Origin of the sequence: Mesorhizobium sp. M0048 (assembly GCF_040323405.1) — a bacterium.
GTDB lineage: Bacteria > Pseudomonadota > Alphaproteobacteria > Rhizobiales > Rhizobiaceae > Mesorhizobium.
Genome location: NZ_JAMYUV010000044.1, coordinates 1 through 48,558, shown reverse-complemented (window position 1 = coordinate 48,558; position 48,558 = coordinate 1). Strand labels below are relative to the sequence as shown.

Annotated in this window: 40 protein-coding genes and 1 pseudogene; 27 read left to right on the top strand and 14 right to left on the bottom strand. The window is 62.6% G+C overall.

Features of this window, described 5'->3' with window-relative positions; genetic code table 11:
* Window positions 1–297 precede the first annotated feature (297 nt).
* The 4 genes from NKJ84_RS26165 (at window position 298) to NKJ84_RS26150 (ending at window position 8,217) form a co-directional block, all read left to right on the top strand.
* Window positions 298–2,310: an acetyl-CoA carboxylase biotin carboxylase subunit gene (locus tag NKJ84_RS26165; RefSeq protein WP_352508843.1), complete on the top strand. Its 2,013-nt coding sequence runs from the start codon at window positions 298–300 to the stop codon at window positions 2,308–2,310.
* A 417-nt stretch (window positions 2,311–2,727) separates the two neighbouring features.
* Window positions 2,728–6,255 carry a DNA polymerase III subunit alpha gene (gene dnaE, locus NKJ84_RS26160; protein WP_352508842.1) on the top strand — a complete coding sequence of 1,176 codons (3,528 nt, stop codon included), beginning with the start codon at window positions 2,728–2,730 and terminating at the stop codon, window positions 6,253–6,255.
* A 39-nt stretch (window positions 6,256–6,294) separates the two neighbouring features.
* On the top strand, window positions 6,295–7,305 hold the full coding sequence (locus NKJ84_RS26155) for a methyltransferase (protein WP_352508841.1): 1,011 nt from the start codon (window positions 6,295–6,297) through the stop codon (window positions 7,303–7,305).
* Window positions 7,306–7,413: 108 nt separating this feature from the next.
* Window positions 7,414–8,217, top strand: a complete 804-nt coding sequence (locus tag NKJ84_RS26150; protein WP_352508845.1) for an ion channel — start codon at window positions 7,414–7,416, stop codon at window positions 8,215–8,217.
* 9 nt (window positions 8,218–8,226) lie between these two features.
* Here NKJ84_RS26150 and NKJ84_RS26145 read toward each other — a convergent pair whose 3' ends face one another.
* Window positions 8,227–9,108, bottom strand: coding sequence for a DMT family transporter (locus NKJ84_RS26145; protein WP_352508840.1), 882 nt, complete (start codon window positions 9,106–9,108; stop codon window positions 8,227–8,229).
* 174 nt (window positions 9,109–9,282) lie between these two features.
* Between NKJ84_RS26145 and NKJ84_RS26140 the strand changes: the two genes are divergently transcribed.
* On the top strand, window positions 9,283–9,789 hold the full coding sequence (locus tag NKJ84_RS26140; RefSeq protein WP_352508839.1) for a hypothetical protein: 507 nt from the start codon (window positions 9,283–9,285) through the stop codon (window positions 9,787–9,789).
* Window positions 9,790–9,792: 3 nt separating this feature from the next.
* Here NKJ84_RS26140 and NKJ84_RS26135 read toward each other — a convergent pair whose 3' ends face one another.
* Window positions 9,793–11,121 (bottom strand): DNA polymerase IV, encoded by a 1,329-nt coding sequence (locus tag NKJ84_RS26135; protein ID WP_352508838.1) that lies wholly within the window; start codon window positions 11,119–11,121, stop codon window positions 9,793–9,795.
* Between the two features lie 68 nt (window positions 11,122–11,189).
* Between NKJ84_RS26135 and NKJ84_RS26130 the strand changes: the two genes are divergently transcribed.
* Window positions 11,190–11,765, top strand: coding sequence for a GNAT family N-acetyltransferase (locus tag NKJ84_RS26130; RefSeq protein ID WP_352508837.1), 576 nt, complete (start codon window positions 11,190–11,192; stop codon window positions 11,763–11,765).
* A gap of 104 nt (window positions 11,766–11,869) precedes the next feature.
* Window positions 11,870–13,360 carry a hypothetical protein gene (locus tag NKJ84_RS26125; RefSeq protein ID WP_352508836.1) on the top strand — a complete coding sequence of 497 codons (1,491 nt, stop codon included), beginning with the start codon at window positions 11,870–11,872 and terminating at the stop codon, window positions 13,358–13,360.
* 65 nt (window positions 13,361–13,425) lie between these two features.
* Here the strand turns inward: NKJ84_RS26125 and NKJ84_RS26120 are convergent, their stop codons facing one another.
* Window positions 13,426–13,725: a DUF3572 domain-containing protein gene (locus NKJ84_RS26120; RefSeq protein ID WP_352508835.1), complete on the bottom strand. Its 300-nt coding sequence runs from the start codon at window positions 13,723–13,725 to the stop codon at window positions 13,426–13,428.
* A 172-nt stretch (window positions 13,726–13,897) separates the two neighbouring features.
* On the opposite strand from NKJ84_RS26120, the gene NKJ84_RS26115 reads away from it, so the two are divergent.
* The 8 genes from NKJ84_RS26115 (at window position 13,898) to NKJ84_RS26080 (ending at window position 22,470) form a co-directional block, all read left to right on the top strand.
* Window positions 13,898–14,314: a response regulator gene (locus tag NKJ84_RS26115; RefSeq protein ID WP_352876500.1), complete on the top strand. Its 417-nt coding sequence runs from the start codon at window positions 13,898–13,900 to the stop codon at window positions 14,312–14,314.
* Window positions 14,315–14,347: 33 nt separating this feature from the next.
* Entirely contained in the window at window positions 14,348–15,721 is a 1,374-nt protein-coding gene (locus NKJ84_RS26110; RefSeq protein ID WP_352508834.1) for a PleD family two-component system response regulator, read from the top strand.
* A 463-nt stretch (window positions 15,722–16,184) separates the two neighbouring features.
* Window positions 16,185–16,919: a FadR/GntR family transcriptional regulator gene (locus NKJ84_RS26105; RefSeq protein ID WP_352508833.1), complete on the top strand. Its 735-nt coding sequence runs from the start codon at window positions 16,185–16,187 to the stop codon at window positions 16,917–16,919.
* Entirely contained in the window at window positions 16,916–18,103 is a 1,188-nt protein-coding gene (locus tag NKJ84_RS26100) for a PLP-dependent transferase (RefSeq protein WP_352508832.1), read from the top strand. Before NKJ84_RS26105 ends, NKJ84_RS26100 begins: the two co-directional genes overlap by 4 nt.
* Before the next feature lie 30 nt (window positions 18,104–18,133).
* Window positions 18,134–19,411 (top strand): ABC transporter substrate-binding protein, encoded by a 1,278-nt coding sequence (locus NKJ84_RS26095; protein ID WP_352508831.1) that lies wholly within the window; start codon window positions 18,134–18,136, stop codon window positions 19,409–19,411.
* Between the two features lie 215 nt (window positions 19,412–19,626).
* Window positions 19,627–20,550 carry a carbohydrate ABC transporter permease gene (locus NKJ84_RS26090; protein WP_352508830.1) on the top strand — a complete coding sequence of 308 codons (924 nt, stop codon included), beginning with the start codon at window positions 19,627–19,629 and terminating at the stop codon, window positions 20,548–20,550.
* The gene (locus NKJ84_RS26085; protein ID WP_352508829.1) at window positions 20,550–21,398 is read left to right on the top strand and encodes a carbohydrate ABC transporter permease; all 849 of its coding nucleotides are present in this window, start codon (window positions 20,550–20,552) and stop codon (window positions 21,396–21,398) included. The genes NKJ84_RS26090 and NKJ84_RS26085 overlap by 1 nt, the downstream gene beginning before the upstream one ends.
* A gap of 4 nt (window positions 21,399–21,402) precedes the next feature.
* Window positions 21,403–22,470 (top strand): ABC transporter ATP-binding protein, encoded by a 1,068-nt coding sequence (locus NKJ84_RS26080; protein ID WP_352508828.1) that lies wholly within the window; start codon window positions 21,403–21,405, stop codon window positions 22,468–22,470.
* A 169-nt stretch (window positions 22,471–22,639) separates the two neighbouring features.
* Here the strand turns inward: NKJ84_RS26080 and rpmG are convergent, their stop codons facing one another.
* The 8 genes from rpmG to NKJ84_RS26040 all read right to left on the bottom strand — a co-directional run bounded on the left by rpmG (window position 22,640) and on the right by NKJ84_RS26040 (window position 31,700).
* Complete coding sequence (gene rpmG / locus NKJ84_RS26075; RefSeq protein ID WP_006201775.1) at window positions 22,640–22,807, bottom strand: 50S ribosomal protein L33; 168 nt, start codon at window positions 22,805–22,807, stop codon at window positions 22,640–22,642.
* Window positions 22,808–22,926: 119 nt separating this feature from the next.
* Window positions 22,927–23,382, bottom strand: coding sequence for a hypothetical protein (locus NKJ84_RS26070; RefSeq protein WP_352508827.1), 456 nt, complete (start codon window positions 23,380–23,382; stop codon window positions 22,927–22,929).
* Between the two features lie 110 nt (window positions 23,383–23,492).
* Window positions 23,493–24,668: an MFS transporter gene (locus tag NKJ84_RS26065; protein WP_352508826.1), complete on the bottom strand. Its 1,176-nt coding sequence runs from the start codon at window positions 24,666–24,668 to the stop codon at window positions 23,493–23,495.
* Window positions 24,669–24,684: 16 nt separating this feature from the next.
* Complete coding sequence (locus tag NKJ84_RS26060) at window positions 24,685–25,422, bottom strand: NUDIX hydrolase (protein ID WP_352508825.1); 738 nt, start codon at window positions 25,420–25,422, stop codon at window positions 24,685–24,687.
* 72 nt (window positions 25,423–25,494) lie between these two features.
* Window positions 25,495–25,947, bottom strand: coding sequence for a DUF983 domain-containing protein (locus NKJ84_RS26055; protein WP_352508824.1), 453 nt, complete (start codon window positions 25,945–25,947; stop codon window positions 25,495–25,497).
* Window positions 25,947–28,253: a ribonuclease R gene (rnr, locus tag NKJ84_RS26050; RefSeq protein WP_502896240.1), complete on the bottom strand. Its 2,307-nt coding sequence runs from the start codon at window positions 28,251–28,253 to the stop codon at window positions 25,947–25,949. Before rnr ends, NKJ84_RS26055 begins: the two co-directional genes overlap by 1 nt.
* Before the next feature lie 6 nt (window positions 28,254–28,259).
* Window positions 28,260–30,875 carry a type I DNA topoisomerase gene (gene topA / locus NKJ84_RS26045; RefSeq protein WP_352508823.1) on the bottom strand — a complete coding sequence of 872 codons (2,616 nt, stop codon included), beginning with the start codon at window positions 30,873–30,875 and terminating at the stop codon, window positions 28,260–28,262.
* A 447-nt stretch (window positions 30,876–31,322) separates the two neighbouring features.
* A complete protein-coding gene (locus NKJ84_RS26040; RefSeq protein ID WP_352508822.1) occupies window positions 31,323–31,700 on the bottom strand; it encodes a COG4315 family predicted lipoprotein in 378 nt (125 codons plus the stop codon).
* Between the two features lie 14 nt (window positions 31,701–31,714).
* Between NKJ84_RS26040 and NKJ84_RS26035 the strand changes: the two genes are divergently transcribed.
* Window positions 31,715–31,852: a hypothetical protein gene (locus NKJ84_RS26035; protein WP_352508821.1), complete on the top strand. Its 138-nt coding sequence runs from the start codon at window positions 31,715–31,717 to the stop codon at window positions 31,850–31,852.
* 55 nt (window positions 31,853–31,907) lie between these two features.
* Window positions 31,908–32,654, top strand: coding sequence for a cytochrome c biogenesis CcdA family protein (locus tag NKJ84_RS26030; RefSeq protein ID WP_352508820.1), 747 nt, complete (start codon window positions 31,908–31,910; stop codon window positions 32,652–32,654).
* Window positions 32,655–32,677: 23 nt separating this feature from the next.
* Here NKJ84_RS26030 and NKJ84_RS26025 read toward each other — a convergent pair whose 3' ends face one another.
* Window positions 32,678–33,571, bottom strand: a complete 894-nt coding sequence (locus NKJ84_RS26025; protein ID WP_352508819.1) for an SDR family oxidoreductase — start codon at window positions 33,569–33,571, stop codon at window positions 32,678–32,680.
* Between the two features lie 129 nt (window positions 33,572–33,700).
* Between NKJ84_RS26025 and NKJ84_RS26020 the strand changes: the two genes are divergently transcribed.
* The 4 genes from NKJ84_RS26020 to NKJ84_RS26005 all read left to right on the top strand — a co-directional run bounded on the left by NKJ84_RS26020 (window position 33,701) and on the right by NKJ84_RS26005 (window position 39,032).
* Window positions 33,701–34,648, top strand: coding sequence for an AraC family transcriptional regulator (locus NKJ84_RS26020; protein ID WP_352508818.1), 948 nt, complete (start codon window positions 33,701–33,703; stop codon window positions 34,646–34,648).
* Between the two features lie 130 nt (window positions 34,649–34,778).
* Complete coding sequence (gene glmU, locus NKJ84_RS26015) at window positions 34,779–36,140, top strand: bifunctional UDP-N-acetylglucosamine diphosphorylase/glucosamine-1-phosphate N-acetyltransferase GlmU (RefSeq protein WP_352508817.1); 1,362 nt, start codon at window positions 34,779–34,781, stop codon at window positions 36,138–36,140.
* 235 nt (window positions 36,141–36,375) lie between these two features.
* Entirely contained in the window at window positions 36,376–38,199 is a 1,824-nt protein-coding gene (glmS, locus tag NKJ84_RS26010; protein WP_254820154.1) for a glutamine--fructose-6-phosphate transaminase (isomerizing), read from the top strand.
* Window positions 38,200–38,279: 80 nt separating this feature from the next.
* Entirely contained in the window at window positions 38,280–39,032 is a 753-nt protein-coding gene (locus NKJ84_RS26005) for a DUF502 domain-containing protein (RefSeq protein ID WP_352479017.1), read from the top strand.
* On the opposite strand, the gene recG is transcribed toward NKJ84_RS26005, so the two are convergent.
* Window positions 38,984–41,092: an ATP-dependent DNA helicase RecG gene (recG, locus tag NKJ84_RS26000; protein WP_352508816.1), complete on the bottom strand. Its 2,109-nt coding sequence runs from the start codon at window positions 41,090–41,092 to the stop codon at window positions 38,984–38,986. The two genes, NKJ84_RS26005 and recG, sit on opposite strands and share 49 nt — an antisense overlap.
* 91 nt (window positions 41,093–41,183) lie before the next feature.
* On the opposite strand from recG, the gene NKJ84_RS25995 reads away from it, so the two are divergent.
* From NKJ84_RS25995 to NKJ84_RS25970, 6 genes are all read left to right on the top strand, one after another.
* Complete coding sequence (locus NKJ84_RS25995) at window positions 41,184–41,471, top strand: FAD assembly factor SdhE (RefSeq protein ID WP_352491635.1); 288 nt, start codon at window positions 41,184–41,186, stop codon at window positions 41,469–41,471.
* Between the two features lie 13 nt (window positions 41,472–41,484).
* Entirely contained in the window at window positions 41,485–44,985 is a 3,501-nt protein-coding gene (mfd, locus tag NKJ84_RS25990; protein ID WP_352508815.1) for a transcription-repair coupling factor, read from the top strand.
* Window positions 44,986–45,165: 180 nt separating this feature from the next.
* Entirely contained in the window at window positions 45,166–46,539 is a 1,374-nt protein-coding gene (locus NKJ84_RS25985; protein WP_352508814.1) for a class II 3-deoxy-7-phosphoheptulonate synthase, read from the top strand.
* A gap of 125 nt (window positions 46,540–46,664) precedes the next feature.
* A complete protein-coding gene (locus NKJ84_RS25980; protein WP_352508813.1) occupies window positions 46,665–47,084 on the top strand; it encodes a GFA family protein in 420 nt (139 codons plus the stop codon).
* 77 nt (window positions 47,085–47,161) lie between these two features.
* The gene (locus NKJ84_RS25975) at window positions 47,162–47,521 is read left to right on the top strand and encodes a diacylglycerol kinase (protein WP_352508812.1); all 360 of its coding nucleotides are present in this window, start codon (window positions 47,162–47,164) and stop codon (window positions 47,519–47,521) included.
* Between the two features lie 102 nt (window positions 47,522–47,623).
* Entirely contained in the window at window positions 47,624–48,211 is a 588-nt protein-coding gene (locus NKJ84_RS25970; protein ID WP_352508811.1) for a hemerythrin domain-containing protein, read from the top strand.
* Window positions 48,212–48,214: 3 nt separating this feature from the next.
* On the opposite strand, the pseudogene NKJ84_RS25965 reads toward NKJ84_RS25970, so the two are convergent.
* Window positions 48,215–48,558 (bottom strand): annotated as a pseudogene (locus NKJ84_RS25965) (hypothetical protein); the annotation flags it as partial.

Here is a 48,558-nt window from a genome sequence, read left to right as displayed (position 1 = left end):
GCCATCGCGAGGACCCTCGAGGTCGACCTCCATGATCTCCAGCGGCTTTCCGGCGGCGACGGCAACAGCGGCGCGCGTTTTCATCAGGCAATCCTCCCAAGACGGTCTGCAATCCAAGCTAGATTTAACTTACCATTCAGCTCCGCGCTATGCACGAAGCGACGTTCCGACCCCGGATTTTCGTCAGCGCTCACCGATCTACATCCGGGATAGGCTCCGACTTTGCCTTGACCGCCCTTCTGAAGCCCATAAAACGGGAAGCCCGTTAAAAAAGGGCAGCCGAGGGACGAGGCCTGCATGTTCACAAAGATCCTGGTCGCCAACCGTGGCGAGATCGCCTGCCGCGTGATCAAGACGGCGCGCAAGATGGGCATCGTCACCGTCGCGGTCTATTCCGATGCCGACCGCGACGCCGTGCATGTCGAAATGGCCGACGAGGCGGTGCATATCGGGCCTTCGCCGGCCGCGCAAAGTTATCTGGTCCCGGAAAAGATCATCGCCGCCTGCAAGGCCACAGGAGCAGAGGCCGTGCATCCCGGCTACGGTTTCCTGTCCGAGCGGGCATCCTTCTGCGAAGCGTTGGAGCAGGAAGGCATCGTCTTTATTGGCCCGAAGCCCAAGGCCATCAAGGCGATGGGCGACAAGATCGAATCGAAGAAGTTCGCCAATACGGCCAAGGTGTCGACGGTGCCCGGCTGGCTCGGCGTCGTCGAGAACGCCGCCCATGCCGAAAGAATAGCCGGCGAAATCAGCTATCCCGTGATGATCAAGGCTTCGGCCGGCGGCGGTGGCAAGGGCATGCGCATCGCCTGGAGCAAGGCAGAGGTGCGCGACGGCTTCGACCGGGCGCGGTCGGAGGCCAAAAGCTCGTTCGGCGATGACCGCGTCTTCATCGAAAAGTTCATCGTCGATCCGCGCCATATCGAAATCCAGGTGCTCGCCGACGCGCATGGCAACACGCTCTATCTCGGCGAGCGCGAATGCTCGATTCAGCGCCGCAACCAGAAGGTCGTGGAGGAGGCGCCGTCGCCGTTCCTCGACGCCAAGACCCGCAAAGCCATGGGCGAGCAGTCGGTGGCGCTGGCCAAGGCCGTCGACTACCAGAGCGCCGGCACGGTCGAGTTCATCGTCGACAGCGACAAGAACTTCTATTTTCTGGAAATGAACACGCGGCTGCAGGTCGAGCATCCGGTGACGGAGCTCATCACCGGCATCGACCTGGTCGAGCAGATGATCCGCGTGGCAGCCGGCGAAAAGCTCGCCATCAAGCAGAGCGACGTCAGGCTGAACGGCTGGGCGGTGGAAAGCCGCCTCTATGCCGAAGATCCTTATCGCAATTTTCTGCCGTCGATCGGCCGGCTGACGAAGTATCGGCCGCCCGAGGAAGGAAAGTTCGGCGACATCGTTATCCGCAACGATACCGGTGTCACCGAAGGCTCGGAAATCTCGATGTTCTATGACCCGATGGTCGCCAAGCTGTGCACCTGGGCGCCAACGCGGCTGGTGGCGATCGACGCCATGTCGGAAGCGCTGGACAGTTTCGTCGTCGACGGCATCGAGCACAACATACCGTTCCTGGCGGCGCTGATGCAGCATCCGCGCTGGCGAGAAGGTCAGATATCGACCGGGTTCATCGCCGAGGAGTATCCCGACGGCTTCGCGCCCATTGTGCCAGACGCCGAGGAGAAAGCGGTGCTGGCCGCGATTGCCACCGCGGTGGAACTGCTGCGCCGCGATCGGCTCGACCGGCTGGGCGGGCGGCTGGCGCCGCATTCCGGCGCCTTGAAACGCGATTGGGTGGTGAAGATCGGCCCGGACTATCTTTCGGTCGCCATCGTCGAAGGGATGATTTCCATTCCGATGGAGCTCGACCTCACAATCGACGGTGGCAAGGCACTGACCGTGGCATCCGACTGGCGGCCGGGCGATCTCATCTGGCGCGGCACGGTCGGCGGCCGCAAGGTCGCGGCGCAAGTCAGGCCGGTGCTGAACGGGTTCCGCATCGCCTGGAAAGGCATTTCGGTGACAGCCCGCGCCATGCTGCCGCGCACTGCCGAGCTCGAAAGGCTGATGCCAGAAAAAGTGGCGCCGGATACCTCCAAGATGCTGCTTTGCCCGATGCCCGGCCTTGTCGTATCGATCGCTGTTGCCGAGGGGCAGGAGGTCAAGGCCGGCGAGACGCTTGCCGTGGTCGAAGCGATGAAGATGGAGAACGTGCTGCGCGCCGAGCGCGACCTCATCGTCTCGAAGCTCAACGCCAAGCCCGGCGACAGCCTTGCCGTCGATGCGGTGATCATGGAATTCGCGTGAGGCTGTAATCTGCTTGAGGTTGGCGGGACGGAGGGGGAGCGAAGGAACGCGACCTTGCAATTGGTTGAGCACGCTCGCTTGAGGAGGGACAAGGCGAGGGGCGTGCGGAATTCGCTTTTTTTGCCTCACAACGTATTTTGTTCTTGCTTTGTGCCGGCAGCTATGCTAGTAATTTGGATATGGTGCTAAATGGCTCCAACGACCCGCCCGCTGTGGCGGGTTTTGTGTTTCCGGCCTGAGGTTGGCGGCGCCCCTCTCTGTCCTGCCGGACATCTCCCCCACGAGGGGGGAGATCGGCAGCTTCGGCGGTTGCTCTAAACGTCCAAAGCTCCAATCGCTTCTGCTGGACTCATGTTATCTGCTGCCGGACAATACATCTTGATCGACTGAGTCCCTGTGAGGCGGCGCGAAAAAACCATGACGGATGAGAGACTTCCACGCGATCCCTTGCTGCGCGAGGCCTATGCAAAGGCGTCGCGGGCAGAGGCGGCGGCGCGTCGGTTCATTCATCTGCGCGTGCATTCGGCCTATTCGCTGCTCGAAGGTGCCTTGCAGCTCGGCAAGATCGTCGGCCATGCGGTGCAGGACGAATGCCCGGCAATCGCCGTCACCGACACTAACAACCTGTTCGGTGCGCTGGAATTCGCGCAAAAGGCAGTGAAGGACGGCATCCAGCCGATCATCGGCTGCCAGATCGACCTCGCCTTTTCCGGTGAGGCGAACGACAGCCAGCGCGACCGCAGGCGGCAGGGGCCGGAGATGCGGCCGGTGGTGCTGATCGCCGCCACCGAGGCCGGCTACGGCAATCTGGTCAGGCTGGTCAGCCGCGTCTACCTCGAGACACCGCCCGGCGAGGCGGTGCATCTGACGAGCGAGATGCTGCAGGGAAATTCCGACGGTCTGATCTGCCTTACCGGCGGGCCGCGCGGTCCGATCGGCAATGCCTTGAAAGAGGACCGCCGTGAACTAGCCGAGACCCGGCTGCTGGCGCTCAAGGGCCTGTTCGGCGACCGGCTCTATGTCGAACTGGAACGGGTCTCCGGCTACGACCGCGCCATCGAGCAGTCGTCGGTCGATCTCGCCTACCGCCACGATCTGCCGCTGGTTGCCACCAACGAAGCGTTTTTCTTCTCTCGTGAAGACTATGAGGCGCATGACGCGCTGATCGCCATCGCCGAAGGTTCCGTGGTTGCGGCCGATAATCGCCGCCGCCTGTCGCCCGACAATTTCCTGAGAAGCCAGGCCGACATGGCGAGGCTGTTCGCCGACCTGCCGGAAGCAATCGACAACACGGTCGAGATCGCACTGCGCTGCTCCTACTATCCGAAGACACGAAACCCGATCCTGCCGCGCTTTGCCGGCCGCGATGTCGCCGACGCCGATGCGGCGGTCAAGGCGGAGGCGCAGGAGCTTGCCAGGCAGGCGCATGAAGGGCTGGAGGCGCGGCTGGCGGCGCACGGGCCGACGCCCGGCTATACAGTCGAGCAATATCGCGAGAGGCTGGATTTCGAGCTCGGGGTCATCGAGAAGATGAAATATCCCGGCTATTTCCTGATCGTTGCCGACTTCATCAAATGGGCCAAGGCGCAAGGCATTCCAGTCGGCCCGGGCCGCGGATCAGGCGCCGGCTCGCTGGTCGCGTATTCGACGACCATCACCGACATCGATCCGCTGCGTTTTTCGCTGCTGTTCGAGCGCTTCCTCAATCCCGATCGCGTGTCGATGCCCGACTTCGACATCGACTTCTGCCAGGACCGGCGCGAGGAGGTCATCCGCTACGTCCAGCAGAGATACGGCCGCGACCAGGTCGGCCAGATCATCACCTTCGGTACCCTGCAGGCGCGCGCCGTGCTGCGCGACGTCGGCCGCGTGCTGCAGATGCCTTACGGGCAGGTCGACAAGCTGAGCAAGATGGTGCCGTCGAACCCGGCCAATCCGGTCAAGCTCGCCGACGCCATCGCCAACGAGCCGCGCTTTGCCGAGGAGGCCGAGCGCGAGCCGATCGTACAGACGCTGCTCGACACGGCGCAGAAGCTGGAAGGTCTGTACCGACACGCCTCGACTCATGCCGCCGGCATCGTCATCGGCGACCGGCCGCTGTCGGAACTGGTGCCGATGTACCGCGATCCGCGCTCGGACATGCCGGTCACCCAGTTCAACATGAAGTATGTCGAGCAGGCCGGGCTGGTGAAATTCGACTTTCTTGGCCTGAAGACGCTGACGGTGCTGGACAGGGCGGTCAAGCTGATCCGCCGCCGCGCCATCGAGATCGATCTCGCCCACATTCCGCTCGACGACCCAGAAACCTACGCCATGCTGTCGCGCGGCGAAGTGGTCGGCGTGTTCCAGGTGGAAAGTGCCGGCATGCGCAAGGCGCTGATCGGCATGCGGCCCGACTGTATCGAGGACATTATCGCGCTCGTTGCGCTCTACCGGCCGGGGCCGATGGAGAACATCCCGACCTACAACGCCAGAAAGCACGGCGAGGAGGAGATGGCGTCGATCCACCCGAAGATCGACCATCTCGTCAAGGAGACGCAAGGCGTCATCGTCTACCAGGAACAGGTGATGCAGATTGCGCAGGAGCTCTCCGGCTATTCGCTGGGCGAAGCCGATCTGCTGCGCCGCGCCATGGGCAAGAAGATCCGCGCCGAGATGGACAAGCAGCGCGAGCGCTTTGTTTCGGGCGCGGTCGAGCGCGGCGTCGGCAAGCCGCAAGCCGACTTCATCTTCGACCTGCTGGCAAAGTTTGCCGACTACGGTTTCAACAAATCGCATGCCGCCGCCTATGCCGTCGTCTCCTACCAGACCGCCTATCTGAAGGCGCATTACCCCGTCGAATTCCTGGCGGCATCGATGACGCTCGACATGGGCAATACGGACAAGCTCGCCGATTTCCGCCAGGATGCGCTGCGCCTCGGCATCGAGGTGGTGGCGCCGTCGGTGATGACGTCGTTCCGGGATTTCGAGGTCGGCGAGAACCGCATCTTCTATTCGTTGGCCGCGCTCAAGGGCGTCGGCGACGCCGCAGTCGAGCACATCGTCGCCACGCGCGGCGAAAAACCGTTCAAGAGCCTCGCCGATTTCTGCGAAAGGGTCGATCCGAAGATCGTTGGCAAACGCGTCTTCGAGAGCCTGATCATGGCCGGCGCGCTCGACTGCTTCGGTCTCGACCGGGCGGCGATGATGGCCGGCGTCGAGCGGATGATGGGGCTGGCGTCCTTGGCGCAGCAGAATGCCGTCACCGGCCAGCACGACATCTTTGGCGCCTCGCTGGGCGCACAGTCGCAGGCACTCAACTTGCCGGCGACCGACCCCTGGCTCGCGGCCGACCGCCTGCACCGCGAGTTCCAGGTGGTCGGGTTCTATCTCTCGGCGCATCCGCTCGACGAATACAAGGCGGCGCTGCAGAAAATGCGGGTGCAGACCTGGGCCGAATTCTCGGCCGCCGTCAAACGCGGTGCGGCCGCCGGCCGGCTCGCCGGGACGGTGACCACCAAGCAGGAACGCAAGACGCGCACCGGCAACAAGATGGGCGTCGTGCAGTTTTCCGACACGTCCGGCCAGTATGAAGCGGTGCTGTTTTCCGAGGGACTGGCGCAATATCGCGACCTGCTCGAGCCCGGCCGCTCGGTGGTCATCACCGTTTCGGCCGAGGACAGGCCGGAAGGCGTCAATCTGCGCATCCAGACCGTGCAGTCGCTGGAGGACGAGGCAAGCCGCATCCAGAAAGCGCTACGCATCTTCGTGCGCGACGCAGCACCGATCGGCACGCTTGCCGGCCAGCTTGCCGTCAAGGGCGAGGGACAGGTAAGCTTTGTGCTGATAAAGGATGACGGCCAGGGGGAGGTCGAGATCGAATTGCCCAGTCGTTATCGTATCTCGCCTCAGATCGCGTCAGCCATGCGCGCGGTGCCGGGCGTGGTTGAAGTGGAGCTGGTTTAAAATACCGAAACCTTCGGGTTTTGGCGATTGGGGGGCGCCATGGATGAACGCGCAGCCGCTTTCGAACTAACACGGATGGTCAACGGGTACCGCGTCTCGCAGGCGATCTCGGTCGCCGCGACGCTCGGCATCGCCGACCACATCAAGGACGGCAAGCGCTCGGCAGCAGATCTGGCAAGCCTGACCGACACACATCCGCGCGCGCTCTATCGGTTGCTGCGGGCGCTTGCGGCGGTCGGCATATTTCACGAGGCAGAGGACGGGCAGTTCTCGCTAACGCCGCTTGGCGGCGCCTTGCGCTCCGATGCTGAGTTTTCCGCTGCACCCTGGGCCGCCTTCGTCGGAAGACCCTATTACCGGCAAGCGTGGAGCGAACTGCTCTACAGCATCCAAACCGGCACGAACGCATTTCGCCACGCGCATGGCAAGGGCGTCTGGGAATACCGGGCAGAGCATCCAGAGGAGTCCGCTATCTTCGATCGCGCCATGGCAGCGAATTCGCGCGGCGTGGCGGCAGCCATCCTGGCGGCGTATGATTTTTCGTCGTTTCCGGTCATCATGGACGTCGGCGGTGGCCAGGGCGCGCTGCTTGCCGAAGTCCTGGCCGCGACCCCGGGCAGCCGCGGCATCCTTTTCGACCAGCCGCATGTGGTAGCGCCGGCCGCCTCGGTGCTGGCGGCGAAAGGTGTCGCCGATCGCTGTGAGATCGTCGGAGGCGATTTCTTTGCCGAGCTGCCCGTGGCGGCCGACGCGCTGCTGCTCAAATGGATTTTGCATGACTGGGACGACGAGACCAACGTCGCGATCCTGCAAAACTGTCGCCAGGCGATCCGTGCGGGCGGCAAGTTGCTGGTTTTTGAGGCCGTGCTTGAGCCGCCCAATCAGGGGGCGAATGCCAAATTCTCCGACCTCAACATGCTGGTCGCGCCCGATGGCCAGGAGCGGACGGCCGATGAATTCAAGTCGCTGCTGGCAAAGGGTGGCTTCGAGGTGACCGAGATCATCCAGGCGGGGCCACGCATCAGCGTTCTAGAGGCAAGGCCGGTTTGATCGCGGCTGAAGCCATTTGCCGCAACCGCCGGGATCGGTCGGATGGCGCAAGCTTCCGCCTGCCTTGTCGAATGGACGGCCGTCGCAGCGAAGGCTATCGCGATCGTCATGAAGGTAGCTGACAAGAACGGAGCCCAAGATATTTCAGCCTTGGCCCGGCTGCGCGACATGTTGCGCAAGCTGTATCACGGGCGCACAGCGGCGGCGTTCCGGTTTCAGCTTGCGGCCGTTGTCATCGACCTTGCCATCATTGCCTTTTTCATCGCCACGCCGGTGATCCAGAAGTCGTCTTCGTTCCTCTGGCTGGACTACTCCGTGGCAGCACTTGTCGCCGCCGACATGATTGCCCGGCTGCTTGCCTCCAACGACATGCTGCGCCTGATGAAACAGCCGGCGTCGTGGATTGATGCCTTCATCCTGCTGACTCTGCTGATGCCTACGGCGCTGGCCAATCTCGGTTTTTTGCGCATCCTGCGGCTGTGGTCGCTGTCGCGTAGCGGCGCGCTGTGGCGATTTCTCGAGATGCGCGGCTTCAGGCGATGGCGCGAGGCGAGCCGTGCGGTCATCAATTTCCTGACATTCCTCTTTGTCATCACGGGTTTCGTCTACACCTTCTTCTTCCGCACCGTGGGTGGTCTCGAGGGCTATGTCGATGCGCTGTATTTCACGGTCGCCACGGTCACCACGACCGGTTTCGGTGACATCGTCCTGCCCGGTGTGGCCGGCAAGCTCACCGCGATCGCCACCATGATCATTGGCATATCGCTGTTCGTCCGGCTTGCACAGGCGCTCTTCCGTCCCACCAAGGTGTTCTTTCCTTGCCCGCAATGCGGGCTGCAGCGGCACGAGCCCGACGCCGTTCATTGCAAGGCCTGTGGGCACGTTCTGAACATACCCGACGACGGCGATTGAAACGCAGGGCTACGCTGCCGCCACTTCCGCAGGTTTGGCGGCTTTTTTCTGCAGGTTGAGCAGATTGCCAAGCAGGATCAGCAGGGCGCCCCCGGCGGTGAAGGCGTCGATCTGCTCGTGATAAAGCAGCCATCCGATCATCGCCGACAGCGGTACGCGCAAAAAGTCCATTGGCGAGATGACCGTCGCATCGGCATAGACAAGTGCGCGGGCCATGCAGAAATGCGACGACATGCCGGTAAACGCGATCAGCAGGATCCACGGCCAGAGCTCGAGCGACGGGTTGCGCCATTCGTACAGCGCCGGGACGAGGCCAAGCACCGACTGGATGATCAGCATCCAGAAGATGATGCGCACGACGCTGTCCGTCCGCGTCAGCGACTTGACGAGAACCACCGAGACGCCGAAGCAGACCGCTGCTCCCAGCACGATAACATGCCCCGGATTCACCGCGCCGACGCCCGGACGCACGATGATCACCACGCCGATCAGCCCCAGCACGATCGCCGCCAGCCTTGGCCGGGAGAGCCTTTCGCCGAGGAAAGCTACCGCCAGCAGCGCAGTCCAGATCGGCGTCGTGAATTCGATCGAGATCAGCACCGCAAGCGGGATCAGCGTCAAGGCATAAAGCCAGGCAGCCTGGCCGGTATAATGGACGACGTTGCGGGCGAGATGGGCCAACGGGCGTCCGGTGCGCATCGCCGGAAAACCGCCTGACATCATGACCAGCGGCAGCAGGATGAAAAAGCCGATCACCGAGCGCAGCTCGAGCACCTGGAAGACGTTGAGTTCTGCCGTCGTGGCGCGGCCGGCCACCGACATCGCCAGGAACGAGGCGATCGACAGCGCCATCCAGAACGCGGCCTTGGGGATCGAGGGTGCGGGTGTCATGGGCGCTATGTCGCAAGCCGGCGCTTTCATCGCAACCGCTAGCCGACGCATTCGACTGGGCCAGCCGTGAAGCGTTGCAAACAGTGATGTTGAAGTCGGAACCCGCTGCTGAGGGAAGCGTTGGTCCCTCAGTGTTTGCGTGCTGTGTTTTGGATACCAACGAGGAGCGGTCCGATGAAATCACTTGCACGATTTGTACTTGCCGGGTGCCTGACGGCCGGGGCCGGCGCAGCGCATGCCGACGATCCGGATTTTCTTCGCTCATTCCAGGGGAATTTCGCCGGCAAAGGCACCGTCAAGGTCACCACCGATGCGCCGACGGTGAATGTCTCCTGTCATTTCAATTCCGACGCAACATCGATCTCGCTATCGCTCGACGGCAGCTGCCGCGGTCTTATCGTGGTGACGCGCGCCATCAGCGCCGATCTCAAATCGAGCGGGACGAAATACACCGGCACCTATGTCGGATCGCGCACCGGGCCGGCGCAATTGAGCGGCAGCCGCTCCGGCAACGCAATCAATCTCGGCATTCGTTGGGCCAAGGAGGTCAATGGCGACCGCAGGGCGCAAATGACTGTTGAGAAAACCGGCGAGGACGGCATGCGGCTGACCGTCGTCGATACCGATCCGAAAACCGGCAAGAGTGTGGTGACCAGCAGGATCGATCTGCGGCGCACCTGACTATCACTCCTCGACCGGTTCGGGCGGATGGGCATCGCGGCCCTTGCCGAAGGTATAGCCGGTTTCCACCGCCCTGCGGCCGAACTTGCCGCGCAGCGTGTCGATGGCGCCTTCGGCCATGGCGCGCTTGCGTGACTGGACGTCGACCAGGTCGGGCGGGTCCGCCCGGTCATCGTCGGAGAGATCGCTGACGCCAATGCCGAGCAGCCGGTATTTCGTGCCATCCGCTTCCTTGCGCAGCAGCTCGAGCCCGGTCTGAAAGATGCGGTCGGCCAGCCGGGTCGGATCGCCGAGTTGGCGATTGCGCGTGCGGATCTTGAAATCCTGGGTCTTCAGCTTGAGGACGACGGTGCGTCCGGCAATGCCGGATTTCTTCAGCCGGGCCGAGACTTTTTCCGACAGCGCCCTCAGCACCGAAACCAGTTCGTCGACGGAGGCGATGTCGGTATCGAAAGTGGTTTCCGCCGAGACGCTTTTCGCGTCCTGGTCGGGAACGACGCGACGGTCGTCCTCGCCGCGCGAAAGCCGGTAGAGCCGGTCGCCCATGACGCCGTAGCGGCGCATCAGATCGCCACGTTCCATGCGCTGCAACTGGCCGATGGTGCGGATGCCGTCGCGCTCGAGCGTGGCGGCAAAGGCCTTGCCGACCCCCCAGATCAGCGTCACCGGCTGCTCGGCCAGGAAGCCGATAGCCTCGGCCTCGCCGATCACCGAAAAGCCGCGCGGCTTGCGGAAGTCCGACGCCACCTTGGCCAGGAACTTGCAGTAGGAAAGGCCGGCCGAAACGGTGATGCCGATCTCCTTTTCCACGCCGAGTGCGAAGCGCGCCAGCACCACCGCAGGCGGCAGGCCATGCAAGCGCTCGGTGCCGGCGAGGTCGAGAAAGGCCTCGTCGATCGAGAGCGGCTCGACCAGCGGCGTCAGCGCCTGCATCATGGCGCGCACCTCGCGGCCGACGCGCACGTATTTTTCCATGTCCGGCGGGAGGACCACCGCTTCGGGACAGGCTTCGAGCGCCTTGAACATCGGCATTGCCGAGCGAACGCCATGGATCCGGGCGATGTAGCAGGCGGTGGATACGACGCCACGCTTGCCGCCGCCGATGATCAATGGCCGGTCCTTCAACGCCGGGTTGTCGCGCTTTTCGACCGCCGCGTAGAACGCGTCGCAGTCGATATGGGCAAGGCGCAACCGGTAGAGCTCCGGATGGCGCGCGAGCCTTGGACTGCCGCAGCGCTCGCAACGGCGTGCCTCGCTGCGCTGAAAATTCAGGCAGTCGCGGCAAAAACCGTGTTCGGGGTTGTTGACAGGAGCCGCCATCGCTGCGAACATAAAGAGAACAAATGCAATGGTACGTCAGGACGGACGCCACGACAAGGCGGTGGGCCGGGAGAGAGCTCATGAATACGACCATAGCGCCGCTAGTGCCTGAGCTTTGGGCGGATTTCGAGGATCTTTTCGGCAAGCAGGGCGCCTGTTACGGCTGCTGGTGTACGCATTTCCGGTTAGCGCCTGCGGTGCGCCGCGCGAGCAATCGCGAGCGCAACAAGGACCACATCAAGGCGCGAATCGAGGCCGGGCCGCCGCCCGGCCTGTTGGCTTTCGAGGGTGGCCAGGCGGTCGGCTGGATGCAGATCGGCCCGCGTGCCGACGTGCCCGAATGGAACAACCAGGGCAGGGGGTCGGCGCCGATCGACCCCGCCGACGCCGCCGATCCGGGCGTCTGGGCGATCTCCTGCTTCTTCATCCGCACCAAGGCACGCGGCAGGGGCCTGTCGCACCGCCTGGTCCAAGGCGGCATCGAGTTCGCCCGCCAGAACGGCGCGCGCCTGATCGAGGCCTGCCCCATCGACCTGTCGAAGGATTCGCGGTCGATAGGGCTGTTCGTCGGCTCGTCGCGGGTCTTCGAAAAGGCCGGGTTCCAGCGGTTGGTCGAACGCAAGCCAGGCCGACCGCTGGTGCGGCTGGTGCTTTAGGCAATGCCGCAGGCCATTCGGGTCGCGCCGCCTCGCCTTGCGGTTGGGGTGGTAATTTCCTACGAAATGAGAAAGTGCAGATAATTCCAATGGCCCAACGGAGAATGAGCGTGAACCGTGTCCTGCCAGTCGTCTTTGTGCTCGCGCTCAGCGCACCCGCCTTCGGCCAAACCGTTGATGAGCAGGGCGCGAAGCAGCTTTCCGAGAATCTGGCCCGCTATGTCGGCAGCCAGGCAATCGACAAGGGTGTCGCAAAGGTTTCGCTTGAGGGCGACGCCTATAAGATCGCCTTCGACTTCAAGGCGCTTGCCGGGATGTTGCCGAAGCAGAATTTCGCGAAATTCAACTTGGCGCCCTATGCCCTCCTTGCCAAACCGCGCAGGGATGGGAAATGGGACGTCTCGGCGGACATGTCGACCAGCGCTTCCTTCGAGGTCGAGGGGCCGCAAGGGCCGCAGAGCACCCAGTTAGCAATCGCAGGCGGCAAGTTCGCCGGCGTCTATGATCCCGAGTTGGCGGCTTTCGCCAGCGCCACTACATCGATGACCGGCATGACGATGGACTCCCGGGACGCCATGCAACGCGTGAAAGTGAGCACCGGCCCCGGTACGGCCACCATGAGCGCCGCCAAGGCGGTGAATGGCGGCGCCGACTTCACCATGACGCAGACGATAGCGGTTTTTGCCGAAGCGATCGACTTTGACGACCCCAATAGCGGGCTGAAATTCCCGCTCGCAATCACGTCGCCGGGACTGTCGGTCAATGCGACCGGCAAAGGCATACGAACAAAGCCGCTTCTCGATCTTCTGGCATTTGCAGTGGCCAATGAGGACGAGGCCAAGCTCAAAGGCAATCAGGCGCAACTCAAATCGCTGCTGCTCGCCGCATTGCCGCTATGGGAGCGGATCGACGGAACCTACGGGTTCAAGGATTTCGCCGTGGACAGCCCCGTCGGACGTTTCGGCGCGGCGGAACTGGGCACCAGTTTCGGGAGCGACGGCATCGCGCAGAACGGGACGATCAACTATGCAATCAGAGCGGCAGGGCTGACGATACCTCGAAACGTGCTGCCGAGCTGGAGTGCCGCGCTGTTGCCCACCGACATCGACCTGAATTTCGGCGGCGCCAATATCGATCTCGACAGTATGACTAAGAAGGCCATCGAAGCCTTTGACCTGAACAACAAACCGCCGCTGCCGGCCGACTTTGGCGATCAGATCAAGGCCGATTTCATGGCCAAGACGCCGAAATTCGTCATCGGGCACAGCACGGTGAAGAACGGCGGCATCGAGATCGTGCTGGAGGGCGAGATGACGTTTCCAGGGGCGACGCCGATGGCAAATGTAACCCTCGACATCACCGGATACGAAAAAATCGTGGAGACCTTGCAGACGGCGGCGAAGACAGACCCGCAGGCCGCGCAGTATTTTAGCGGCGCGCTGGCGATCAAAGGGTTTGGCAAGACGCTGCCGGACGGCCGGCTGGAATGGGTGATCAACACCAAAGCCGACGGTTCGGTGACGGTCAACGGCGCCATGCTGAAGCCGGCCGACTCCGTCGGGACTGACGACAGTGGGGAAGAGGCAACGCCGTAAAGCACCAGCAGTGGCCGTCGTCTGCGGCAGGTTCTTCGATCTGCCCGCAGTCTCGGGATCGCCGCTTATATCGAATGCTCGTGATTGTCGTCGCCGAGCGGCAGCGCCCGCAATGCCTTGCCGACTGCGGCGGGCGGCGTTCCGGTCTCCTCGGAAAAACGCATCAGCGTCGGCTCGTGGGCAAGGATGAACTGCAGCACGCCGGCCAGGAATCCCGGTTCACCCGCCGCCTGGCGGATGGAATGAGCTTCGATGCCGGTCATCGCCAGGAAGCGGGGCAGAAGTTCCGGATCGGCGGCGACGAAGCCCAGCGCCTTTACGGCAATGGTTTCCGCTTCCTCGCGCATTGACGCTGCGTTTGCCATCGCTACCTTCCTTCGTGGGCGGAATCGTTCTGTTTTCGCAGTAGTGGCAAGTGTCGCCGGCAGCAAGCTCGCCGACCTGGAATCCGAAAGCTTTTAGGGCGGCCGGTTTCCGTTTCGTCAATCATATTGCCGTATAGTGGGAACAGGTTTGGTGCGTGCCGACAAGGGGCGCATGACGGCACCCTTCGAGTGGAAGGTCAGCCGGGACGGGAAATCGATGCCAAAGAAGGTTATGATCGTCGAAGACAACGAGCTCAACATGAAGCTCTTTCGCGACCTCATCGAAGCGAGCGGCTACGAGACGGTGCGCACACGTAACGGCCTCGAAGCGCTGGATCTGGCGCGGCAGCACAGGCCGGACCTCATACTGATGGACATCCAGCTGCCGGAAGTATCGGGCCTCGAGGTCACCAAATGGCTGAAGGAGGACGATGATCTCCACGTCATCCCGGTCATTGCGGTCACCGCCTTCGCCATGAAGGGGGACGAGGAGCGCATTCGCCAGGGTGGCTGCGAGGCATATATCTCCAAGCCGATCTCGGTGCCGCGTTTCATCGAAACCATCAAATCCTACCTGGGCGATGCCTGATGTATTTTTCCAGCCGAGCCGGAGCTTTGTGAAATGACCGCGCGGATCCTCGTCGTCGACGACATCCCAGCCAATGTCAGGCTGCTGGAGGTTCGGCTGCTCGCCGAATATTTCGAGGTTCTGACCGCCACCAACGGGCCGGACGCGATCGAGATCTGCGAGAACGGCAAGGTCGATGTCGTGCTGCTCGACGTGATGATGCCCGACATGGACGGGTTCGAGGTCTGCCGGCGGCTGAAGGGCGACCCGGCGACATCGCACATCCCGGTCGTGATGATCACCGCGCTCGACCAGGTTTCGGACCGGGTGCGCGGCCTCGAGGCCGGCGCCGACGATTTTTTGACCAAGCCTGTCAACGATCTGCAGCTGATGACGCGCGTGAAGAGCCTGGTCAGGCTGAAGTCGCTGACCGATGAGCTGCGGCTGCGCGCCTCGACGACACGCAATATCGGCATCGAGGAGCTTTTGAGCCGCAACTTCGCTACCGATGACGCGGTGCCGAAGGTGCTGCTGGTCGACGAGCGCAAATCCTCGTTCGAGCGCATCCAGAAGATGCTGCGCGGCAGTGCCGCTCTCGACGTCGCCAACGATCCGCATGCCGGCTTCTTCCAGGCCGCCGAGCTGCCCTACGAATGCGTGATGATCTCGACGGCCTTCGCCGATTTCGACCCGCTTAGGCTCTGCTCGCAATTGCGCTCGCTTGATCGCACCCGTTTCCTGCCGATCATCCTTCTGGCGGACGAGGGCGAGGAGGGGCGTATCATCCGCGGCCTCGAACTCGGCATCAACGATTATCTGATGCGGCCGATCGACCAGCAGGAGCTGACGGCGCGGCTGCGTACGCAGGTGCGCCGCAAGCGCTACAACGACCAGCTTCGCGCCAGTGTCACCCAGACCATCGAGATGGCGGTGACCGATGCCCTGACCGGTCTGCACAACCGCCGCTATCTCGACAGCCATCTGCAGACGCTGTTCGACCGCGCCGTGGCACGGCGCCGGCCGCTGTCGGTGATGATCACCGATCTGGACCGCTTCAAGAGCATCAACGACGCGCATGGCCATGACGGCGGCGACGACGTGCTGCGCGAATTCGCGCGGCGGCTGCGCAAGAACGTGCGCGGCATCGATCTAGCCTGCCGCTTCGGTGGCGAGGAGTTCGTGGTGGTGATGCCGGACACGGACGGCGCGGTAGCCGAAAAGGTAGCCGAACGCATTCGCGCCGAAATCGCCCAACTGCCGTTTGCCGTTGGCAGCGAGGGCAAAGCGATCGAAGTCACCGTCAGCGTCGGCGTGTCGTCGGTGCTGAAAGGCATGGACACGGTCGCGGCGCTGATGAAACGCGCCGACCTTGCGCTCTATGAGGCCAAGAGCGGCGGCCGCAATCGCGTCGTCGCCAAGGCGGCGTAGCACCATGGACGAATTAGCCAGTCAACCCGACAAGGTTACGAATTTACCTTAATCCAAGCGAGTTGCGAGGCTTGGTTAAGAAACTGTTGATTTTCATAAGTTGTTGCGCAAATGTGCAGCCCTTAGACGTAACCGGCACGAGGTCTAGATCGCCGGTTCGACCGAAAGAATACCCCATGATGCTCAGGTCCGCCGCATCTCCTGGGTCCGTGGGGTCGGCTGGCCGGCGCTGGCACATAGTGGCCTCCTCGTACCGCTGCCAAACGCCGGCCGGCCCCCAATTTTCAAAACACATCAGGATTCTGCACCAAGACCCGGAAAACGCTTTGGTTTTGTTGCGACAGCGACAGCGCCCTTTGAAATAGCCGGCTGGGCAGAGCGTATGCGCCCGCAGTCGGTTGACAGGGCCTGTCTTCTATGCAGAAATTGGTTGGACCATTGAGCCATTTGGTGACCCGTTGGCATGACCGAATTCGGCCTTTCCCCCATACAGGCAACTGCTCGCGACGACGCGGTGCTGAAGGCGCTGGCCGGCTTTGTAATGCGGGAAGCTCTCGGGCCCGGCCAGAGACTGCCGACCGAACGCATCCTGGCCGAGCGCCTCAAGGTGAGCCGCAACACCGTGCGCGAGGCGCTGACGCGCTGGGAAGGGCTCGGCCTGGTCGAACGGCGGCAAGGCAGCGGCACCTATCTCAAGGGAGTGGTCTCGCTGGACATGCTGCACATGCCGCTGACGCTGGCCGGCGGCAATGATTTCACCAGCCTGATGCAGACGCTGGAAATCCGCCGGGCACTGGAAGCGGAAGCCGCCGCCCTGTGCGCCGTTCGCGCGGACCAGGCCGAGATCGCCGAGATCGCGCGCAAGCTCGACATTATGGAGCAGGCCTTCCACACCCGCGCAGGGATGTCGGCGGAGGAGGACTGGGAATTCCACCAGTCGATCTACCGCAGTTCCGGCAATCCGCTCTTCGAGCAGATCATCGCCGCCATGCACGAACTGTTCCACCGTTTCTGGGAGCATCCGCTCGGCGTGCGTGATTTCGGCCACGCCAGCTTTCCTTACCACCGCACCATCTACGAACGCATTGCCGCGCACGATCCGGAGGGGGCCCGGGCCGAGGCGCTCAAGCTGATCGCCACCGTCGAGGACGATCTGAAGCGCGGCGCGGCCAAACTCGAACTTTCAGGCCAGAAATGAGCGATCATCCCGCCGGTTTCGAAAACGACTATCTCGCCGAGGCGGCGACGCTTCTCGCCCATGACGAACCTTTCCCCGGCGGTGCCGTGGTGCCGCCGATCTACCAGACTTCGCTCTTCACCTTCTCCAATTATTCGGAGATGGCCGATACATTCGCCGGCAGGCGACGCCAGCCGATCTATTCGCGCGGCGACAACCCGACGGTCATGGAGTTCGAGGCGCGTGTCGCCGCTCTCGAAGGCGCGGAGGCCGCGCGCGGCTTTTCCAGCGGCATGGCGGCGATCGGCGCCACGGTGCTTGCTTTCGTCGGTGCCGGCGAGCGCATGGTTGTCGTGCGCAATTGCTACGGCGATGCCTACCGGCTGTTCGAACGGCTTTTGCCACGGCTCAACATCAAGGTCGACTATGTCGACGGTTCCGATCCGGACGCGGTCGCCGCGGCACTCCCCGGCGCCAAGCTGCTCTACCTGGAAAGCCCGACGTCGATGATGTTCGAGCTCCAGGACATAACCCACCTGGCGCGGCTGGCCAAAGAGCAGGGCATCGTCACCACGATCGACAATTCCTGGGCGACGCCGGTGTTCCAGAAGCCGATTTCGCACGGTGTCGACCTGGTGCTGCATTCGGCCTCGAAATATCTCGGCGGCCACAGCGATACCGTCGCCGGTGTGGTGGCCGGTTCGGCTGCCCATATCCGCCATATCAACGAGCAGACCTATTCCTACCTCGGCGGCAAACTTTCGCCTTTCGAGGCCTGGCTGTTGCTGCGCGGGCTGCGCACATTGCCGCTGCGGTTGCCGCATCACATGAAGAGCGGGCTGACCATCGCCGAACGGCTGAAAGCGCATGGCCATGTCGAGCGGGTCAACCACCCGGCCTATTCCAACCATCCGGGCAAGGCGACGCTTGCCGGCTATGCCGGGCTGTTCTCATTCGAGGTGACGGAAGACGTCGACATCCCGGCTTTCGTCGATGCGCTGAAACTCTTTCGCATCGGCGTCAGCTGGGGCGGCCATGAGAGCCTGGTCGTTCCAGCAAAGGCCTCGCTCGAGCAGACGCCGGGCCTGAATTCGATGGCGCGCTTCGGCGTCAGCCCGCGAACCATCCGGTTCAGTGTCGGATTGGAAAGTGTCGAAGGCCTGTGGGCTGACGTTGCCCAGGCGTTCGACAAAGCAAAAAGATAAATGGAGCCGTTCAAAATGGGAGTGCTGAACATGAAAAAACTGAGCATCCTTCTTGGTGCCGTCGCAGGTCTGGCGATTTCCGCCGGCAGCGTGCTGGCCGATTCCACGGTCAAGATGGTCGAGGTCATCACCAGCCCGCCGCGTACCGAATTCCTCAAGAAACAGATCGCCGAGTTCGAGGCGGCCAATCCGGGGGTCAAGGTCGAGCTGGTATCGCTGCCCTGGGGCCAGGCGTTCGAGAAGTTCCTTACCATGGTGCAGGCCGGCGACACGCCCGACATCGTCGAGATGCCGGAACGCTGGATGGGCCTCTATGCGACCAACGGCCAGCTCGAGGATCTCGGGCCATATATGGCCAAATGGGACGATGCCAAAACGCTGGGCGAGCGTGCCAAGCAGTTCGGCTCGACGGTCGACAACAAGCAGTACATGATCCCTTACGGCTATTACCTGAACGCGCTGTTCTGGAACAAGAAGCTGTTCAAGGAGGCCGGTCTGGACGGTCCGCCGGCAACGCTCGATGAATTCGTCGAGGACTCCAAAAAAATCTCGGCAATACCGGGCAAATACGGCTACTGCCTGCGCGGCGGCCCTGGCGCCTTCAACGGCATGCACATGTTCATGAACATTGCCGCGGGCAAGGGCGGCTATTTCAACGAGGACGGCACCTCGACCATCAACGAGGAAGGGTCGGTCAAGGGCCTGCAGATGCTCGCCGACATGTACAAGAACGGCCTGGCGCCGAAAGACGCGGTGAGCTGGGGTTTCAACGAGACCGTCACCGGGTTCTATAGCGGCACCTGCGCCATGCTGAACCAGGATCCCGACGCGCTGCTCGGCATCGCCGACAAGATGAGCGCCGACGACTTCGCCGTGGCGCCGATGCCAGTCGGTCCGAGCGGCAGATCCTATCCGACGCTCGGTTATGCCGGCTGGGCGATGTTCGCCAATTCCCAGCACAAGGACGATGCCTGGAAGCTGATGGCAACGCTTTTGTCGCCCAAGGACAATCTGGAATGGGCAAAGGAAGTCGGCGTCATTCCAATCCACAACGGCGCCGACCAGGACGCTCACTTCAGGACCGAGCAGTTCAAAGGCTGGTTCGAGGAACTGAACAACGGCGACAAATACGAGATGGTGACGCCTCCGACGCATCTGGAAAATCTCGGCAATTTCGTCGACCAGGTGGCGATCAAGAATTTTCAGGAAGTGCTGCTTGGTCAGAAGGCGGCAAAGGACGTGGCCGACGAATGGGCCAAGTTCCTGACCAAGGAACAGCAGGACTGGATGGCCAAGAACAAGAAATAGCTTTCCTCCCTTCTCCCCGTTCACGCGGAGAAGGTGTCAAAAAGTGACAGATGAGGGGCGGCGCCAACCCGTCGTGGCTCGTGGTGCCTCTCATCTGCCTGCCCGTCCTCCGCAGCAGCTGCGCTGCAGCGGCGGAGGGTGGACCGGCATCTCCCCGTAAACGGGAAAGGCGCTGTCGCCAGCCCATGCTTGCCCCAGGAGACAATCCAGCACCCATGACCTACGCCGTGTCCGAAATACGATCCGTCGGCAGGCCGCGAAAAAAGCGGCTATCCCATGCCGCAATCGAGCCCTGGCTCTATCTCAGCCCGGCGATCGTGCTGCTGGTCGTCGTGCTGCTGGTGCCGCTGGTTATCGGTATCGGTTACTCGTTCCGCAAATTCTCCGCTTTCAAATCCGAATATGTCGGACTTGGGCAGTATCAGGCGATGCTGTCGGATCCCGTGCTCGGGCAGGCGCTCGTCAACACGCTGTGGTGGACGGCAGCCAGCCTGTTCTTCCAGTTCTTCCTCGGACTTGGCCTGGCGCTGCTGCTCGACACGCCGTTCCGGGGCAGAAAGATCGTGCAGGCGGTGGTGTTCCTGCCCTGGGCGGTGCCGTCCTTCCTCTCGGGCCTGACCTGGGCCTGGCTGTTCAACCCGATCATCGGGCCGCTGCCGCATTGGCTCTACGCCTCGGGGCTGAAAACCGAGCCGACCAACGTGCTCTCCGATCCCTCGACAGCCATGTGGGGACCGATCGTCGCCAATGTCTGGTTCGGCATTCCCTTTTTTGCCATCACGCTTTTGGCGGCGTTGAAGTCGATCCCGTCAGAACTGCATGAGGCGGCGGCCATCGACGGCGCCTCGCCGTGGCAACGCTTTACCAAGGTGACGCTGCCGTTCCTGGCGCCAACCATCGTCATTACCGTCATGCTGCGCACGATATGGGTCGCCACCTTCGCCGACCTGATCTTCGTCATGACTGAAGGCGGGCCTGCCGGTTCGACGGCCACGGTGCCGGTCTATATCTACGTCAGCGCGTTCAAGTCGCTGGACAAGGGCTATGCCTCCGCTGTGGCGGTGCTGCTGCTTGTGCTGCTCATCGTCTATGCGGTTGCGCTGATCGGCATCCGCCGTTCGCTGGTAAGGCACGTCTGATGATTGCCGGACGCTCCGTCTCCTCGCGCGTTCTCGGCGGCATCGGCCTTTACGGCGCGATCGGAGCCTACATGGCCTTCGCGCTGTTCCCGATCTTCTGGACGTTGAAGATCTCGGTCACGCCGGAGCGGCTGCTCTATTCCGAAGGCATCACTTTCTGGCCGTCGCAAACGACGCTGCAGAACTTCGTCACCGTGCTCGAAGCCACCGATTTTCCGCGCTATTTCCTAAACAGCGTTATCGTTTCGGTGTCGACGGCCGCCTTCGTAACGGTCATTGCCACGCTTGCCGGGTACGCCATGTCGCGTTTTTCGTTCCGCGGCAAGGCGACCCTGGCTATCCTGCTTTTGCTCACCCAGACTTTTCCGCTGGTCATGGTCATTCCGCCGATCTACCGCATCATGGGGCAGATCGGTCTCATCAACAGCCTGACCGGCCTCGTCATCATCTACACCGCCTTCAATACAGCCTTTGCAACCTTCCTGATGCAGTCGTTCTTCGACGGCATCCCGCGAGACCTGGAAGAGGCAGCGATGATCGACGGCTGCACGCGCCTGCAGGCGATGCGCAAGGTGATCGTGCCGCTGACGCTGCCCGGCATGGGGGCGACGCTTGGCTTCGTCTTTACCGCCGCGTGGAGCGAGTTGCTGTTTGCGCTGATGCTGATTTCCAGCGACGAGCAGAAGACTTTCGCGGTCGGCTTGCTCACCTATATCGGCAAATTCGCGGTCGACTGGGGACAAATGATGGCGGCTTCCATCCTGGCGCTGATCCCCGTCTGCGTCTTCTTTGCCTTCCTGCAACGTTACCTCGTCACCGGCCTTACCGCCGGCGCCGTCAAGGGATAGATCGATGGCCTCCGTCACACTCGACAAAGTCCGCAAAGACTATGGAGCCGTGCGCGTCCTGCACGCGGTCGATCTCGAAATCGCCGACGGCGAGTTCGTGGTCCTGGTCGGCCCGTCCGGCTGCGGGAAATCGACCCTGCTGCGCATGATCGCCGGGCTGGAGGAGGTCTCCGGCGGCGAGATCCATATTGGCGAGCGCCTGGTTAACGACATCGCGCCAAAGGACCGCGACATCGCCATGGTGTTTCAGTCATACGCGCTCTATCCGCATATGGACGTGTCGAAGAACATGGGCTTCAGCCTGATGTTGAGGAAGGCCGGCAAGCCAGCTATCGAAGCAAGGGTGGACGCCGCCGCCAAGCGGCTCGGGCTCGATGCCCTTCTGCAACGCCTGCCGCGGCAATTGTCCGGCGGCCAGCGCCAGCGCGTCGCCATGGGGCGGGCCATCGTGCGCGACCCGAAGGTCTTTCTCTTCGACGAGCCGCTTTCGAACCTCGACGCCAAGCTGCGCGTCCACATGCGTGCCGAGATAAAGGCGCTGCACCAGCAATTGAAGACCACTTCGGTCTATGTCACCCATGACCAGACCGAAGCGATGACAATGGCCGACCGTATCGTCGTCATGCATGACGGCCTCGTCCAGCAGGTCGGCGCGCCGCTCGATCTGTACGACCGGCCGGTCAACATGTTCGTCGCCGGGTTCATCGGCTCGCCCGGCATGAATTTTCTGCCTGCCGTGGTTGAAAAGGGAGCCGGGCCGGATGCCATCCTGGCCGACGGCCAGAAGCTGAGGCTGCCCGACGGCCTGCCGCTCAGGGATGGCGATGCGATCACCGTAGGCTTGCGGCCCGAGCATATCCGGCTCGCCGACAATGGCGCGCTGAAAGGCAAGGTGGGCGTGGTGGAGCCGCTCGGCTTATCGACCCAGTTCTATACCAGGCTTGCCGGCCAGCAGGTCTGCGTGTTTGCCATGGGCCGGGCCAGCGTGAAACCGGGTGAAGGCGTGCGCCTGTCGGCTGATCCGGCGTCGCTGCATCTGTTCGATCCGGCAAGCGGCGATCGCATCGACTAGAGCGGTTCCGGTTCTCTTGGAACCGGTAACTCGCTCTAACTATCTGTTTTGCCGCATTTATGCGGACGCCAAATGATTCCATTTGGCTGCAAAATGCTCTAGTCCTGAATTCCCGAAACGAAAAACGCCGCCCGGAAGGCGGCGTTTCAGTACTGCGAGAGAAACCCGATTACTTGATCTTGGTTTCCTTGAATTCGACGTGCTTCTTGGCGACCGGGTCGTATTTGCGGAACGACAGCTTGTCCGTCTTGGTGCGGCTGTTCTTGCTGGTCACGTAGAAGAAACCGGTGTCGGCGGTCGACAGAAGCTTGATCTTGATGTTTGCGGCTTTGGCCATGATGTTCGTCCGTTAATGTTCGTGGAGTTTTGGCCGCTGGAGCACGGGAAACACCCGGACGCGGGAAACTTGCCGCGACACATAAAGAACGCGCCCGGAAAGTCAACCCTTGTCCAGGCTCATGCGTCTTCCGTGACTGGCAACACCTTCTTCCAATCGCCCGTCGTGTTCCACCAGCGGTTCGGGTTGGCGCGGTCATCGAGACCCTTGGAGCGGCTGGCAAGCAGTGGCTGAATGCGGATCACCGGCTCCTGACAGCTGTGAACCTGGTAAATCGCTTCGACGACGCGAGCGGCGAGCTTCTGATCATCGGGCAGTTCGAACGACACCTCGACAGTCCCAGGCCGCCTGCGCAATTCCGTCTCGGCGCCGGCGGCGGCACCTTCAAGCGGCCGGTAGCGTTCGATGCCGTCCGCCGACTGAAAGGCATTGCTGTCATATTTGCCCATTCTGAGCGGCGCGATCGCGACCACCGCTTCCATGATGCGATCGACATCAGCTGCCGGTGCCTGAAAGGTCACCAGCAGCAGCAATTCCATCCGCAGCGATTTCGTTTCAAAGCCACTATCGATCATCCGAGGTCTCCCTGCTTATGCACTTTGGGGGAGCATATACTCGAGCCCTCCTGACATGGTTATGTCAGTAGTTGGTCAGCAGTGGGAGCGATGTCGGAAGCTGGACCGACTCAGAGGATTTTGCGGAGCAGCCTGGTGCCGACCAGCACGATATAGCAGGCGAAGAACAGGCCGAGCGCCCAACCGAAGCCCGACGGCCCGAAAGCGTCCATGCCGATGCCGATTGCCTGCGGGCCAAGCACCATGCCGACGCCGTAGCAGAGCACGAAGGCGGCGTTGGCGGAGGCCAATTCATGGCCGGAAAGCTGCGAGCCGAGATGCGCCAGGCCGATTGTGTACATGGCAGCGACCACACCGCCCCAGACGAACAGAAGCGCTGCCATCATATGCCAGTTCTGCGCGAAGAACGGCATGAAGATTGTGCCGGCAAGCCCGACGGTGGCACAAGCCATCAGCAAATAGCGGCGGTCGCTGACGCGGTCGCTGATCATGCCGATCGGGATCTGCAACAGCACGTTGCCGAGGCCGATCATGGTGAGCAAAAGGGCTGCGTCCGCCTCTGAGTAGCCGATGCGGCTACCATAGACGGGGAACAGCGCAAAGCCGCCGGTCTCGACCGCGCCGAACACCAGCACGGCGGCGGTCGCCGTCGGCACCAGCCAGATATAACGCAGGAAATTGCTGGTTTCGCCGTCCGAGACGATCGTCGGGCTCTCGTTGCGTGCCGCCAGAACCGGTATGGCAGCCAGCGTAACCAGTGCGATGGTGACGCCGAAAGGGAGGAAACCGCTGCTGCCAAGGTGGGCGAACAGCCAAGGCCCGGCGGCAAAGCCGAGAGACAGCACGGTGGCATAGATGCCGAGGACCAGTCCGCGCCGGTGTGGCGGCGCCGAGGTGCTGATCCAGAATTCCGACAGGATGAACAGCACCGTCAGCGCGATATGCAGCAGGACCCGCAGCGGAAACCACATCCAGAAAGCTGGCGCGAAATGGAAACCGACAAAGGCCAGCGCTCCGGCCGCAATCATGGCAAGCATTGTCCAGGCGACCCCGAACCGCATGGCAAGCGGAGTGGCGAGCGGCGCGCCGGCGATCGAGGCGAGGCCGGCGACCGCGGTGTTAAGGCCTATCATCGACGCGGAGTGGCCGCGCGTTTCAAGGATCACGCTGAGCAGCGGCATGCCGAGCCCGATGGCAATGCCGACGACGCTGATCGACGAGATCGCCGCGACCATCGGCAGCCAGTGTACGCGTTCCTTGCCCTGCGGCTGGATGTCGACTGTCATGGAATGCCTGGCTGCTCTAGAGAATTTCGCGGACGAAGCGATTGCGGACAAGCCGGTAGAACGGCACGCGACCGCCGGGGCTCAGCAGCGGATCCTGGGCGAGGCGGGTTTCCAGTCCCTCCAGCACCGTGCGCGTGATGTCTGGGATATCTGCTTGCCTGGCCGCCTTGGCCAGCGGCAGCCAAACGACGTCCTCCAATTCGTTGGTCGGACCGCCATCCGGCAGTTCCACGGCGACATCGTCGCGCCATGCGGCGAGAAAGCGCGTATCGAACCGGCGCACCCGGTTGGGCGGGGTGATGGCGCGTGCGACGAAGCGCAGCGCTTGCAGTGATGGAATAACGCCGTGCTCGACAAAGCCCTGCCAGTCGCGCTTGGCGGTTGCGAAGCCCCCTTTTTGGCCGATCAGCAGGCCGGCCTCCTCATAGGTTTCGCGGATTGCCGACAGGGCAATGGCGCGGGCGCGGGCCGGGCTGGTGCGGCCGATGCCAGCGGTCAATCTCGCTTCTTCGTCGGGATGAAGTGCGGTGGCTGTCCGGATGTGGCTGTCGGCCGGATCGGTGCGGCCGCCCGGAAACACGAATTTTCCCGGCATGAAGGCATGACGGGCGTGGCGGCGGCCCATCAGCACCAGGATTTCGTCGCCCTTGCGGTCGAGCAGGATCAGCGTCGCGGCGTCGCGCGGGCGTATAGGGTTGGCGTCGAGCGCGACCCGCTCAACCTTGTCGACTTCCGCCTTGGTCACAACGTCCATGCGCTCGACCTAGCGGAATCTTCTCCGATGCGAAAGTGGCGTCCAGCCATGCCGATTGCGCCAGCCTCGGTTTCAAGCCTCGGGATGCGACTCGATCAGATCTTCGTCACCGCCAAAGCCGTGCATATAAAACGCCCATTGCAAGCCGATGACAGCGCCCTTGACTGGCTGCAGCAGGACGACGGCGAGAATGATGGTCAATGGCACCCAGATGGCGATGTGCTGCCAGGTCGACAGCGTCGAAGTCGCCTCGACACCCATGAAAGCGCCAAGCACGATGTGGCCGACAATGACCACCACAAGATAGGCCGGCAGGTCGTCGGCGCGATGGTGGTGCAGCTCCTCGCCGCAATGATTGCATTTGTCGACGGTCTTGACGAAGGCGCGAAACAGCTTGCCCTCGCCGCAATGCGGGCAGCGGCCGAGCATCCCGCGCTTCATTGCCGTCCATAGCGGCCGGGCGGTCCGGCCCGAGTGATGTTCGCCGCCGAAAACCCGTTCTTCCATCTGCAGTTCTGTTGGCATTACCGTCTCCTGCCGCGCGAGCCTGGACGCGATTGCGACGCGCGGGCGCGGCCTTTGGCCTTGTGGAACGACCGTTTGGAGCCGGGCAGCGGCTTTGGCTCGGTCAGCATCTCGAAACGCATCGCGCCGGCCATCGGCGCCACCTCGATCAGGCGAACCTCGACGCGATCAGCAAGCTGATAGCCCTTGCCGGTGCGTTCTCCGAAAAGCGATCGAGCAGTTTCGTCGTATATATAGTAGTCGCCGCCCAGGGTTGAAACCGGAATGAAGCCATCCGCGCCATACTGCGGCAATTGGACAAACAGGCCCGATTTGGTGACGCCCGAGATACGGGCGTCGAAACGGTCGTCGATGCGCTCGGCGAGATAGGCGGCGATCAGCCGGTCGACCGTGTCGCGCTCGGCGGCCATCGCGCGCCGCTCGGTCGCCGAAATCAGCGCCGAGACCTCTTCCAGCCGCTCCGCCTCGTCCTGCGTCAGGCCCCCCGGACCAAGGCCGAGTGCGGCAATCAGCCCACGATGCACGATCAGGTCGGCATAGCGACGGATCGGCGAGGTGAAATGCGCGTAGCGCTTCAGGTTGAGGCCGAAATGGCCGATATTGGCGGGCGAATATTCGGCCTGGCTTTGCGAGCGCAGCACCACTTCGTTGACCAGTCCCTCATTGTCGGCGCCGCGCACGCGAGCGAGGATGCCGTTGAACTGGTTCGGCCGCATCTGCGCGCCGCGCGCCAGCGACAGGCCGAGCGTCTGCAGGAATTCACGCAGCGATTCCTGCTTGGCAAGCGAAGGCGCATCGTGGATGCGGTAGACCAGCGCCTGCCGCTTCGCCTCGAGTGTCTCGGCTGCGGCGACATTGGCCTGGATCATGAACTCTTCGATCAGCTTGTGCGCGTCGAGCCGCTCCGGCACGACGACCTTGTCGACGGTGCCGTCCTGCTTGAGCAGGATCTTGCGCTCGGGCAGATCGAGTTCAAGCGGCTGGCGCGTGTCGCGGCCGCGCTTCAGGATCCCGTAGGCGTCCCATAGCGGCTTCAGCACCGCATCGAGGATCGGGCCAGTCGTGTCGTCCGGTGCGCCGTCGATCGCCGCTTGCGCCTGCTGATAGGCGAGTTTCGCCGCCGACTTCATCATGACGCGATGGAACGAGTGTCTGAGTTTGTGGCCATCGGCCGAGAAAGTCATCCGCACCGCTATCGCCGGACGATCCTGGCCCTCGCGCAGTGAACAGAGGTCGTTCGAGATGCGCTCCGGCAGCATCGGCACGACGCGGTCGGGGAAATAGACAGAATTGCCGCGCTTCAGCGCTTCGCGATCGAGCGCCGTGCCATAGCGCACGTATGCAGCGACATCGGCAATCGCGACGGTGACAACCACGCCGCCGGCGTTCTTCTCGTCGGTGTCGGGCATGGCGAACACCGCGTCATCATGATCCTTGGCGTCGGCCGGATCGATGGTGAGCAGCGGCAGCTCGCGCCAATCCTCGCGGCCGGCAAGCGTCGCCGGCTTGACCGCCTCCGCCTCGGCGATGACGTCGGCGGGAAAAATATGCGGAATGTCGTTTGCGTGAATGGCGATCATCGAGACCGCCTTTTCGCTGGTCAGCGAGCCCAACACCGCCAGAACCTTGGCTCTCGGCAGCCCGTAGCGGGAGGCCCGCGCCGGCTCGACCTCGACCAGGTCGCCGTTCTTGGCGCCGTTCTGGAATTCCTTGTCGACGACCAGCTCGGGCTGGCGCCTTTCCACCGGCTCGATGCGGAACGTGCCGTCCTTCAGTACGCGAAAAACGCCGAGAACCGCATCGGTGCGCTTCTCGAATATCTTCATAACCCGGCCGGTATAGGCGGGGCCTGCCGGGTCGTCGGTCGGAAAGGTCTTGGCCAGCACGCGGTCGCCGATACCAGGCGTCGGCCCATTGCCGCCGCGCGACACGCGGATCGCTATGACCGGCGGTTCGCCATTGCCGATCGCTTCGGTCGGGTGCGCCAGCAGCACACCGTCGGCGTCACGGCCGAAGATGTCGAGCACCGCGACGTGGGGCAGGGCGCCGACACGGGCGAGCCGCTTGCGCTCCTTGGTCAGCAGGCCTTCGTCCTGCAGGTCGCGCAAGACGTCCTTCAGCCAGATACGGTCTTCGCCGCGTAGCGCAAACGCCTTTGCGATGTCGCGTTTTCCCGCGCGGTCCGGATTTTCGGCGATGTAACGCAGTATCTCGTCGCGTGACGGCCGGTAATTGTCCCTGACCTTGGCGCGAGTATCGGCGGTGCGCAGATCGCCGTGGCTTCTTCCGGAGACTTTGCGCGCCAACCCGTCCTATCCCTTTTTCCTGGCCGCCGGTTTTTTGGCTGCAGCTGGTTTCTTGGCAGGCGCGGCCGCTTTGCGGAAGGGCTTCCTGGCGCCATTGCCGCCCTTGGCTTCCTTTTCCGCAATGAGCGCCACGGCATCGTCGATCGTCACCGATTGCGGGTCCTTGCCCTTCGGCAGCGTCGCATTGACCTTGCCGAAATTCACATAAGGGCCGTATTTGCCGTCGCGCACGACGATCTTGCCGCCGCCGGAAGGATGCTCGCCAAGTTCCTTGAGCGCAGCGGCTGTGCCGCCATTGCGGCCGCCTTTGCCCTTCAATTGCTTCTCGGCGATCACCGAGACGGCGCGATTGAGGCCGATCGAGAACACGTCTTCGATGCTGTCGAGATTGGCGTAGGTGCCGTCATGCAGCACGAACGGCCCGTAGCGCCCCAGCCCGGCCGAAATCATCTTGCCGGATTCCGGATGCTTGCCGACGTCGCGCGGCAGCGACAACAAGGCCAGCGCCTTTTCATGATCGATCGAATCGGCAGTCCAGCCCTTGGGCAGGCTGGAGCGCTTGGCATCCTTGCCGTCGCCGCGCTGGATATAGGGGCCGAACCGGCCATTGCGCAGCGTGATCTCCTCGGCGGTATAGGGGTCCTTGCCGAGCAATTTGGTGCCGTCTTCGCCACCGCCGTTCTCGCCATTGGGATTGGCGGCGTCGCCAAGCTGGCGGGTGAAGGAGCATTCGGGATAGTTCGAACAGCCGACGAAGGCGCCGAACTTGCCGAGCTTCAGCGACAGGTTGCCGGTGCCGCATTTCGGACAGATGCGCGGGTTCGAACCGTCTTCGCGCGCGGGAAACACCAGCGGCGCCAGTTCCTCGTTCAACGCATCGAGGACGTCGGTGACCCTCAGCTCCTTGATGTCGGCGACGGCGCCGGAAAAATCCTTCCAGAAATCGCGCAGCACGTCCTTCCAGGCGAGCTTGCCGTCGGAGATTTCATCGAGTTTCTCCTCGAGCGAAGCGGTGAAGTCGTACTCGACATAACGCTCGAAGAAGCTTTCGAGGAAGGCTGACAATAGCCGGCCCTTGGGCTGTGGCACCAGCTTGCGCTTGTCGATGGTGACGTAATCGCGATCCTCGAGCGTCTTCAGGATCGCCGTATAGGTCGACGGCCGGCCGATGCCCAGCTCTTCCAGCTTCTTGATCAGCGAAGCTTCCGAATAACGCGGCGGCGGCTCGGTGGTGTGCTGGGTGGCGTTGATCGCCTCGCGTGTGAGCTGCTCGCCGGCACGGATCTCGGGCAGGCGGCGGCTTTCCTCGTCTTCCGAATCTTCTTCCTTTTGCTCGATGTAGGCAGCAAGGAAGCCGTCGAAGCGAACAACGGAACCGACAGCACGAAGCTCGGCGGTACGCGAACCGTTGATGGCCTCGATCTCGACCGTGGTGCGCTCTATCTCGGCCGGCTGCATCTGGCTGGCGATGGCGCGTTTCCAGATCATCTCGTAAAGCCGCGCCTGGTCGGCGTCGAGATACTGCCTGACGGAAGCCGGCGTGCGCATGAAATCGGTCGGACGGATCGCTTCGTGCGCCTCCTGGGCATTCTTGGCCTTGGCGGAATAATAGCGCGGCTTTTCAGGCAGGTATTTGGCACCGAATTCCTTGGCGATCGCATCGCGTGCGGCAGAGATCGCCTCGGGTGCCATCTGCACGCCGTCGGTCCGCATATAGGTGATCAGGCCGGTGGTCTCACCGCCGATCTCCATGCCCTCATAGAGCCGCTGCGCCACCTGCATGGTGCGGTTGGCCGAAAAGCCGAGACCCGACGAGGCTGCCTGCTGCAGCGTCGAGGTGGTGAAGGGCGGCCCGGGATTGCGCTTGGTCGGCTTGGCTTCGACCGACGCCGCCTTGAAGCTGGCGCCTTCGAGCATCGCCTTGATGTCGTCGGCCTGCGCCTTGTTGGAAATGTCGAGCTTTTGCAGCTTCTTGCGCTCGAAGGTGGTCAGCCGCGCCTCGAAATTTTCCTTGCGCGGCGTGCCGAGAATGGCGGCGACCTGCCAGTATTCCTCGCGGACGAAGCGTTCGATCTCGGATTCGCGGTCGCAGACCAGACGCAGCGCCACCGACTGGACACGGCCGGCGGACCGGGCGCCGGGCAGTTTGCGCCACAGCACGGGCGACAGCGTGAAGCCGACCAGATAGTCGAGCGCACGGCGGGCGAGATAGGCATCGACCAGCGGCGCATCGATCTGGCGCGGATTGGCCATCGCCTCCAGCACCGACGCCTTGGTAATGGCGTTGAAGACGACGCGGCTGACCGGCTTGTCCTTCAACGCGCGCTTTTGCTTCAGCACTTCCAGGACATGCCAGGAGATCGCTTCGCCCTCGCGGTCCGGATCGGTGGCGAGGATCAGCCCGTCGGCGTCCTTGACCGCCTTGGCGATATCGGCGAGACGCTTTCCAGACGCGGTGTCGACGGCCCAGGACATGGCAAAGTCCTCATCCGGACGCACCGAGCCATCCTTGGCCGGCAGATCGCGGACATGGCCGAACGAAGCCAGAACCTTGTAGTTCTTGCCGAGGTACTTGTTGATTGTCTTCGCCTTGGCCGGCGATTCGACGACGACGACGTCCATACGGTCTCATATCAGTTGTGATGCGGCAGAAGAATTCCGCTGCGCGCGACGAAATCTCGTTCAATGTGTCGCTCACATGGCCGCGCTTTTGCATCCGGTCAAGGCCAAGCAGTCAAAATGCGGCCCTGCACCGAATGCGCAACCCAGCGGCGCGCCATGCGATTTCCGCAATCCTGGACAAGGGAAATGAGCAGCCTATCGCTGGACAACACCCGGCAATTGATCCTGGAGAACGGGACAAACTCTCCCGCGGATATAAGAGAAACGTCGAGCACGCGCCAGCCCCGCTTGAACAGATGCTGTGAAGCGCGCAATCGGTAGCCCGGCATTTGCCCGGATAGTTGCAAGGAATTGGCGTGCTGAAAAGTCGGCCGCCGGGGCGGTTGGGTCAAGCTCCCAGCGACCAGCCGTGTTACCGCCTGTTACAGCGGATCAGAAGCTCAAGGCTTAGTCGGCCTTGGCGATATGCCAGACGCCGCCGACGCCCTCGCCGGTGACGTCGCCGGCCTTCTTGTCCTTGATGAACGTGTAGAGCGGCTTGCCTTCGTAGGCCCACATCCTGGTGCCGTCGGTGCGGTCGACGATCGTCCATTCGCCCTCGGCCTTGGCGTTGGCGTCAGCCTTCAGCGGCGGCCAATTGGCGGCGCATTTGTCGTAACAGTTCGACTTGCCGGCCTCGTCCTTGTCGTAGGTGTAGAGCGTCATGCCGCTGGCGTCGGTGTAGATCTTGGTGCCGCCGACCTCCGCTTCCTTCCACGCCTCGGCGGCTAAGGATCCGGCAGTGCCGAGCAAAAGCGCCGCCATGCCAATTGCGATCGTTTTCATGGACTTCTCCCTGAATGTTCGAAAAGCGCGCGGAACCGCGACTTCTTCTGATCAACGCTGCCCGGCTGCCCTTTCTTCCCGCGCTGTTCTCCATTGATCCAGGCGACGGCGTCGACTTGCTACCCAATCTGATGGGGGCCACGCGATGGTGATTGGCGGACGGACGTTGTCGCGGCTATATGGCTGCGCAGTCATCTGGAGATGGAAATGGCGTTGGACGTCGGCTATGTCAGTGCGATCGGGGCGGGAGCAATTTCGTTCCTGTCCCCCTGCGTGCTGCCACTGGTGCCGCCTTACCTGTGCTATATGGCCGGCGTGTCCGTCGACGATTTCCGCGGCGAAGCCGGCATTACGGCAAAGGCCGGTGTGCGAGGCGCGCTGGTTAATTCCTCCATCGCCTTCGTGCTCGGCTTCTCGACCGTCTTCGTCGCGCTTGGCGCTGGCGCCTCGACCATCGGCCATTTGTTACGGGTCTGGCAGGAGCCGCTGGCAATGGTGGCCGGTGTGCTGATCATCCTGATGGGGCTGAATTTCCTCGGCGTACTGCGTATCCCTTTGCTTTCACGCGAGGCGCGCTTCCAGTCGCAAGGCAAGCCGGCCAGCTTGATCGCCGCTTACGTCATGGGCTTGGCCTTCGCCTTTGGCTGGACACCCTGTATCGGCCCGGTGCTGGGGCCGATCCTGACGCTTGCCGGCGGCCGCGAGACGGTGGGCGAGGGCGCGTTGCTGCTTGCCGCCTACTCGCTCGGCCTCGGTATTCCGTTCCTGATCGCTGCGCTGTTTTCCGGCGCCTTCATGCGCTTTCTCTCGAAATTCCGCCTCCATCTCGGCCGCGTCGAAAAAGCCATCGGCGCGCTGCTGGTGGTCGCCGGCGTGTTTTTCCTGACCGGCGGCGTGCAGACGATGTCATATTGGCTGCTCGAGAATTTTCCGGTGCTGGGGCAATTGGGCTAGGTTTGTAGCCCGACGTGGTCTGTTCAGCTTTCGAAATAGCCCGGCTGGTCGATATCAGCGATCAGCCCAGGTCCGCTCGGCTGCCACCCCAGCAGCGCGCGAGTCCGTTCGCTCGAGGTCGGGACATCCATCGCCGCGAACATCGCGAACCAGCCAAAATGATCGGCGGCTTCTTCCGCAGACTTGGCGAGGACCGGCACGTTCAGGCGCCGGCCGATCACGCCGGCGATGTCCTTGAACGGCACGCCTTCTTCGGCGATCGCGTGATATCGCCCGCCACCGGCTCCATGCTCGAGCGCAAGCCGGTAGACGCGGGCGGCATCGAACCGATGCACGGCAGGCCAGCGATTGAGCCCTTCGCCGATATAGGCCGACACGCCCTTCCTACGAGCGAGGTCGATGAGAATAGGAACAAAGGCGTGGTCGCCCTGGCCATGGACCGACGGAGGAAGGCGGACAACCGATGCGCGCACCCCGCGTGCCGCCAGCGCGGCGGCTGTCGCTTCGGAGGCGCGGGGATAGGAAGCGGACGAGGGGACAGGCGCATCTTGCTCCGTCGCGATACGGGCCCGCGCCTGGAGCGCGGTCCCCGAGGTGACGAGCAGGAGGCGCTCGGAGCCTTCGAGCGCTCCGCCCATCACCTCGATGGCACGCCGGTCCATCTCGCAGTTTTGCGCGAACTTCGAGAAGTCATGGTTGAACCCGGTGTGGATAACCGCATCGGCGGCTGCCGCGCCCCTGCGCAGGCTCTCCACGTCTTCGAGGTCGCCTCGATGCACCTCGGCTCCAGTGGCGGCGAGCGACTTGGCCGATGCCTCCGAGCGGGCGAGGCCGAGCACCTGATGGCCGGCGCCGATGAGTTCTTGAACGACGGCAGAACCGACGAATCCGGTCGCTCCGGTAACGAAAACACGCATCACGACTTGTCCTTGTTCGTTTCTGACCACGACCATTTTCGCGGCCCGGTGACGTCGTGATAGGCGCTTGAGAAAATACGATCTATGCGGTAAAGTCCGAATTATCTTCGCAATCGTCCGGAATGACACGTGGATCCTCTTTCAGATGTGCTCTCGCTGCTGAAGCCGCGAAACTATATGTCGGCCGGCTTCGATGCAGGTGGTGAATGGTCGATCCAGTTCCCCGACCAGCAGCAAAGCATTAAGACCGGAGCGGTGGTCTCCGGCCGGTGCTGGCTGTCAGTAGAGGGCGTTGCCGACGCAGTGCGCCTTGAGACGGGGGACTGCTTCCTGTTGCCGAGTGGGCGGCCTTTCCGCCTTGCAAGCGACATGAGTTTGTCGCCTGTTGAAGCCGTCAAGATTTTTCCGCCTGCGCGAGCCGGCGGTGTTGTGACCCACAATGGCGGCGGTGATTTCTTTCTGGTCAGCAGCCGCTTCGCGCTTGGCGGCAATCATGCCGGCATCCTGTTGCGGATGCTGCCAGCCATTGTGCATATCCGCAAAGAGTCGGACAAGTCGGCCCTGCGCTGGTCGGTGGAGCGGATGATGCAGGAGCTGCGCGAGCCACAACCGGGCGGCTTTCTGGTGATCCAGCACCTTGCTCACATGATGCTGGTTCAGGCGTTGCGGCTGCATCTTTCAGAAGGATTGAAAGGTGGCGTCGGCTGGCTCTTTGCCCTCTCGGACAAACAGATGGGCGCGGCGATCAGCGCCATGCATGAGAATCCGGCGCATGGCTGGACGTTACAGGAACTGGCGGAACGGGCCGGCATGTCGCGATCGACCTTTGCGCTCAGATTCAAGGAGACGGTCGGCGCGTCGCCGATGGACTATTTGACGCGCTGGCGAATGCTGCTGGCCGGGGATCGGCTGACGAATTCCAGCGATCCCGTCGCCGTCATCGCGCTGTCGCTCGGCTACGAATCCGAAAGCGCCTTCAGCACTGCTTTCAAGCGGGTCATGAACTGTTCGCCACGGCAATACGGCCGTGGCCGAGCCCCCAGCTTCGCATCACGCAACGAGGCGGAAGCCGCCTGAGCCGATCGGCCTGAGCGTGCCGCGGGTTGGAGGTTCCACCGTCTCACCGGAATTTAACCGCATTGGTGCAGCATGGCGCCGGTGCTCCTAACGCTCCGATTCCAGATCCCTTTCAACGGTTGCTGTCCCCATGAGCCAGAGATCCTGCCTGTCCATCATCCTCGCTGCCGGCGAAGGCACGCGCATGAAGAGTGCCGTGCCGAAAGTGCTGCACACAATCGCCGGCCTGCCAATGGTTGCCCATGTCGTCAAGGCGGCCGAAGCCGCCGGCAGCGGCGATGTGGCGCTGGTGATCGGCCATGGCGCCGATGACATGCGCAAGGCCGCACTCAAGTTTGCGCCCAAGGCCGAAGCTTTCGTTCAGGAGAAACGTCTTGGCACCGCGCACGCCGTGCTTGCCGCGCGCGCAGCAATATCAAAGGGGTATGACGACATCCTGGTGATGTTTGGCGACACGCCGTTGATCGATCCAGAAGCGCTCGCGGCGGCGCGGCTGAAGCTGGCCGAAGGTACGGCCGTCGTCGTGGTCGGCTTCCGTACGGAAAATCCTTCGGGCTACGGCCGGCTTATCGAAAAGGCCGGCAAGCTCGTGGCCATCCGCGAGGAGAAGGACTGCTCGGACGAGGAGAAGAAAATCACCTTCTGCAATGGCGGGCTGATGGCGGTCGCCGGCAGGCACGCGCTGAAGCTGCTCGATCAAGTCGGCAGCAAGAACGCCAAGGGTGAGCATTATCTCACCGACATCGTCGAGATCGCCGCTGCGCAGGGACTTGATGTCGTAGCCACCGAAGCCAGTTTCGAGAATGCGCTCGGCATCAACAACCGTGCCGAGCTTGCCCAGGCGGAAGGTATCTGGCAGGCGCGTCGACGGCAGGAAGCGATGCTTTCCGGGGTGACACTGGTTGCGCCCGAAACCGTGTTCTTCTCGCACGACACCGAGATCGGCGCCGACACGATTGTCGAGCCCAATGTTTGGTTCGGCCCAGGCGTGAAAATCGCGACGGGCGCCAAGATCCATGCCTTCAGCCATATCGAAGGCGCCACTATCGCGTCGAATTGCGATGTCGGGCCGTTCGCGCGGCTGCGGCCCGGGGCCGATCTGAGAAACAAAGCCAAGGTCGGCAATTTCTGCGAGGTGAAGCAGGCGATCGTCGAGGAGGGCGCCAAGGTCAACCATCTGACCTATATCGGCGATGCCCGCATCGGCGCAGGCGCCAATATTGGCGCCGGCACCATCACGTGCAATTATGACGGTTATTCGAAATTCTTCACCGATATCGGCGAGGGTGCCTTCATCGGCTCGAACTCCTCGCTGGTGGCACCGGTGTCGATCGGCAAGGACGGCTACATCGCCTCAGGCAGCGTCATCACCGAAAGCGTACCCGACGATGCGCTGGCCTTCGGTCGCGCCCGTCAGCGGACTCTACCCGGCAAGGGCAAGGAGTTGCGCGAACGGTTTGCTTCGGCCGCGGCGGCCCGCAAAAAAGGGTAGGCGCGACGAGCGGGATCATGTCTTTGACTGATTTCTGGAGCCGTTGGGCCGAGATAGGATACAGAAGCGGAGAAACTGAGCAATTGCAGTAACCGGATTGCAAGTGCGCCCTGTCATGGTGCATCTGTGCAGGATAGTCCGGCTGATACCGGACGAAATGGAATGTGATTTTTCGCGACAGCCCGGCAGTCTCTAAATGGCGCCGGGTTTGAGGTCGGAATCGGGGGCAGGCGCGATGTGCGGTATCGTTGGAATTGTCGGTAACTCGCCGGTCGCGCCGCTTATCGTCGATGCGTTGAAAAGGCTCGAATATCGCGGCTATGACTCGGCCGGCGTCGCCACGATCGAGCACGGCAGGCTTGACCGCCGCCGCGCCGAGGGCAAGCTGGTCAATCTCGAGCGCCGGCTGAAGGACGAACCGCTCGACGGCATGATCGGCATCGGCCACACGCGCTGGGCCACGCATGGCGTTCCGAACGAGAGCAATGCGCATCCGCATTTTTCCGACGGCGTCGCAATCGTCCATAACGGCATAATCGAGAATTTCGCCGAATTGCGCGACGAGCTGATGCGCGACGGCTACAGCTTCGCCTCACAGACCGATACCGAAGTCGTCGCGCATCTGGTGGCGCGCGAACTGGCCAGGGGGCTGAAGCCGGTCGAGGCGGCGCATAAGGCGCTGAAGCGGCTAGAAGGCGCCTTTGCGCTCGCCATCATGTTCAAGGGCGACGAGGATTTGATCGTCGGCGCGCGCAATGGCCCGCCGCTCGCCGTCGGTCACGGCGACGGCCAGATGTTCCTTGGCTCCGACGCCATCGCGCTTGCCCCGTTCACCAATTCGATCACCTATCTGGAAGACGGCGACTGGGCGGTAGTGCGCCGCAACGAGGTCGATATTTTCGACATGGGCGGCAACAAGGTCGACCGCAAACGCCAACAGTCGCTGAGCACGAGCTTCATGGTCGACAAAGGCAACCGCCGCCATTTCATGGAAAAGGAAATCCATGAGCAGCCGGAAGTGATCTCGCACACGCTGGCGCATTATGTCGATTTCGTCGGTGGCGCCTCGAAGCCGCTCGCTCTGCCGTTCGATTTCGCCAAGATCGACCGGCTGGCGATTTCGGCCTGCGGCACCGCCTATCTCGCCGGGCTGATCAGCAAATACTGGTTCGAGCGCTATGCGCGGCTGCCGGTCGACATCGATGTCGCTTCGGAGTTCCGCTACCGCGAGATGCCGCTGTCGAAGAACGATGCCGCTTTCTTCATCTCGCAATCGGGTGAGACCGCCGACACGCTGGCATCGCTGCGCTACTGCCGCAAGGCTGGCATGAAGATCGGCGCGGTCGTCAATGTGCGCGAATCGACCATGGCGCGCGAATCCGACGTCATCCTGCCGACATTGGCCGGCCCGGAGATCGGCGTTGCCTCGACCAAGGCGTTCACCTGCCAACTTTCCGTGCTGGCCTCGCTGGCGGTGCGGGCCGGCGTGGCGCGCGGAACGATTTCGCATGAGCACGAGAAAACGCTGATACGCGAGCTGTCGGAAGCGCCGCGTTATGCGAACCAGGTGCTAAAGCTCGACGGGCAGATCGAAAAAATCGCGCGCGACCTCTCGCACTACAAGAATGTGCTTTATCTCGGCCGGGACACCAATTTTCCGCTGGCCATGGAAGGTGCGCTGAAGCTCAAGGAGATCTCCTATATCCATGCCGAAGGCTATGCTGCCGGCGAGCTGAAACACGGCCCGATCGCGCTGATCGACGAGAACATGCCCGTCATCGTCATCGCCCCGCATGACCGCATCTTCGAAAAGACCGTGTCGAACATGCAGGAGGTGGCCGCGCGCGGCGGCAAGATCATCCTGATCACTGACGGCAAGGGCGCGGCGCACGCTACGGTGAAGACGATGGAGACGATCGTTTTGCCGGACGTGCCGGAAATCATCTCGCCGATCATCTACGCGCTGCCGATCCAGATGCTCGCCTACTTCACCGCCGTGTTCATGGGTACGGACGTCGACCAGCCTCGCAACCTGGCGAAATCGGTAACGGTGGAATAGGTCTCGTTTAAAAACTTCGCCATTCCAAAGCGCCTTCCGGTTCAGTAGTGTCGCGCTGCAAACACACGCTGCGGTGAACCATGTCGGACGCTCTCAAGACCTCAGGCATGACCCGGCTGAGAAACTATTTCCTGACCGGCTTCGTCGTTTGCGCGCCGCTCGCGATTACCGCCTACATTGCCTGGTCGCTTATCGGCTGGGTCGATTCCTGGGTCAAACCCTACATTCCGGTACGCTACAATCCGGACACCTACCTGCCGTTTCCAGTGCCGGGTTTTGGGCTGATCGTTGCCCTGATCCTCATCACTTTCATCGGCTTTATGACCGCCAATATCGTTGGCCGCGCCATCGTCAACTTCGGCGAGCGCCTGCTTGGTCGCATGCCGCTGGTGCGCGGCATCTACCGTTCGCTGAAGCAGATTTTCGAGACGGTGCTGTCGAACAAGGGCGACATGTTCCGCCAGGTCGGGTTGGTAGAATATCCGCGCAAAGGGGTCTGGTCGCTTGTCTTCGTCGCCAGCGAGAAGGAAACCGAGATCAACCAGAAGCTCGACCGGGAAGGCGATCCGCTGATTGCCGTGTTCATGCCGTGTACGCCCAACCCGACGACAGGCTTTCTGATGTATGTGCCGAAATCCGACATCGTATCGCTCGACATGACGATCGAGGACGGAGCCAAGCTGATCGTGTCGGCCGGCCTGGTGGCGCCAGCTGTCAAAATGATGACGGTGAACGGCGAGCAGATCCACGGCGCGCTTGCCAATCCTCCGCTCGACACGATGCCTCAGCCGGCACGCAGGAGCCGCACGGCCTCGTCGCGGCCGAACAGATAGAGCAACAGGCGTAGCGCCGTGCCGCGTTCGGACTGCAGTTCCGGATCGCGCGACAGGATCAGCCGCGCATCGTCGCGAGCGGCCTCGAGCAGGTCGGCATGCACCTCGATGCGCGCCACCTGGAAGCCCGGCGTGCCGGACTGGCGGGTGCCGAGCAACTCGCCTTCGCCGCGTAGCTTCAGATCCTCTTCGGCGATACGGAAACCGTCCTCGGTCTCCCGCATCACCGACAAACGGCGTTTTGCCGTCTCGCCAAGCGGGTCCTTGTAGAGCAGCACGCAGGATGAAGGCTTGTCGCCACGCCCGACCCGGCCGCGCAATTGGTGCAACTGGGCGAGGCCAAAGCGCTCGGCATGCTCGATGACCATGATCGTCGCATCAGGCACATCGACGCCGACCTCGATGACGGTGGTGGCGATCAGGATACGGGTGTCGCCCTGTTTAAAGGCGCGCATCGCCTCGTCTTTGTCGGTGCCTTTCATGCGGCCGTGCACCAGGCCAATGCGGTCGCCGAACAGTGGCTTCAGCGAGGCAAAACGGTCCTCGGCCGACATCAGTTTGATTTCCTCGGATTCCTCGACCAGCGGACAGATCCAGTAGATTTTCTGGTCATCGGCGACGGCGTCGAGCATGCGTCCGATCAGTTCGTCGAGCCGTTCAAGCGGCAAGGTGACGGTGCGGATTGGCTGGCGGCCGGCCGGCTTTTCCGTCAGCTTCGACACATCCATGTCGCCGAATGCAGTCAGCACCAGCGTTCGCGGTATCGGCGTTGCCGTCATCACCAGCATGTCGGGCGCGTCGCCCTTGGCGGTGATCGCAAGGCGCTGGTGGACGCCGAAACGGTGCTGCTCGTCGACGACGGCGAACACGAGGTCATGGAACGTAACCGTTTCCTGGAACAGCGCATGAGTGCCGACGACGATGTCGATGTCACCATTGGCCAGCCCGGTCAGCGTGTCGGCACGCTCGCGGCCCTTTTCGCGACCGGTGAGGACGGCGACACGCAGCCCGGCCCGTTCCGCCAACGGCGCAATCGTTGCAAGATGCTGGCGCGCCAGGATTTCGGTCGGTGCCACCAATGCCGCCTGGCCGCCGGCCTCGACGGCACGCGCCATGGCAAGCAGCGCGATCACCGTCTTGCCGGAGCCGACATCGCCCTGCAAAAGGCGCAGCATGCGTTCGGGGTCGCCGAGATCGGCGTTGATTTCGGCAAGCGCCATTTCCTGCGACATGGTCAGCGAATAGGGTAGTGCCACGCGAAGTTGCTCGACTATGCGGCCGTCGCCGACGAGTGGCCGGCCCGATAATCGGCGGACCTTGGCCCGCACCAGCGCCAGCGATACCTGGCCGGCCAAGAACTCGTCATAGGCAAGGCGCCGCCATGCTGCGCCGTCGACCGAGACGTCGATCGGGTCGGCAGGATTGTGGATGCGGTTGAGCGCATCGGTGAAAGCAGGAAAGGCATGGCGGCGCCGGAACTCGCCGTCCTGCCATTCGGGCAGCACCGGCAGGCGGGCCAGCGCCTGGCCGATGGCCCGGCGCAGCACCTTGCCCGAGAGCCCGGCGGTCAGCGGATAGACCGGCTCGACCAGCGGCAGGTTTTCCGCGTCGCCGGCAAGTGCGATATGGTCGGGGTGAACCATGGTCGGGCGGCCGTTGAACCATTCCATGCGGCCTGAGACGACGACATGCTCGCCTACGGGCATTGCTTTTTCGAGATAGGCAGCATGGGCATGGAAGAAGGTCAGCGCGATCTCGCCGGTGTCGTCATGGGCGTAGACCCGGTACGGGACCGACCTGTTGCCGCGTGGCGGCGGCTGGTGGCGGTCGATGCGTACGTCGAGTGTGACAATGGCGCCCTCGGCCGAACCGGCGATGCCCGGGCGGTTGCGGCGGTCGATGACAGTATGCGGCAGCACGAACAAGAGGTCGCCGGCGCGCGCGGCCCGGTCGCCGAGGTCGGCTGCTACGACTTTTTCGATCAGGGCGCCAACTTTCGGCCCGACGCCGGCAAGCGAGGTGATCGGGACAAACAGCGGATCGAGGAGGGAAGGACGCATGATGTCAGCTTATGTTGCGGCGACTGTAGCGCAAGGCTGACACCGCCTTCTATCCACGCTATATGCGCCGCCTAGGCAAGGATGTTGCAAGATGACCGGAACGAAACGATCAAGCGAGGGCCTCGATGCCCGCCGCCGCAAGCTTTTGTTTCGTTCGTGGCACCGCGGCATGCGCGAGATGGACCTTATACTCGGCAGCTTCGCCGACGCCGAGATCGGCGCCTTGACCGGCGACGAAATCGACCAATATGAGAGGCTCCTCGATATTCCCGACACCGAATTCCTGCCTCTCGTCACTGGCGAACGCCCGGTTCCGGCGGATGTCGACTGTGCCGTCCTGCAAAAAATCCTGGCTTCGCGCCGGGAGATGACCTTCTGAACAACGTGTAGCCATGAGCCTTATCCCTACGATCGGTCTGCCGAAAGGCCGCGCCGGCCAGTTCATTGTCGATGGCGTCGCCGACGGCTACGAAGCCTTTGCCCTGGTGCAGGCTGCGCACGAGATCGCCCCCGACAAGCCGGTGCTGTTCGTGGCCCGCGACGGCCAGCGCCTGCCGGCGATCGTCGAGGCGCTTGCCTTTGCCGCGCCGGGCCTCCCGGTGCTGGAACTGCCGGCCTGGGATTGCCTGCCTTATGACCGTGTCTCGCCCGGCGCCGATGCCGCCGCAAGGCGGCTCGATGCACTGGCTGCAATGATTGCGCTGGCGAAGAAGCCCCACCGCGCCGTCGTCCTCACCACCGCGAATGCGCTGTTGCAACGCATTCCGCCGGCTGAACTCGTCGAGGCGCAGATCTTCCACGCCAAACCGGGCAACCAGATAGACATGAACGTGCTGGTGTCGCGGCTGGAGAATTCCGGCTTCGAGCGAGTGCCGACGGTGCGCGGTATCGGCGAATTCGCGGTGCGCGGCGGCATTCTCGATCTCCTCGCGCCCGGCTGGACTGAGGCGCTGCGCCTCGATTTCTTCGGCGATACGCTGGAATCGATCCGCGTCTTCGATACCGCAACACAGCGCACCACCGGCCAGCGCAAGTCGATGGCGCTACAGGCGATGAGCGAGGTGGCGCTGACGCCAGAGACGATCAGCCGCTTCCGCCGCGCCTACATCGAAGCCTTTGGCGCGCCCTCGCGCGAAGATGGACTCTATGCGGCGGTCAGCGAGGGCAGGCGGTTTGCCGGCATGGAGCACTGGCTGCCGTTCTTCTATGAGCGGTTGGAAACCGTGTTCGATTATTTGCCGGATGCGCCGGTGGTGTTTGATCATCTGGCGCATGAGGCACTGGCCGAGCGCCATGCGCTGATCCTCGATCATTATGAGGCGCGCAAAAAACAGGCCGACGGCGCCTTGAAGGATGCCGTGCCCTACAAGCCGGTGTCGCCGGATTTGCTTTATCTGTCGCCCGAAAACCTGATTGCCTCGCTTGGCCCACGCGAAGCGATAGACTTCACGTCCTTCGATGCGCCCGATGCCGGTGCGAAAAAGGTTTTCCATGCTGGCTCGCGCCATGGTCGCAGCTTCGTCGAGGAGCGCGCCGACCCTAACGCCAACGTCTTCGACGTCGTCGTAAAACACATTTCCGACGAGCGCGCTGTAGGCCGCCGTGTCCTCGTCGCCGGCTGGACTGAAGGTTCGCTCGACCGGCTCGGCCAAATCCTGGCCGAGCATCATCTTGGCAATCTGAAACCGGTGGCGACGCTTGCCGAAGCCGAAAAGCTTGAGCCTGGGCAAGCGGGACTGGCCGTGCTGCCGCTCGAATCCGGCTTCGAGACGGAGAAACTGGTCGTCATCGCCGAGCAGGACATTCTCGGCGACCGACTGATCCGGCGTTCGAAGCGCAAGAAGCGCGCGTCCGACTTCATCGCCGAGGCTTCGGCATTGTCCTCAGGCGATATCGTCGTCCATGCCGACCATGGCATTGGCCGCTTCATCGGGCTGCGCACCATCGAGGCGCTCGGTGCGCCGCACGATTGCCTCGAAATCCACTATGCCGGCGACGATCGGCTGTTCTTGCCGGTGGAAAACATCGAGTTGCTGTCGCGCTATGGCTCGGATTCGGCCGAGGCGACACTCGACAAGCTTGGCGGCGGCGCCTGGCAGTCGCGCAAGGCACGGCTGAAGAAACGCCTGCTCGACATGGCCGGGCAGTTGATCCGCATCGCCGCCGAGCGACAAATGCGGGCCGCACCGGCGCTGCTGCCGGCGGAAGGCCTCTATGGCGAGTTTGCAGCGCGTTTCCCCTATGAGGAAACCGACGACCAGCAAACGGCGATCGATTCGGTCAGGGATGATCTGGGCGCTGGAAAGCCGATGGACCGGCTGATCTGCGGCGATGTCGGCTTCGGCAAGACCGAAGTCGCGCTTCGTGCTGCCTTCATCGCGGCGATGGAAGGCTTTCAGGTCGCGGTGGTGGTGCCGACGACATTGTTGTCGCGCCAGCATTTCAAGACCTTCTCGCAGCGCTTCTCCGGCCTGCCGATCCGCGTCGCCCAGGCCTCGCGGCTGGTCGGCGCCAAGGAACTGGCCGAGACCAAGAAGGGCGTCGCCGAAGGCCAAGTCGACATTGTCATCGGCACGCACGCACTGCTCGGCTCCTCGATCTCGTTCAAGAATCTCGGCCTGCTGATCATCGACGAGGAGCAGCATTTCGGCGTCAAGCACAAGGAGCGGCTGAAGGATCTCAAGACCGACGTCCACGTTCTGACGCTATCGGCGACGCCGATCCCGCGAACGCTGCAGCTTGCCTTGACCGGGGTGCGTGAGTTGTCGCTGATCGCCACGCCGCCGGTCGATCGCATGGCCGTGCGCACCTTCATCTCCCCTTTCGATCCGCTGGTCATCCGCGAGACGCTGCTGCGCGAGCGCTACCGTGGCGGCCATTCTTTCTATGTCGTACCGCGCATCAGCGATCTCGCGGAAATCCATGATTTCCTGCGCGAATCCGTGCCTGAGCTGAAAGTGGCCGTGGCCCATGGTCAGATGCCGCCCGGCGAACTCGACGACATCATGAACGCCTTCTATGACGGCCAGTACGATGTGCTTTTGTCGACCACAATCGTCGAATCCGGCCTCGATATTCCGACTGCCAATACGCTGATCGTACACCGCGCCGATATGTTCGGCCTGTCTCAGCTCTATCAGCTGCGCGGGCGCGTCGGCCGCTCTAAGGTGCGCGCCTACGCGCTGTTCACGCTGCCCGCCAACCGCAAGCTCACCGATACAGCCGAGCGCCGGCTGAAAGTGCTGCAGTCGCTCGATACGCTAGGCGCCGGTTTCCAGCTGGCCAGCCACGACCTCGACATTCGCGGCGCCGGCAATCTGCTTGGCGAAGAGCAGTCGGGCCACATCAAGGAGGTCGGCTTCGAGCTCTACCAGCAGATGCTGGAGGAGGCAGTGGCCGAAGTGAAGGATTCCGGCGAGGTGCAGGACGGCGGCTGGTCGCCGCAGATCGCCGTCGGCACAGCGGTGATGATCCCGGAAAGCTATGTCCCGGATCTGCAGCTCAGGTTGGCGCTCTATCGCCGCCTTGGCGATCTCGAAAACACTGAAGAGATCGACGCTTTTGGCGCCGAGCTTATCGACCGTTTCGGGCCGCTGCCGGAAGAGGTGAAGCATTTATTGAAGATCGTCTTCATCAAGGCACTTTGCCGCAAGGCCAATGTCGAAAAACTCGATGCCGGACCGAAAGGCGTCGTCATCCATTTCCGCAAGCGCGAATTCCCCAATCCGGTCGGGCTGGTCAAGCTCATCGGCGAACAGGGTTCGCTGGCCAAGATCCGGCCGGACCAGAGCGTCGTCTTCAGCCGCGACTGGCCGACGCCCGAAAAGCGGCTGGCAGGCTCAGCGGTTGTCATGACGCAGCTGGCACGGCTGGTGGAGAAGGCGGCGGCGTAGCAGGGTATCGCTGGTGCTCTGGACCATGACGGCGCTGGTACTTTCGCCCTGCCGTGCCATTCGCCAGCGCTGAGATTCCGGTCTAGAATAGGAAATCGGCTTCGTGTATGCAGCCGCGACCCCATATGGGGCGGATTGGCGGGCGATGGCGTCCGCGTGAAAAGAGCGTTAGGTGCTTCGATGACGAAATGGTCGCCGAATTCGTGGAGAGCTAAGCCGATCCAGCAGGTTCCTGCCTATCCGGACCTTGCCGCGCTGAGGAACACGGAAGCCCAGCTCGCCACCTTTCCGCCGCTGGTTTTTGCAGGTGAGGCACGCAAGCTGAAGAAGCAGCTTGCAGCCGTCGCTGCCGGTGACGCATTCCTTCTGCAAGGTGGCGATTGCGCCGAGAGCTTCGCCGAACATGGCGCGGACAATATCCGCGACTTCTTCCGCGTCTTCCTGCAGATGTCGGTGGTGCTGACCTTCGCTGGCGCTCAACCGGTGGTGAAGGTCGGCCGTGTCGCCGGCCAGTTCGCCAAGCCGCGCTCGTCCGACAATGAGACCAAGGGCGGTGTGACGCTGCCCAGCTATCGCGGCGACATCATCAACGGCATCGAGTTCGATGCCAAGTCGCGCATTCCCGATCCTGCAAGACAGGAGATGGCGTACCGCCAGTCGGCGGCGACGCTCAACCTTTTGCGCGCCTTCGCCCAGGGCGGCTACGCCAGCCTGGAGAACGTGCATCAATGGATGCTCGGGTTCGTCTCCGACAGCCCGCAGGGCGAGAAATACGAGTCGCTCGCCAACCGCATCACCGAGACGATGGACTTCATGAAGGCCGTCGGCATCACCTCGGAGACCAATTATGCGCTGCGCGAGACCGATTTCTATACCAGCCATGAGGCGCTGCTGCTCGGTTATGAAGAGGCGCTGACCCGCGTCGATTCGACCTCGGGCGACTGGTACGCCACCTCTGGCCACATGATCTGGATCGGCGATCGCACGCGCCAACCCGACCATGCGCATGTCGAATATTGCCGCGGCATCAAGAACCCGCTGGGGCTGAAATGCGGGCCGTCGCTGACGCCGGACGGCCTGTTGCAACTCATCGATCTGCTCAATCCGGAGAACGAGCCCGGCCGGCTGACGCTGATCGCTCGTTTCGGCTCCGATAAGGTTGCCGACCATCTGCCGAGGCTGGTGCGAGCGGTACAGAAGGAAGGCCGCAGTGTGGTGTGGTCTTCCGATCCGATGCATGGCAATACGATCGAGGCCGCCGGCTACAAGACACGGCCGTTTGACCGCATCCTGAAGGAGGTGCAGACGTTCTTCGAGGTGCACCGCGCCGAAGGCACGCATCCCGGCGGCATACACATCGAGATGACAGGCAAGAACGTCACCGAATGCACCGGTGGTGCCCGCGCCATCACCGCCGAAGAATTGCAGGATCGCTACCACACCCATTGCGATCCGCGGCTCAACGCCGACCAGGCGATCGAATTGGCGTTCCTGGTGTCCGATCTGCTCAAGAAGAGCCATCCGGTCCAGCACAAGCAGGCCGTCAACGGCTGATTAGAACGTATTCGATCATCGAGGTGGTCAGCGAAACGCGTCCGGCGGGTGTCGCATTTGCTCGTGCCTAACGCACGCAAAACTGGAATCCTGCGAAGCGACGGCAATTGCATCGGGAGGCCGATATGGCTGACAGTCACACCGGATCATGCTTGTGCGGGGCAGTGCGGTTCCAGACACGAGGACCGCTGCGCGGTGTTATCTACTGCCATTGCTCGCAGTGCCGGAAGCAGAGCGGGCATTTTTATGCGGCGACCAATGTTGCCGACCGCGACATCACGATCACGGGCGCGGACAGCATCACCTGGTACGAGGCATCTTCGTTTGCCAGACGGGGTTTCTGCAAGACATGCGGCTCGCTGCTGTTCTGGAAGCCGACGGATGATGGCTATGTTTCAGTCCTGGCCGGGCTGTTCGACGCGCCAACCGGACTTCAAGGGGAATGTCACATCTTCGTCGGCGACAAGGGCGACTATTACGCGGTCGACGACGGGCTGCCGCAGTTCGAGAAGTCAACGCCGTCGATCAAGGTGGCAGGCGACTGATTTTTGAAGAGGTCGCCTTATTCCCTTGGTCCAGCCATTGCGCTAATCCCCTGCCGGTGATTCCGAAGGGTTTTGGCATGCAGCGGCTGATCGACGCTTTTTACAACTCGGTGCGGGCGTTTCGCAAACTGGCCGCCAGCGAGGAGGCCTTCCAGCTGGAGCTGACGCTGCTTGTGCTTGCCTTGCCGCTCGGCTGGTTCCTTTCGGAATCGTGGCGCGGCTATGCGCTGCTGATCGGCGCGGTGCTGCTCATGATCATGATCGAGGTGCTGAACACCGGCATCGAGGCGGCCTGCGACGCGTTCAGCCGTGAATTCAACGTCGATATCCAACTGGCCAAGGATTGCGGTTCGCTGGCGGTGCTTATTTCGGTGGTAATCGCTGCAGGCGTCTGGGGCGTCGCCATCGTCGAGCGGATCCTCGGGGTGCCGATCTGACGTTTCAGACACTACATGCCGTCACTGCATTTCTCGTTTTGACCATGATCTTTTCCGAAAAACCGGTACCACTTTTCGGGATCATGGTCTGAGGGAACCGACATGACCAATACCGCCGGATTTCTGCTGCTTGAACGTGAGGGCCTGCCGGACGATCTGCGCTGGCTGGCCGAAAAATATCCGCGCAAGATCTGGCAGGCGCATGCCAACATTCACGGCGTGGCCAATATGTGGCTGCAGCGGCACGATATGTTCCGCGAGCTTGGCGACATGCTCACCAGTGGTATCGGCGATTATCGAGAAGGTAGGCTGAACGCGCCGGAATTCGCGCGCTGGTTCGCGCCGCGCCTCAACCATTTCCTCGGCAATCTCGACGGCCATCACAATGTCGAGGACCATCATTATTTCCCGGTCTTCGCCAGGGCCGAGACCCGTCTGAAGCGCGGCTTCGAGATTCTCGATGCCGATCACCACACAATCCATGAGGGACTGGAGCGCAATGCCGAGGCGGCAAATGCCTTCATCCGCACGCTTCAGGAGAGCGAGGTCAAGCAGCGCTTCGCCGCCGATGCCTATGCCGACGAGAACAGCCGGCTGATCGCCATGCTGACCAGGCATCTTGCCGACGAGGAAGACCTGATCATCCCGCTGATCCTGGAAAAGGGTGACCGTGCGCTCGGCATAGATTGACGATCAGCTTCCCTTGCGAAGCTCCTTCTTGGCGAAGAAGTGCGACGCCACCCAGCCGAGGATAGCCACAACCAGGCCGATTGCCAGAGCGATCAGCAGCCGCTCGTGACGGGCCAGTGCCTGGCCGACGATGCGCTCGGCACCCAGCCCGAACACATAACCGACCGTGCAGAACAGCGCCGCCCAGACCACCGATGAGATGGCGTTGAGGATGGCGAAACGCGACGCGGCAATGCCGGACAGCGATAGTGTGCTGAAGGTTCTGCAAAAAGTTTTGGAGAGAGAACGGGGCTTGCTCTGAGGGGCGAGCGGCCATGGCACGGTGGTGACGTTGCGATCACCGATTC

What these genes read in the sequence shown, in the direction of transcription:
- NKJ84_RS25970 (WP_352508811.1), top strand. Translation starts at nt 47,624, where the DNA reads ATGACCAATACCGCCGGATTTCTGCTGCTTGAACGTGAGGGCCTGCCG.
- dnaE (WP_352508842.1), top strand. Translation starts at nt 2,728, where the DNA reads ATGACGGATGAGAGACTTCCACGCGATCCCTTGCTGCGCGAGGCCTAT.
- NKJ84_RS25995 (WP_352491635.1), top strand. Translation starts at nt 41,184, where the DNA reads ATGACCGGAACGAAACGATCAAGCGAGGGCCTCGATGCCCGCCGCCGC.
- NKJ84_RS26105 (WP_352508833.1), top strand. Translation starts at nt 16,185, where the DNA reads ATGACCGAATTCGGCCTTTCCCCCATACAGGCAACTGCTCGCGACGAC.
- NKJ84_RS26030 (WP_352508820.1), top strand. Translation starts at nt 31,908, where the DNA reads ATGGCGTTGGACGTCGGCTATGTCAGTGCGATCGGGGCGGGAGCAATT.
- NKJ84_RS26165 (WP_352508843.1), top strand. Translation starts at nt 298, where the DNA reads ATGTTCACAAAGATCCTGGTCGCCAACCGTGGCGAGATCGCCTGCCGC.
- glmS (WP_254820154.1), top strand. Translation starts at nt 36,376, where the DNA reads ATGTGCGGTATCGTTGGAATTGTCGGTAACTCGCCGGTCGCGCCGCTT.
- NKJ84_RS26005 (WP_352479017.1), top strand. Translation starts at nt 38,280, where the DNA reads ATGTCGGACGCTCTCAAGACCTCAGGCATGACCCGGCTGAGAAACTAT.
- NKJ84_RS26100 (WP_352508832.1), top strand. Translation starts at nt 16,916, where the DNA reads ATGAGCGATCATCCCGCCGGTTTCGAAAACGACTATCTCGCCGAGGCG.
- NKJ84_RS26025 (WP_352508819.1), bottom strand. Translation starts at nt 33,571, where the DNA reads ATGCGTGTTTTCGTTACCGGAGCGACCGGATTCGTCGGTTCTGCCGTC.
- NKJ84_RS26090 (WP_352508830.1), top strand. Translation starts at nt 19,627, where the DNA reads ATGACCTACGCCGTGTCCGAAATACGATCCGTCGGCAGGCCGCGAAAA.
- rpmG (WP_006201775.1), bottom strand. Translation starts at nt 22,807, where the DNA reads ATGGCCAAAGCCGCAAACATCAAGATCAAGCTTCTGTCGACCGCCGAC.
- NKJ84_RS26060 (WP_352508825.1), bottom strand. Translation starts at nt 25,422, where the DNA reads ATGGACGTTGTGACCAAGGCGGAAGTCGACAAGGTTGAGCGGGTCGCG.
- topA (WP_352508823.1), bottom strand. Translation starts at nt 30,875, where the DNA reads ATGGACGTCGTCGTCGTCGAATCGCCGGCCAAGGCGAAGACAATCAAC.
- NKJ84_RS25975 (WP_352508812.1), top strand. Translation starts at nt 47,162, where the DNA reads ATGCAGCGGCTGATCGACGCTTTTTACAACTCGGTGCGGGCGTTTCGC.
- NKJ84_RS25985 (WP_352508814.1), top strand. Translation starts at nt 45,166, where the DNA reads ATGACGAAATGGTCGCCGAATTCGTGGAGAGCTAAGCCGATCCAGCAG.
- NKJ84_RS26150 (WP_352508845.1), top strand. Translation starts at nt 7,414, where the DNA reads ATGAAGGTAGCTGACAAGAACGGAGCCCAAGATATTTCAGCCTTGGCC.
- NKJ84_RS26080 (WP_352508828.1), top strand. Translation starts at nt 21,403, where the DNA reads ATGGCCTCCGTCACACTCGACAAAGTCCGCAAAGACTATGGAGCCGTG.
- NKJ84_RS26085 (WP_352508829.1), top strand. Translation starts at nt 20,550, where the DNA reads ATGATTGCCGGACGCTCCGTCTCCTCGCGCGTTCTCGGCGGCATCGGC.
- NKJ84_RS26135 (WP_352508838.1), bottom strand. Translation starts at nt 11,121, where the DNA reads ATGTTCGCAGCGATGGCGGCTCCTGTCAACAACCCCGAACACGGTTTT.
- NKJ84_RS26130 (WP_352508837.1), top strand. Translation starts at nt 11,190, where the DNA reads ATGAATACGACCATAGCGCCGCTAGTGCCTGAGCTTTGGGCGGATTTC.
- NKJ84_RS26120 (WP_352508835.1), bottom strand. Translation starts at nt 13,725, where the DNA reads ATGGCAAACGCAGCGTCAATGCGCGAGGAAGCGGAAACCATTGCCGTA.
- NKJ84_RS26035 (WP_352508821.1), top strand. Translation starts at nt 31,715, where the DNA reads ATGTTCGAAAAGCGCGCGGAACCGCGACTTCTTCTGATCAACGCTGCC.
- NKJ84_RS26115 (WP_352876500.1), top strand. Translation starts at nt 13,898, where the DNA reads ATGACGGCACCCTTCGAGTGGAAGGTCAGCCGGGACGGGAAATCGATG.
- NKJ84_RS25980 (WP_352508813.1), top strand. Translation starts at nt 46,665, where the DNA reads ATGGCTGACAGTCACACCGGATCATGCTTGTGCGGGGCAGTGCGGTTC.
- NKJ84_RS26125 (WP_352508836.1), top strand. Translation starts at nt 11,870, where the DNA reads ATGAGCGTGAACCGTGTCCTGCCAGTCGTCTTTGTGCTCGCGCTCAGC.
- NKJ84_RS26145 (WP_352508840.1), bottom strand. Translation starts at nt 9,108, where the DNA reads ATGACACCCGCACCCTCGATCCCCAAGGCCGCGTTCTGGATGGCGCTG.
- NKJ84_RS26140 (WP_352508839.1), top strand. Translation starts at nt 9,283, where the DNA reads ATGAAATCACTTGCACGATTTGTACTTGCCGGGTGCCTGACGGCCGGG.
- NKJ84_RS26155 (WP_352508841.1), top strand. Translation starts at nt 6,295, where the DNA reads ATGGATGAACGCGCAGCCGCTTTCGAACTAACACGGATGGTCAACGGG.
- mfd (WP_352508815.1), top strand. Translation starts at nt 41,485, where the DNA reads ATGAGCCTTATCCCTACGATCGGTCTGCCGAAAGGCCGCGCCGGCCAG.
- glmU (WP_352508817.1), top strand. Translation starts at nt 34,779, where the DNA reads ATGAGCCAGAGATCCTGCCTGTCCATCATCCTCGCTGCCGGCGAAGGC.
- NKJ84_RS26070 (WP_352508827.1), bottom strand. Translation starts at nt 23,382, where the DNA reads ATGATCGATAGTGGCTTTGAAACGAAATCGCTGCGGATGGAATTGCTG.
- NKJ84_RS26055 (WP_352508824.1), bottom strand. Translation starts at nt 25,947, where the DNA reads ATGCCAACAGAACTGCAGATGGAAGAACGGGTTTTCGGCGGCGAACAT.
- NKJ84_RS26065 (WP_352508826.1), bottom strand. Translation starts at nt 24,668, where the DNA reads ATGACAGTCGACATCCAGCCGCAGGGCAAGGAACGCGTACACTGGCTG.
- NKJ84_RS26095 (WP_352508831.1), top strand. Translation starts at nt 18,134, where the DNA reads ATGAAAAAACTGAGCATCCTTCTTGGTGCCGTCGCAGGTCTGGCGATT.
- NKJ84_RS26040 (WP_352508822.1), bottom strand. Translation starts at nt 31,700, where the DNA reads ATGAAAACGATCGCAATTGGCATGGCGGCGCTTTTGCTCGGCACTGCC.
- recG (WP_352508816.1), bottom strand. Translation starts at nt 41,092, where the DNA reads ATGCGTCCTTCCCTCCTCGATCCGCTGTTTGTCCCGATCACCTCGCTT.
- NKJ84_RS26110 (WP_352508834.1), top strand. Translation starts at nt 14,348, where the DNA reads ATGACCGCGCGGATCCTCGTCGTCGACGACATCCCAGCCAATGTCAGG.